The following is a 56,127-nucleotide window of genomic DNA, read 5'->3' as shown; positions in this document are numbered from 1 at the left end:
GCGCTCTCTCCCGCTCAAAGGCTCCCTCGTGGAGCCTTTTTATTTGGTGCTTTTATGGCTCGTGTCTCGCTCCGCAAAAAAGTCTATATCGCTGGCCCTATGACTGGGTTGATTGATTGCAATCGTCCTGAGTTTCATTTAGCTGCCGATGTTCAGCGCGAGCTTGGCCATATTGTGCTTAACCCGGCAACACTACCGGATGGATTAACCGAACCCGAGTACATGGCAATTTGCTTGCCGATGTTGATGTGCTGCGACCGGATATATCTGCTGGATAACTGGGCGAGTTCAAAAGGTGCCAAAGCGGAATATGCGTTAGCTAACAAACTTGGCTTAGAGATTGTTTTTCAAGATGGGGTGGATCATGAAATAACGCTACTCGGTTTGCGGGCAGATCAATAACCGCCGCCTGATTTCTCACAGGTGTAATCCAAAAGAGAGTTCGCATTGCTCTAAGCAAAAGCAACGCAGTCAGCGAAAGGTGGTCGAGCCATTTTTAGAAATGGTAACGGCATGACGTAGTTCGGGTTCGCGCCCCGTTAATGCATCAGTAGCGTAAGAGATAACTATTTAAAAGTTTAAGCATGTGCTTGAGCTTAATTGGTAAACGGTGGATTACGGCTATGAAAGATTTATCGCTTGTTAATTGTGGTTCTATAGGTCAGGTACAGCGGACCACAGAAAACCTTTCATTTGGCGAAGCAATTGATCTTGTTAAATGTGGTTACCGTGTTGCACGTGCAGGATGGAATGGCAAAGGAATGTTCATCTTCATGCAGAAAGGCAGCATAGATTATGGAGATGAAGGCTTACCATTACTGACTGAAGGTATTCAATCAAGCCTTTTTGAAAAAGGCGATGTAGGTACTGTCACTCGTTTACCTTGTATCAATATGCGCTCAGCATCAGGTTCGACAGTCACAGGTTGGTTAGCATCCCAAACAGATATGTTATCCAACGATTGGGTTTTGTTGCACGAACCACAAACTAATTAATCGTAGCCAACCCCAGCTGAACAAAAGCGGCCGCTGCAATGGTGGCCGTGGTGGGTATGTGTTGCCGAGGTTTTGACAGTACCGCCTCGGACGTTGAAAGACACTAAAAACATCAGCAGTTAGAGGCGGCTTACCTCACCGTTGATCTAACCGTTGGCCGCGCTAAGGCTAACCCAAAATTACAGGAGTATTGCCCATGTCATTAAAGCAAAAGCTCATGGCACTTGGGCTGGCCTCTGCTGTTGCATTGGCGGGGGCGAATTTAATTGCTCCAGCCGAAGCCCCAAACGGTGAGCCGATATTGCACACCTACCTTGACCCGGTGCAAATCCTCACTGCTTGCTTTGGGCACACAGGCCCCGAGCTTGAACTCAACCAGTTTTTTAGCGAACAGCAATGCATCGAAATGTTCGCTGAGGATTTAGGCAAAGCCGATCGCCAGCTGCGCCGCCTCACGTATCCGGTGCAGTTAACCGAAGGTGAGCATGCGGCTTACCTCAGTCTCATTTACAACTTTGGTGCGGGCAACTTTCAAGCCTCCACTTTGCTAAAGCTGTTAAAGCGTGGCGAACGAGTGGCGGCTTGTCGCCAACTCACCGAGGCCTGCGGCAAGTATGGCTGCAATGGTTTCGTTTATGCCAATAACGTCAAATTGCCTGGCTTAGTTGAGCGGCGCAAAAAAGAACAGGCGATATGCCTTAAGGATCTCTATGTTCCAAAAACTCATTAACGCCACAGGCACATTGCACTTGTACATTATCGGCGCGCTGATACTGGTGATTGCATTACTCGGTATCAGCCTCACCGCCACTAAAACCGATCTAGCCCTAAAAAATGCACAGCTAGAGTCTGCCGCTATCAACCAGCGCATGTTGCAGGATGACCTCACGACCGTTACCGATGAGCTGCAAGCACAGGCTAAAGAACGTGACCGACTCGCCAAGGATTACGCCTTTGCATTAGCACTCAATCAACAAGCCGCCAAAGCCAAGGCCGAGATTGACAAGCAGCTTGCCGATCAGCGCGATGCCATTAAAAAACTAAGGACCTCAGCCAATGAACAAACTCGCAGTTGGGCTAATACTGCTGTGCCTGATGATGTTCAGCGGCTGCTCAAACACGCCGCCTACTGTGCGCACCGTAGTCACCAAGCAGACCCAGTATGTGCTGCCGCCGAAAGAGTTGATCAGCCAGTGCTTACCCGCCGAATGTAGTTCGGACGCTAATGCCGATCTGCCAGATTGCATCATTCAACTCTTAGCTGTGATCCGCAAATGCGATACAGATTTGCAGAATATCGAAATATGGCGTGAGGCCAAATTAAATGAACTCAACTGAATCAATCCGCGAAGTTGGCACGCAAAAAATGCTCGCCGCTGCGTCTTATAGTGCATCCGCTACAACAGCAGCCGGAGGAGTATTTACAGTGAATAATTTAGCGCTGTGGATAGGGATATTTTTAACAGTGCTCACATTCCTTGTTAACTGGATATATCAAGCGTTTAAAGACAGGCGCGACGCGGAGCGGCATGAGTTGCAAACGCAAGTGCTAAAGGCACAGTTAAAACAGGTAGAACAACGCAATGGCCCGCATTCAACCCCAAGAGACAGCGCCTGTTCTGCTGAATAAAACCGACCTTTGCAAAAGCTTAGGGTTGAGTACCCAAGCGTTTGATAAATGGGATGTGCCAGTACATAGCAAAAAAGGCCGTGAGTGCTTGTATACCATGGCCGATGTGGTGGCCAATCGCGTGGCCAACGAGCGTAAAAAACACCTCAGCAAACCCGACGAGGATGATCCAGAAAAGCCAGATCTCGACTATGAGCGCTGGCGCTTAACCAAGGCTCAGGCAGACGGCCAAGAAATCAAAAACGAAAAAGAGCGCAAAGAGGTGGTCGAGGTCGGCTTTTGTGTCTTTGTGCTTAATCGTATCGCCGCGCAAATCGCCCCAGTGCTGGATCAAACCCACATTCGGATGAAGCGCAAATATCCCGACATTCCAGAACGCATAATCGACGCTTTTAGAGCGGAGGTGATTAAAAGTCAAAACACCGTTGCCGAACTCGCAGCGGGTATCGAGGACCTTCTAGATGAGTATATCGGCAGCACAGATTAAAAATCTGAAAGCTGCCGTTGCTGCTGGGCTGCGTGGATTCTATCGCCCGCCCATGCTCACTTGCTCAGAGTACGCCGATGAGCATTTTTATATGTCTTCGGAGTCAAGCTACACCGAGGGCAAGTGGGAGAGCTTACCGTTTCAAATCGGTATTCTTAATGCCATGGGTAACGACCAAATCACCACGCTGAACATTATGAAGTCAGCGCGGGTCGGTTACACCAAAATGCTGATGGCTAACGCGGCTTATAAGATTGAGCACAAAAAGCGCAACGTGTTGATCTATCAGCCGCGTGATGGTCAAGCCAAAACCTTTATGAAAAAGCACGTTGAAACGGCGATCCGCGATATCCCCGTTTGGCGTGCGCTGGCTCCGTGGATGGGGCGCAAACATAAAGACAGCACCCTAGAAGATAAAATATTCACCAACGGCAAAACGCTCATGGTGCGAGGTGGTACGGCTGCGGCCAACTACCGCGAAATATCCACTGATGATGTGATCTACGACGAGCTAGCGGGTTTTGATGAATCCATCGAGCACGAAGGTAACGCCACCTCATTAGGTGATACCCGTATCGAACTGTCGATGTTCCCCAAATCAATTAGGGGATCAACGCCAAAAGTGCTCGGCACATGCCAAATGGAAAAGGCATGCAGTGAATCGCCACACTTTTTTAAATTCAATTTACCGTGCCCGCATTGCAGCGAACTGCAATCACTTAAATGGGGCGGTGCCGAAGAATCATTCGGCATTAAGTGGCGCAAAAATGATAAAGGCGAGCACGACCTAAGCACCGCTTACTATCTGTGTGAGCACTGCGGTTGCTGCATTGAAAACAATCAGCTCGATGATATGGAGTTGCACCAAAGCGCGATTTGGATTTGCGAAAACACTGGCATTCGTACCCCAGACTTTATTGATTTTTACGATGCCGAAGGTAACGACATCACCACGCCGCCCAATATCTCAATCCATATCTGGTCGGCGTATAACTCGCTCAACAGCTGGGCAAAATTAGTCACCGAGTTTTTAAAGGCCAAAGGCGATAAAGAAAAGCTGCAAACTTTCGTCAACACCAAGCTGGGCTTACCGTGGGATAACGACACAGGCGAGCGCGTTGAATGGGAAGATTTAAAACGCCGTCGCGAAATGTACCCCAGTGGCAAAGTGCCCAACTGGGTGGTGTATTTAACCGCAGGTATCGATACCCAAGACGATCGCTATGAGGGCCGTGTGTGGGGCTGGGGCGCGGGTAAAGAGGCTGCGCTTATCGACCGCTTTATCCTGTATGGCGATCCATCAAGCCAAGTCTTAAAAGACAAAGTTGCCGAGCGTATCGGCCAAAGTTACGCCCGTGCCGATGGGGTGATCCTCAATATTGGCGTAGCGGGCTGGGACTCTGGTGGTCACTACACCGACGATGTTTATGCTATGAGTAAAAAGCTTGGCGTGATGCGGGTGATCCCACTGAGGGGCGCCAACGTCTACGGCAAGCCGATCGCTAACTTTCCGCGTAAGCGCACCGCCAAGGGCGTGTACTTAACCGAAGTCGGTACCGACAACGCCAAAGAGTTAATCATGGCCATGTTGCGCATCGACCCCGATGTGGATGTGCGTAAGCCTGGTGCAATTCATTTTCCGCTAAATGAATCCGTGTGTGACGACATTGAGCTGCAACAGCTCACGGCCGAACGCAAAATTCCTAAACGGGAAAATGGCCGCATTGTCTACCGCTGGGATGCTGGCAAGCGCCGTAACGAGGCGCTGGACTGTTTTGTCTACGCCTTGGCCGCGCTGTATATCGCGCTCGAAAAATTCGGCATCAATCTCGACAAGTTGTCACACGTTAAACCCATCGCCACCACAAATAGCGAGCAAACCGCCGCAGAACCTAAACCCGCAGCCAAGCCAAAGGCAAGCGCCAATAGCTGGCTAAACGGTGGCGGCGGAGGTGCAAGCGGCGGCTGGCTGTAATGCATAGATAGCAACAGGAAAACTCATGAGCCAACAACAATGCCAACAGATGATCGATGCGTATATCGCCGCCGAACTTGATGTACTGGCGGGTAAATCAACCACCATCAACGGCAAGTTAATGACCACCGAAGATCTTGGCGAAATCCGCAAAGGCCGCCTCGAATGGGAACGCCGCTTAGCAGCTTACAGCCGACCACAAGGCGGCGTTAAATTCGCGAGTTTCAACTAATGAAAAAAGGCATTGATAAACGTAATCAACCACCACCTCCAGCTGGGCCGCCATGCAGAGAAATTAACTATGGTGGAGATGTAAAAGACCTTATTTATATCTTTGCTGTTTATCTGGCTACTTGGATCGTTATTCCTTTACAAATTTACCAGTTTTCTATTCTTACCGCTTTTTTCTTTAATTAATTCACTAGGGGCTTAAATGAGCATTATCAACGATGCGCTGGCGATATTTGCCCCGCGTTTAGCTTTGCAGCGTCAAGCCGCTGCAATGAGCTACCGCAATTTAAAAGGCTATGAGGCGGCAAACCCAAGCCGCACTCACCGCGCCAAAAAAGAAAGCCGTGGTGCCAACCAAGCGGTATTTGCGGCGGGTAAAAGCCTGCGCGAGCAAGCCCGCTGGCTGGATGAAAACCACGACTTAAGCATCGGTATCTTAGACCGCTTTGAAGAACGGGTGATCGGTGCTCAAGGGATTGTGGTTGAACCGCAGCCGCGCAGTATTAGCGGTGAAATTCTTGATGACTTAGCCAACGATATTCAACGCCGTTTCGGTGCGTGGTCGCTTAAGTGTGATGTCACAGGCCGCTTTAGCCGCCCTGAGCTTGAGCGCTTAGTGCTGCGTAGTGCGCTGCGTGATGGTGACGTTTTCGGTCAGCATGTGATGGGGCGCGTTAGCAAATTCGGCCACCCCAACGAGCAGGGCACCCAATACAGCATCGAGGCGCTTGAGGCCGACTTTATCCCCTACGAGTTAAACGAACCCGCAAAGCGGGTACGCCAAGGGCTGGAGGTTAACGGATGGGGGCAGGTGGTTAACTATCATGTACTGCTTGATCACCCCGCTGATCAAGTCGGCTTTCGTTACAAAACCAAAGCCGTGGCCGCATCAAACATGATGCACCTCGGTTTATTCAAGCGCCTGCACCAGCTACGCGGCGTGTCGATATTCCACGGCATTTTAACCCGCTTAGCCGACATAAAGGACTATGAAGAATCCGAGCGCGTTGCCGCACGGATTGCCGCTGCGCTGGCGTTTTATATCAAGCGTGGTGATGCCTCGATGTACATCATGGATGACCAAGCGAGCAATCGCGAAATCCCCATTGCACCAGGCATGACGTTTGACGATTTAAAGCCCGGTGAAGATGTCGGGATGATTGAATCAAATCGCCCCAACGTCCACATGGTGGAGTTTCGCAACGGCCAGATGAAAGCCGTTGCAGCGGGTAGCCGTGGCAGTTACTCGAGTATTGCCCGCGATTATGACGGCACGTATTCAAGCCAGCGCCAAGAGCTAGTTGAGCAAGACGAATCGAACCGCATTATGCAGCAATGGTTTTGTGCCGGTTGGTCGCGCCCTGTGTTTCGCAACTGGCTAAAAATGGAATTGCTCAACAAGCAAGACCCATTAGTGCTACCGCCCGATCTCGACCCGCGCACTTTGTTCGATGCGGTGTACTACGGCCCAACAATGCCGTGGATTGACCCACGCAAAGAGGCCGAAGGCTGGGAAATGATGATTGCCGCCAACGTCGCCACAGAGGCCGATTGGACCCGCGCCCGAGGCCGCAACCCAACCGAAGTGAAGCGCCAGCGTAAACGCGAGGTGGAATACAACCGCGAAAACCACATGGTCACCGCCAACGACCCCGACCCATCGCTAGGAGATCAAAATAGTGAAAAAGACCCCAATAGCAACAGCGGTAGCAATGCTAAGCGCAATGCTGCCAAGCGGAACGCTGATCGCGCCCGCCGCAACGCTGAGCCAGATCAGTAACAGCTCACAACCAAGCCAAAGCTGGTACAGCCTCAAGGCACAAAACGGCAACGCTGAGCTAATGATTTATGACGAGATTGGCGGCTGGGGCATTAGTGCCCAACAGTTCGCCCGTGATCTCAAAAATCTAGGCAAAGTCGGCACCATCACCGCCCGTATTCATTCGCCTGGTGGGGATGTGTTCGAAGGGATGGCGATTTACAACATGATCAAAGGCCACCCAGCGCACAAGGTCTGTTACATCGACGGCCTCGCCGCATCAATGGCCAGCGTGATTGCCATGGCATTTGATGAAGTCATCATGCCTGAAAACGCGATGATGATGATCCACAAGCCTTGGGGCGGAACCCTAGGTGATGCGGATGATATGCGCAAATACGCCGATTTACTCGACAAAGTTGAAGGTAACTTAGTCGGTGCTTATCAACAAAAAACAGGCTTACCCGAAGATGAGCTTCACGCCCTATTAGCCGCTGAAACATGGCTAACAGGCCGCGAGGCAGTGGAAAAAGGTTTTGCCAACACCCTAACCGATCCGCTGCAAATGGCGGCATCACTTAATTCAAAACGTCTTAAGGATTTTACGAATATGCCTGAACATGTAAAAAACCTGTATGCACCAAAGGGAAATATTCCTTCGCCTGCACCAGCACCACAACCAGCCCCTGCGCCAAGTGCTCAGCTTCCTGCGCCAGTAAACCAACCCGCGCCCGCTGCTCAACCTGATGCCGCGGCGATTCAAGCGGCGGCGATTGCGTTTAATACCGCGCGTATTAATGGCATTAATACTGCGTTTGCGGCATTCCCGCAGCTAGCCGAGTTAAGAAATCAGTGTATCGCTGATGCGACCATTGATGCCGATAAAGCCAAAGATATGATCTTGGCAAAGCTTGGCGAAAACACCACGCCAGCTGCGACCATGCCGAATCGAGTTATTATCTACTCCGGCAACGGCAATATCGTCGGTGACTCAATTCGTGCTCAATTAATGGGCCGTGCTGGCTATGAAAAAGCAGAAGCTGGTAACCACTATTCAAGCTATGGACTGCTTGAACTTGCCCGTGCATCACTCATGGATCGTGGTATTGGCTGCGCCGGACTCAATAAAATGGAGATGGTCGGCCTAGCGTTTACTCACAGTTCAAGCGACTTTGGCAGCATCCTTTTAGATGTTGCCAATAAAGCCGTCTTGATGGGTTGGGAAACCGCCGAAGAAACCTTCGAGCGCTGGACTAAGAAAGGCATTCTAGGCGACTTTAAGATCGCCCAGCGTGTTGGCCTTGGCGATTTTAATAGCCTGCGCCAAGTGCGTGAAGGTGCTGAATATAAGTACGTTACCGTTGGCGCCCACGCGCAACAAATTGCGCTGGCAACTTATGGCGAGCTGTTCAGCATTACCCGTCAAGCCATTATCAACGATGATATGAGCATGTTGACTGACATCCCAATGAAGATGGGCTTTGCGGCCAAAGGTACCATTGGTGACTTGGTTTATGCCGTATTAACCAAAAATCCTAAGATGGCAGATGGTAAAGAGTTATTCCATGCTGACCATGGCAACTTAGGCAGCGGCGCGCCTAGCGTGGCGGCACTATCCGCAGGCCGTAAAGCAATGCGCATGCAGAAATCTGGCAATCGTCCATTGAACATTCGCCCAGCGTTCCTACTTGCACCAGTGTCATTGGAAGATAATTTTAACCAGATTATCCAATCAGAATCGGTTAAAGGTGCTGATACTAACTCTGGTATTGCTAACCCAATCAGAAACTTCGCCGAAGTGATCGGCGAACCACGCTTGGACGATAACAGCGATAAAGAATGGTTCCTTGCCGCAGCACAAGGCCGTGACACCATTGAGGTGGCTTACCTCGATGGTATCGATACGCCTTATATCGAGCAGCAACAAGGCTTCACTATCGACGGCGTAGCCACCAAGGTGCGTATTGATGCGGGTGTAGCGCCACTGGATCACCGCGGTATGTATAAATCAACAGGCGTTTAATCCTCGAGTTAACTCACACTAGCCGCCAGCTAACCACTGGCGGCTTTTTGTTATCTGCATGATTTCTTTAATCAGTTTAGGAAACCAAGATGAAAAATTACATTCAAGATGGCAAGACCATCAGCTTTACTCCCACCGCCGCCGTTGCAAGTGGTGAAGCCGTTCTGCTTGGTATGTTGCTCGTTGTCGCTATCGGCGCTATTGCGGCTAATACAGCAGGCGAAGGCGTGACCGAAGGCGTGTTCGAACTGCCTAAAAAGTCCACCGATGATGTTGCGTTAGGTGTTGAGCTTTACTGGGACGATACCGCTAAAGAACTCACCACCACGGCCACCGACAATACCAAAGTCGGTAAGGCTTGGGCAGCGGCCGGAAACGGCACTGCCACGGTTGCGGTGAAGATCAATGCCTAACGTGGGCAGAAACTTTGCCGACCGTGTGAATGGTAAAATGGCACGGGTGTTTAAGCGTTTAGCTGACCCGTGCCAATTTACCCCAGTGGATGGCACCGAGCCATTTACTCGCATGGTGAGTTTGGATGATAACAGCAAAGATTTAAGCTCAGGGACGAGCGAATATCTGCCGCAGTTAGTCACCCGAGCCGAGTTCTTACTCAGCGAGGGCGTTGTGAGTGCCGATGATACCTTTGCCCTAGGCAGTGTTGACGAAAACGGGGAATTTATCCCCAACGGCCAACAAGGCCGACTCACTCAGCGGGTGAGTATGGATAGCGTTTGCGTGGCGTTTATCTATATCACGATTGAGGACTAGCCAATGGCGCGGGTAAAAATTGAAGGCATGGAGGCGGTAACAAAGGAACTGAACCGCATCCGTGCCGCCCAAGCGCCAGCGATAAACCGTGCCATTGATGACACAGTAAAGTTTGGGCAAAAGGCGGCGGTCGATGCCATCTTTAACCGCTATGGCTATAACTCCCGCAGTTACATTGAGCAACACCTCTCGGTAAGTGTGGACCCGCGCAACTTAAAAGGGGTGATCACCGCCCGTTATCGCGCCAGTACCTTAACCAGATTTGCCAGAGCATTAACCCGCACAGGCAAAAACGGCCGTTCAAGAACAGACGGCCATATGGTTAGCGCACTGCGCAATCAGCCTGTTTGGTTTAAAGGTACCTTTACCGTGATTGGTAAAAACGGCAATCAAATCATGTTCCAGCGCCAAAAAGGCGATAACAGTTGGCGCAAGCTTAAAGGTCAAAAAGCCATGTACGGCCCTTCAGTGGCAGGCAGTTTCCGCAAAATCCGCGACGATATTGAGCCGCCGATTATTGCGTATCTGCGAAATAAATACGGCCAGTACAGCGGCACTTAGCCTCGAAATCGTAAGGACTCCCCATGATCCAAGCAATTATCGACCGTTTAAAAACGGTTGACGGCGCGACCGTGCGCGAAGGCTTTTATGCTCAGGGCGTAGCCAAGGAAAAGATGTTTATCTTTTTGCAGCCGTTTACCGATGCTTTTGGCGCTAAAAATGGTGTTGATGCCTATCGTGATGATTTGGTGCTGCAAGTGGTGGCGGGGATCGCTGTTGATAAAACCCAAACGCCAACAGCGGATTTAATCAATCTTGTACGCGCCATTCGCACCGCGTTTTACAAAGATGAACGCACCTTGGAGAAAGTCAGCTGGTTGCCCTCGGTTATCACCTTTAAAGAGTTAGAAGCCTGTAAGTACATCATGCCCGAAGCCCATGAAAAACACGGGTTAGCGGTGCTCACCCTATCCCTTGTTAATACCGTTAAATTTGGAGAATCACTATGAGTGAAACCGTAGTAGAGAGTTACATCGGCTCAGGCATCGTTTACGTTGCTGGCCGCGACGTTGGCAACGCCTCAGGCGTAAAAATTGCCATCGAGCAAGAAACCAAAACCCAACCAAACTACCGTGGCGGTGGCGGCAATGCTGCCGAAATCACCAAGGTAAAATCGGTTAAATTGTCATTCACCATGAACGACTTTAGCAACGCTAACATGGCATTAGCCCTGCGCGGTAAAGTGGAAGTGTTAACGGCTGGTACAGTGGATGATGAGCCAATCACCGCAGTATTGGATGGGTTAGCCAGAACAGCATTTATGATCGACACCACTGTTGATCCCGTCGTAAAAAACGAAGCTGGCGCGGTAACGTATGTAAAAGATACTGACTATGTGGTCAGTGCTGGCGGTATCCGCGCCTTAACAGGCGGAGCGATTACCGCAGGCCAAGCGCTCAAAGTCAGCTACACCAAAAAAGCCGGTAACGTACTGCAAGCCCTCACTGAATCAGGTACTACCGTTCCTGTGGTAATCGATGGTGTTAACGATGCCACAGGTAAACCTTGGGTGCTGGATTTCTACAAATGGAGTCCAAGCCCAACTGCTGGCTTGGACTTAATTGGCGATGACTTCGGTAGCTTTGATATCGAAGGCGGTGTGCTTGCCGATAGTTCTATTGTTGCCACGGGCAAGTCTAAGTTCTTTAAACGTAGCGCCGCCTAATGTTGGCGCAACTATCCGGTATTACCGGATAGTTCAATCTCGTTAAACGAAGGCCCACAGCATTTATTCAATGCTGTGGGCTTTTTATTTTGGTTTGTTTATTCCATTGGTGATGCCATGAGTTTTAAAGATCAAGTCATTAACCTGATCATCCAAGGCCGCGACTTGTTTTCTAGCGAAGCGGCTAAATCTGAAAAGGCATTACAAGAGTTAGCAAACCAAAGTGAAGTCTTAAATGAGCGCCTGGATGATTTAAAAAATCAACAAGCCGCCATTGCTGCCATTGATGATCTCACCACCGCCATTAGCAAAGGCGAACGTAAATACGTTGATAGCGCCCGCGCGCTCGATGAGTTAGTAAAGCAGCAAAAGCTAGCGGCAACCCAAGCCAAACAGCTTGAAGCCGCGCAAAAAGAGGCGGCTACCTCAACCGCTAAGCTTGAGGCTGAATATAGCCAAACCGTTGCCGAACTGGCTAAGTACGATCAGCAGCTCGCCGCTGCCCGTGCCGAGGTTGAGCGCTTAACCGCCACTCAAGGCGAAGGCGCACAGGCTAGCAAGGCACAGGCGCAAGCGCTATCTCAAGCCAAAGATGATTTAAAGCAGCTTGAGTCTGCCCAAAAGAATACCGAAACCAGCGCCAAGGCGTTGGCAGACGAACTCGAAAAGCAATCGACTGAGTTAAAGCAACTCGGTAGCGAAGTTGATAAAGCCGGGCAACAAAAAGCCGAGTACGCGCTCAAAGTCAAAAGCGCCCGCACTGAGTTAAATCAACTCGGCACTAGCATTGGCCGCAACAAGGCCGAACTCGATAAGCAACAAGCCGTGCTCAATAAAGCCGGTATTGATATGGGTAAGCTGGCCGATGCCAGCAAAGAGTTAAAGACTCAACAAGCCGCCGCTGAAGTTGCTTTAAAAGGCGTTAACACTCGGCTTGAGCGCCACAATAAATTACTCAACGAATCGCAAAAAGAAGCGAGTGATTTTGGTGGCAGCATTAAAGCTGCTACTAGCTCATTGCTTGCCATGGCTGGGGCTTATGTGGGCGTTGATCGCCTATGGGAAAGCCTAAAGTCAATCCTCACCGCAGGCGATAAAGCCCAAGCCTTTAGCGCCCAAATGACGGCGATGATGGGCAGCATTGCGGGTGGCGAGCAAGCCACTGCATGGATTAAGGATTTTGCCAACCGTACTGGCACCGAGTTAGAAGGCGCTAAGCAAGCGTTTGCTAATTTAAAAACCTTCGGCATCGACCCGATGAATGGCTCACTGCAAGCCATGGTCGATTACAACGCTAAGATTGGCGGTAGCCAAGAGGATTTAGAGGGGATCATCTTAGCGGTAGGTCAGGCATGGGCTAAGCAAAAATTCCAAGGCGAAGAAATTCTCCAACTGGTAGAACGCGGTGTGCCCGTTTGGGATTTGTTGGCAAAGGTCACAGGTAAAAATACCCTAGAACTCAGTAAAATGAGTGAACAGGGTAAACTTGGCCGCGAGGTGATGCAGCAGCTGTTTGACGAAATGGGCAAACAGGCCAACGGCCAAGCAGCAAAGAGCCTTGAGCGCTTAAGCGGGCAAGTTAATTTAATCTCCAATAAATGGGAGCAGTTTTTACAAATCATCGCTGACTCTGGCGCGTACCAAGTCGCGGTTGATTTGCTCAAAGATCTCAATGCGCAGTTTGATGAACTGAACAAAAGCGGCAGCATAAAAGCTGCTGCGCAGGATATCAGCGACTTTTTCCGCAACCTTGTGCGCGATGGTGGCGAAAGCCTTAAGGCGACACTGGATAACATCAACGCCTTTACCACTGGTTTAAATGTTGTCGCGGGTTCGGTGCGGCTGATCTTCAACGTGTTCAGCTCGGTGGTAGCCACGTTTGGCGCCACGCTTAGCGGTGTGTTCGCCTTGATCCTGCAAGGTTGGGCAACGGTTGTTGGTACTCTCGGCGGTGATGAGTTAGCCAGAACGCTAGAGACACAGGCCAATGCGTTAAAGGCGGTTTCGAAAGCTTATCTTGATCAAGTTGAGCAAGATTCCCGCGACGCTACCGCCGCCCTTAAACAAATGGGCGTTGATATCCGTTTAGACTCGGATAGCACCACTCAGACCCAAGTCAATAATGCCGAGAAGGTAAAAGCGGCGGTTAAAAGCCAGCTTGAGCAGCAGTTAGAAGCCAGTCAACAAGCCGTTGCCGCCGCTGAAAAGGCGAGTGAGTCAGCCACTAAAGAGGTGGCAGCATGGAAGGCGCGCGAACAGGCCGCTAAGGAGCATTACACCGCCCTTAAAAATTCCGGCACCGCCAGCATGGCCGAGCTTGAAGCGGCACAAATCGCCCTTGAAAATGCCACACTGCGTTTAGGTGATGTGCAACTGAGTCAGGCGGATAGCCAACAGCAGCTTGCTAATGGTAACGCCGCCTTAGCCGCCGCCACGGTAAATTTGCGCAATGAGCAAAACCAGCTAGCGCAAGATCAGCTTACTAAAGTGCGTGATGCGTTTATCGCTGGCCAAGCCTCGGTTGATGACTATAAAGCCGCGCAAGAAAACGCCAAGAAAACGGCCGCAGAACTGGCTAAAGCGCAAAGCCAACTCACCACCGAAGTTAAAAAAACCGCACAAGCCGCGACTGACTATGAGTTAGTGATGGCGAAAGCCGGCATTACCACCACCAAGGTATTGCAGGATCAGGCCGCCGAAGCCAAAAAGACCTTTGAGCAAGTTAAGCAAGGGGCCAAGGATGGCGCAGCATCGACATACGATTTAAACCAAGCGTTTTTAACCTATGCCGAAAGCGCGCTAAAAGCCGAACAAGCTTCGCTAAAATATGGCCAGTCGAGTGATGGCACCATTGCCGCGTCACTCAAACAGCAAGCGGCTGCGATGGGCTTAACCGATCAGCTCGGTAAGCTTATTGAGCAATACGGCAGGGTAGAAACAGCCCAAAACAATTTCGCCCAAAATAGCAGTAACGCCTTTAATCAAGTTGATAATGGCGCGAGCGACATGGGCGATTCGGTGGTTAACACCCTCGATACGATAGTTAAATCTGCCGAGGATGCGGGTACAGGCCTAGGCGATATTGCTCAATACTTTGCCGATATTGGCGCTGCGGTATTTACTAAAGTGCAATCCTTAAGTGATGGCGCGGCGCGATACTTTAACACCATCGTTTACGGTGTGCAGAATGTCAAAAAGGAATTTGGCGAACTTGGCGAAGTAGAAAACGAAATCGAGCGGTTAACGGGGGTGATCTACGAGTTAGATAACACCATCGCTAAAACCATCGATTTTGTTGGCCTGCGCACTTGGGCATTGGAAACTGAAAAGGCGGGCAAGATTGCCGAGCGCGCCTACTATCGGCAAAAGCTTGAACTGCTTAATTTGGTTGATGCGTTAGATAATGCCGATTCAGCCAACCTCAGCATTATCGACAGCGCAACAAGGGCAACCAAGGCGCTTGATTTAGTTAATGATCAAGATATGTCATTGCTTACCTCTGCACTGGCCAGCGCCAAGCAGCGTATGGACTCTTTGCGCGATAGCGCTGAGTCCACGCTTAAGTCACTGCAAGATGAGTTAGACGGTTACCTTGGCCGCCAAGATGAAATCGAGAAGCGCCGTTATCAAGAGCAGATTGCCGATCTCAAACAGCAACTTGCCGCCGCAGAACGCACGGGCGATAAAAAGCTGATTGCTGACTTGCAAGAAGCCGAGCGCACACTCAAGCAGGTGTATGAGTACCGCACCGCCGAAGTAAAAGCCCAGCAAGAAGCCGATAAAGCCGCCAAGGCCAAAAGCGAAGCCGAGGCCAAACAGCAAACCGCTGCTGCTAATGCGAGCACCAAAGCCGTTACCCAAACCACAACCACCACAACAAACTCTAGCGCTAATGCCCCAGTTGGCAATAGCTCGGATACGGTCGTGCTTAAGTTGCAAGTGGGCGGCAGTACATTTGATGCCAGCATGAAGCGCAGCCTGGTGACTGAGTTGGTAGCCGAGATCAAGCGTTTGCAATCGATAGGCGGGTAGTGCGGCCAGAGCGGGCTTAGCCCTTATAGATTCTAGAGTCTAGTGACTACAAAGGAACCCCATGACCACCATTGATACCATCGCGATTAGCGCGGATCTGCTGTGGCTCAACCGCAATGAAAAAGTGCGCGTGGCGGCCAATACCAAACGCGCGCTAAACGGTGCGCCGCAGGTGCAGCAAACCATTATACCCGCTGGCCATGTGATGACCTTAGGCACTAAAGAGGGGTGGCTTGCACGCAGTGAGTTTGAGCAATTGCAGACCCATGCGGCCAGCACGTTAACCGTCTTCACCATTGCTTATGAGGGCACCGATTACAACGTGATTTGGGATAACACCCAAGGCGCGCCAATCAGCGGCGAAGATGTGTTTGATGAGGTGCAAGGCTTTGCGCAACTGACTAACGTCACCCTTAAGTTTTTAACGATGTGAGCACTTTATGACTATCACCCGTGCCGATTTAAAAGTATTCAAGCCAGAGCAGTTAGGCTCAAGTGATGACGCAGGCGGCCAGCGTACTAAGCTGGTTGTGCAATCCGGCAAGCTTAATGAGTTGTTTCCGGCAATCTCGGATATTGACCACGCGATGAGCGCGGTAGATATCGTTAAATGCTATCCGGCATTAGATACCGCTGGACGTGAGTTGCTGCTCGATGGCCATGTGTTTATTAGCCAAAAGCCAACCGATCCGTTAGTAAGCATGTTGATTGCCGAGGCGGATACGCTAGATGATGCCGACCGCATGACTGATATGGTTGAAATCCTTGAATCCTCGGTACGCGCTGGTCAGTTAATCCGTAACCGTTTGATCGGCTTGCTCGCAGGGCAAGACACCTTTCCCCGTGCTTATTTGCAATCGAGCTATATGTTTGATGGCCGAGAATACTGGGCTAACGTGACGTTACTCAAGGGCCAAAAAATAGTGCTCAGTGTTGAATACGCTGGTGCTGAAAATGCCTTATATCCGCGCTTTGAGCACTTTTGTGAGATCCAAGAAACGGTCACAGGCGGCGCCACGGGCAATGTGCAATTTAAACCGGCTATCCCATTTAACACGCCCAATTACGATGTCACCATCAATGGTGAAACGGGCTGCACTAAAATGCGTTATGTGAGTGAGAACGATGGTATTAAGTACCATGGCGTAAGCAAGTTAACTGCTGCATCCTTAGGTAATGAAATCCTGCTTGAGTCAACGATTACCGAGTTGTTACCCAAGGTAAAAACCCTTAATCCATTATCTGGCAATACGATTACCTCAGGTGATGATGGCAGTGGGATTATTGCTAAAACTGTTAGCACGCCCTATATCACTGGGCAGCAAACCTATATTTTTGAACTGCCCGATTTGCTTAATAATGACTATGTAAATAATGGCCTACGGTTATCACCAAAAGTCGTTAATTCGCCAGCACAATGGACACGCTCTATTGTTGGCACAACCGTGACATTTACGTCCACTGGGCTAGATCTTAGTTATTACGATATTGATACTATTACAATCGAATACCTATCAGCGGCTAAATATGCGGTTTATAGCTATGGCTCGGCGTTTCCAGCAAACAAAAAAATCACCCTTGGATCAACCCAAATGCGGGTGGTGTTTACTAACACATCCCAAGGCAGCGCATTTTTAATTGAAACATCAGAGGGCAATTTTGTTGATGCTGTAAACAGTGTTCGCTTAGTACAGCTTAATTACGAAACTGGCGTGGCCACTAAGTTTTTAGATAGCCGTGGCGACTTTACTATTATCTATACCTGTTTAGTTGAGCCGCAACTTACTTCGGATAATATCGCCAACTTTGCATTAGTGACCGATGCGCCTGTGCTCGACACTTTTTATGTGCAAGTGAGTAACGTTGCGGGGGATACCTTGCTTTCTGCTTCAAGCAATGCAGCTGGGGTAATCACTGGAACAGGCGTTACCGGCTCAATTACGGGTACCAACGTCTCGCTAAACTTTGCTCAAAACGTCAATTTAAAAACCCTGCGTTACGACATTAGCGAAACCGTGTCGCTATCGCCACCGCCAGAGCTTTACGGTCTTAATCCGCTGCGGATTAAAAACGGCGGCATTGTTAACGCCTTCACGCCGTGGAACTCAGTATCTATTCAAGATACTGCCTTGCAAGTGATTAGCAGCCCTGCACCAGCGCAAACCTACAATGCACGGGCAAATGCGCGCTTTGTTGATATCACCGATGCCGAAGGTAAAAGTCTGTGGACAGTAGCAAACACCCATTACACATGGGTAAAGGCAACAGGCGTTGTCACTCTCAACAGTGATTTTAGCGGCTTTACCGCGCCGTTTATCCTTACCGATACCATCGGCGAGGTGGCGTTAGTGACTGAGGTGCGCAAAAACTCGCTAGTGCTCGCTTCCGAACTCAGCCGCCAATATCCCATTGGCGCCACGGTATCGAGCGTGCAAAACCTTGGCGACTTGCAAGCCCGTGTTGGCCCAGTGCGTGATATGACGGCGTGGTCCAACAACTGGGACTTAGATGGAACCCCAGCCACAGGTAATTTGAACAATGTCGATTACCCGATTGAAGTCCGCAACGACACGGCAATTAATGAAGATTGGGTGCTGATATTCACTAGCCCAACGGCATACCGCTGCGTGGGCCGCCGCATTGGGCAAATCGCCTTGGGTGACACCTTAAACGACTTTGCCCCAATCAACCCGCTCACGCTTGCGCCTTACTTTATCATCCGCGCCGCTGCGTTTGGTGGCGGTTGGAATACAGGCGAAGCGATCCGCTTTAAAACCTATGCAGCCAGCAAGCCAGTGATGCTACTGCGCACGGTACAAAGCGGCCACAGCCAAGTCACCACCGACCGCGCCGTACTCGCGTTCCGTGGCAATGAGTCTTAACAGCAGGCGCTAGGGCGCTGCGCTTTTAGGTTCTAGGTCTAGGTTCTAGAGCCTAGAAACTTTTAATCAGGAGTTTATATGGGATTACCAGTAACCGTTTATCGCTACACCGATGCTGGCGCACCGCAAATAGTTAATAACACACCTTCTGAGTGGATAAATGTTTTAAAAAAAGTTTTAGTTGAAGGTTATGGAGATAAACAGCCATTAGGCTGGACGCTTGAATTTGAGGATGCTGGTGTGCGGGCTGTCGCATTCAGAAACTCAACAACCGATGGTGGTAGTGGTGGTTATGTAAAATTTTATTCAATTGACGGTAGCAACACGGCAAACCGAATTGTAGGTATTAAATGTGCTTTAGGTATGACTGACATAAGTACATTTTTTAAACCATTATGGGCTAGAGGTTTATTTGTAAGCTCTAATCATAAAGGGTGGGAAATAATCGGCACCAAAAGAGGTTTTTATTTAATACAGCATTACACTGTGAACGCAAACATGGCTTTGCAAGGAAACACACCCGACAATCAAATATATTTTATCGGTGACATCCATTCTGCAATACCTAACGATACATCACCTTTTACGATAGTCAGCTGTACTGGCACAACTGCTGATGCAACCACTTCCACTGGGGTAGTAGACCCATTGGCCACATTGTATGCACAGTTATATCCTGTCGATGGTTCATCTGTAAGTACAATGCACGCATTCAACAAAACGTCTTTTTATAAAGATTCTGGTGCGTATGATGGTGATGCCGAATCACTAGGTATAAATCACTTAATGCACCCTGTTTTTATTTTTGGGTCGGTAGGTCAAAATAACAATGTATCTTCACCGTTTGGTAGAGGTGTAGTTCCCGGATTTCATGTTTCTTCATTTGCAGGGTATAGATCTGCGATATGGCCAAAAGTTCTCAATCAGAATGGTGTAGATTGGATTCTGTTAAGGTCATACAGATCACCTCAATTTTGGGTCAGTACAGGTAATTGGTATGATTAAATTTTTTAATTATGCAGTAGTTAATAATTCATTATGTAATCAATGCGTGGTTACTATTGATTCTGACCCTGATGCTGAACGTGTTATAATAATGGATCGTAATACATCCGAGGTTTACCACAATTTCAATTATCAATCTAACAAGCAGCTAGCTTTTATTGTTCCGATGGGCAATCAGATTAACAGCAATCTGTTAGTCGGCATTCTTGATGATAATCGCGTTTATAACACTAAGTTCGTTGATGGTCGTAAAGCTGAATTGATTGATGGTAATACAGTGAATATTCGCCCATGACAGCCACTGTAATTCGCTTCGACACCCCTTGGTTAAACGCTGTCTCGCCTGTAAAAATCCGCTTTAATGATGCGCCTGTTATTGTCGATAACTCATTTGGTATCGAGCTTGGCTTTAGTTGGGCGGATTTAAACTCTGTGCAGCAAGCGCTATTGCTGGCTGAGGCGTCAATCGATCATGAGTTGCAATGCACTGGCGCGTGGGATAACGACAACGGTACTCAAATCAACACCGAAACCCAATGGCTTAACCCGCAATCAACCGGCATCCACACTAAGTTTGCTTGGGCTGTGGGTGAGCAGGTTCGCCGCGATTTGGCAATTAATTGGATAACACCGGATGATCACCAAACTGGCCTTGCGATTGTGTGGCTAACGCCAAAGAATCACATGGCGTTGACTGACGTGCCGTGGGTAAACTTTACCGCCGTGGATCGAGAGGTAGCCGTTACTTGGATTGATGGCCCACAAGCTGAGATTGCGCAACTCATTAGTTATCAAGCGATTGTGGTTGATACCGAGCAAACCATTACGTGGGGGCCACATGCGCCCCGCTGGGTATGCTCGAGTAAATACCGCCCGCCAGTGGGAAAAGTCACACTGCGCTTTAATGAGCCGCTAGCAGATGATCAAAACCCGATTGTGCTGCGCTTTACCGCATCACCTAATTATTGCTATTGGGATGATGGCGGCGGCTTGATTGACGGCAATCCCGTATTACCACCACTTGATTTTAAAATCCCAATTGAACCCCAAATCCGCAGGTACTACTTAATGCAGCCAACGGTGACATGCACCCGAGTTTCAGACGGCACAGTGATTGTGATCAGCAGCGTGAGCATTAGCCACAGCCGTGGCCAGTGGGCCCGCGCGGTGAGCTTGGAGTTCTCAAGCCGTATCGATGCCGAGCGCGCTCACAATGAGTTATTGCTGATAACCATTAACGGCTATGAATTTTACGCGATTGCTGAACAGCCAAGTGTGAGCAAAGTGTTTGGCAGTGCCACTTATAACAGCACTGGCCGATCCCGCGTGGCCGAACTGGCCGCGCCTTATAAGCTGCCAATCAGCTACACCAACACCACGGCCCGCAGTTTTGCGGGTTTGTTGGGTGACTTGCTGCAAAATACTGGCTGGACGGTGCAGCTGAACGGCATCACTGATTTTACCATCCCAGCCGGTGCCTTTAGCGTGGGCAATAAAACCCCGATTGAGGCAGTCGCCGAGGCGGTAGGGCAATTAGGTTGCATGATCTTAACCGATGATGCGGCCAAAAAGCTGACCATAGTCCCACGTTGGCCCACTGCACCGTGGGCAATGGCAACCGCAGTGCCTGATCTAGCATTGCACGATGCGGTGATCACTAGCTATAGCGACTCAGTCAGCCGCAATCCATTGTGTAACGTGGTGTGGCTGCGGGGAGAACAGCAGGGCATTAGCGCCAAAGTAAAACGCGCAGGCAGTGCGGGCAATATCCCCGCTGCAGATATCAGCGCTCAGTTGATTGTTGACAACCAAGCCGCCCGAGTAGCCGGTACCAATGCACTGGCCGAAACGGGCGATAAGTTGAGTGTGAATTTGTCGATGCCCGTAATGGCCGATTTACCACCCGCAACACCTGGCATGTTAGTTGGCGTTACTATCAACAGCGAAGTGTTTAAAGGCGTGTGCGATAGCTGGACTATCCGCGCGACTGTAAGCGAGCGCGGTGATATCGATATCGAGCAAAGCATTACACTTATCAGCCCGTTAGAAAGTTAGAAACTAGAGCGGGCTGCGCCCTTATAGATTCTAGAATCTAGAGTCTAGCCCCTAGGTTTTATCACGTCATCCTCGCGAATGCGGGGATCCAGCTTTTAGTATCGAGGCATCATGCTTAAACAACTTCAATCTGCCTTGGTGCTGCCACGGCAGATCATGCTCGTTTCTGCCGTTAATGCAGATGGCACTGTCACCGCCAGCAGCGCCAGCGGCCACACGATACGCGCTATTGGCACCGCTACCGTTGGCGACCATATCTATGTGCAAGATGGCAGGGTGCTAGGGACTGCACCCGATTTGCCATTTGTGGAGATAGAGGTTTAAGAAATAAGTATTTTTAGCTTAATGCTTTGGTTAAGTCGTCAATCATGCACTTGATGTTGTACTCAGTGCCACCGCCTTTAATTGCGCGATCGATAGCTGACTTGCTCGGAGCAGCGCCGCGCACTGAATTAATCAGCTGTTCTGCTTTACGAGCCCCGCCAGCCTTAGCAACCAGATAGGCTAGTTGTTCGGTGTTTGAAGCGTTCTTTTTCATGCTAATCCTCAATGCTACATTCGATATAGCTAATTTTTTTATCTAGTGCATAAAGCTCTCCGCTTCTAGCATCGAACGGCATTCCGAAGATGAATTTATCTGCAAACTTTTCGCGTAAAGCTGAGTTTTTTATTTTCAATTTAGCGCTGTAAGAAGTGTCATTAAAATTATTCATTGCTTCAATTGTTAAATTATAAAGTTCAACAATTTCTTGGCGATGTTGTTTAACTCGCTGAGCTGCTTCATCGTCTTCAACAAGAAGATCACATCTATCAAATTTTAAAAGTATCATTTTCATGTTATTTGTCGCTTAGAAAATAAGTGTCAGGATCGAATGGAATGTCAGATTTTTCACTCATTAACTTTGTGCGTCTTGTTTCTTTTATTTTGTCGCCAAGGTAAAAATCATCATCACAAACTACAAATCGATCATAAGAAGTGATGCCATTCCCCCACTTTTCTTCGCCGCGCAAGTCTGGGTAGTTGATGCTATCAACTCTTTCAAAAAATTCTGCTGACGCTTTGAGATACTTTGCATTGCATTTGATGAAATCAGTAATTTTATTTATATCAGCGGTTTCAATTTCATAAACAACTTCTTTCGTAAAGAATTCGCTAAAATGATGAGTTGTTGCTACTCCACCTAAGACTAAACGATGGTTATAAGTAATAGTTGAGCTAAAATCTTTTGTTTTATGCCCAGATAGACGGCAATTAAATCCTTGGTAATAGATTTCTTCTACAATCAAATTAGCGCACTCGCCGATGATTTTTACGTAACACTCAGAACCATAATCATCATTATCTTGACGAATAACTTTAACTTTATTTCCTGTGCAGATTTCAGTAGCAATTTCAGCAATTTTTTCTAATGTGATTGTGTTCATCGCATTATCTCCATTTTGCTTCGCACCATTGCTTAGCTCATGTGACAAATATACGTCCCGAATCGGGACGATGCAAGCGAATTATCAATTATTTTTCAATTTATTTTTCTTGTACCAATTTCTAAAGTAAGCGTTAAGTGTTTTTCGGTAAGCAAGATAATCATTGTAGTCTGATTCTTTTAGCTTTTTTACATAAGCAGAGCGCCACACATTACTGTATTCATTTTGCTTTTGAATGATGAGTTGCTGCTGATTGGCGGGTAATGAGTGCAGTCTTTTAATCCGTAGTTGATAGCGTTTTTGTTCATAAAGCTGATCGGCTGCTCGCCTGGCGCTGTGCCGCTGCTTGTTATGATCTGGGTTTAGCGCAATCAATTTATAGTAGCTCCGCTTGTGCTTGGCTTTTAGCTGTTCATGCTGGCATCGTTCTGAGCATGTTGTTCGTTTAGCTCCCCAATCATCATTTATAATCGGCGCTCCGCAAATCACACAAGGCCCACGGCGGCAGGTTTTGCACGCTGGCACCAAACCTTTTACAAGTGAGCCCTGATCGACTTCAAGCGTATTGCCGCAAATACAGCGGCATAGCCACACCTTTACCGCGTTGCGGCCATGCTGAACACGGCCAACGCAGCGCATAACATGCAGCGAGTAAAAATAATGATCGGTGTAGTCGCGCTCAATCCCTGCCATTTTAATCCTTTTTAATAAAATCCTTATCATGCAACCTTTTGGGGAATAACTCTGTATACACTTGCCACAGGGTATTGATGTTTCTATGCCCTGTCACCTGCGCCACCTCATCAATCGTGAAACCCTTTTCAAATAACCGGCTCGCGCCTTCTCGTCTAAGGTCGTGATAGCGTAAATCGGTTATCCCCAATTCATTACGCACTCGTTGGAACCCTGCAGTAACTGAGGTTGGATTGTACGGGAATACCCGCTCATCGTACCGTGGCTGCTTTTGCAGTATCTCCCACGCCCCACCCAGTAGCGGCACTAACATATGGTTGCCCGTTTTTTTGCGAGGATCTTTACGGTCGCGCACAATTACCGCTTTTTGTTCCTCATCAACATCAGCCCATTTTATCCGGCAAACCTCACCAATACGCATACAGCTGAGTATCGAGAAATCGAGTAAATCAATGTAAGGGATATGCGCCGCCCGTTGATCTGCCCTTGCTGCTAATCCCACTTTTAACTTCTCAATCTCAATCGCCGTTGGCCTGCGCGAACGCTTAGCTGATTTAGCAATCAAGCCTTGAGCGTATAGCGCATCGTAGGCGTCAATCACCGCCACCTGCGACACATCATAACCAAAGTTTGACCGCGCAATTCGCAGCAGCCAGCGGATCACACTCACATCTATAGACAGCGTAGAGCCACCCGCACCCGCACTTGCACGTAATTTACAGTGCTCAATAATATGATGAGGCTTTAGCTCATCAATCGGCACTTTTGCCAATTCGCAATCAGCCAGTAATTTCAGGCAATATCGTTTAGAGCGTCCTATGCTCGCATCGATGTTAGTATCAGCAATCGCCTTGGTAATCACATCACCCAGCGTTAACTTAGGTTTAGCGTTATCCTCAAAACCATTGGTCTCAATTTCTGCCACCCGCTGCTTACCCCACGCCTCCGCTGGCGCCTGCTTTGTAAAAGTGCGGTGATCGCTGTAAACTATCTTACCTTTTTGCTTCACCCGCACAGTGCATTTATAGCGCGGGGTTCCATCTGCACGTTGACGAGGATCGATCACATAAAACGCCATTTGGATACCTTGTCCAATTTTTTGGGATACCTAACAGGATACCCAACCATTTTAAAATATGCAAAAACGTGCAAAAAACAGTAAAAATATATTATCACTGTAATTAAGCAACATCACATAAGTAGCCTGATATAAAAGAATTTATGCTAAAATCAATTAATAGAACCTTTTCCATTGCACCGATGCTCGATTGGACGGATCGTCATTACCGTTATTTTGCGCGTTTAATGTCGGCCAATGCCTTACTGTATACCGAGATGGTGACCACCGGCGCGATTTTGCATGGCCGTGGCGATTATCTTGCCTATAACCAAGAGGAACATCCTCTTGCATTGCAGTTGGGTGGCTCGAATCCTGCTGAACTTGCTCGCTGCGCCAAACTGGCCGCCGAGCGCGGTTATGATGAAGTGAACCTCAATGTGGGCTGTCCTTCGGATCGGGTGCAAAATGGTCGCTTTGGTGCCTGTTTGATGGCTGAACCTGAGCTGGTGGCTGAATGTGTCGATGCAATGAAGCAAGTGGTTGATATTCCTGTGACGGTAAAAACGCGCATCGGGATCGATGAGCAGGATAGCTATGAGTTTTTGACTCACTTTATTGATACTGTCATGGCTAAAGGCTGTGGTGAGTTTATAATCCATGCGCGTAAGGCTTGGCTGCAAGGCTTAAGCCCGAAAGAGAATCGTGAGATCCCGCCCTTAGACTACGAACGTGTGTATCAGCTCAAACGTGATTATCCGATGCTTAATATCAGCATTAACGGTGGCATCACTAGCCTTGAACAGGCCCAAACCCACTTGCAGCACTTAGATGGTGTGATGGTAGGACGTGAGGCTTACCAAAATCCTTATATTCTAGCGCAGGTTGACCAACTGCTCTGCGGCAGGCTGAAGGCGGTGATTAGCCGTGAGGCTGTGATTGAGGCGATGGTGCCCTATATCGAGGCTCACTTGCAGGCGGGCGGACGCCTAAATCATATCACTCGCCATATGATTGGCTTATTCCAAGGTTTGCCTGGTGCCCGTGCGTGGCGTCGTTATTTAAGCGAAAACGCCCATAAAAACGGTGCGGGCATAGAGGTGGTAAAGCAGGCTTATTTGAGTATTCAAACAGAAATAATTGCTCAATAATCATTCGATTTAAAAAGTGGTGAGATTCACTAAACGTTGTAGTATTTTTCACCACTTTACCTTTCCTAAATATCTCGCTTATCTCGTTCCAGCTTAAAATAAATTTTTAAATCTAATTAAATTAGTATGTTATTGTTTATTTGATAAGTTGGCACGTCCTTTGTAATAGTCCCTATGTCAAGTTAATCAATCGAAAGGGACGACATCATGTTTACTTCAAATGTTAAAAAATCAGTTCAAGTGAGTGTGTTATTCGGTGCATTAATGGCGAGTGTTACAGCACATGCTGAAGCGGCTCCTGTATCTGATGTTATGAGCGCCATTGAGCAAACTCTTAGCACCCAAGCGCAGGAGTTGTTAGTGAATACAAAGCGTGAATTGGTGTTATCGCTGCAAACGCAACTGGCTGAAAGTATCTATGACTTTAATAGTCAATTAACACTGAGCGCGGATACCCAAACTGATTCGGCAACCACAGGTGAATTGAGCGCGAATAAGTAAGGATCTGCCTATGTGGTTTGTAGCACCTCTAATGACTTTGCTACTGCTACCAGTGATTAGCCTCGCGTTGTTTTCAGGCATTATCTGCTGGTTTCAGTGGCATAGTGTCAGCGATAAGTAACTCATAAAATTTTGGAGTTCAAAATGAAACGAGCGCAAATACGAATGAACAATTCACAACGTTTGGTCTGTGGTGTTGCATCAGGTATGGCGTGGCAATTTGGTTGGTCCTGTTTTTGGACGCGAGTGGTATGGGCGGGGGCAATTCTGTTTATGCCAGGCGTGAGTCTACTGGTGTATTTTGTGTTGGCTTTGCTTGTAGAACAATGGAAAAGACCGATTTAAGCCAAGTTTTTGTACTCTAGATTGTGGGACATTAATGGGACAGCCTATACACGTTTATGGCCACAATCGTTAGCGAGATGCTATCAACAAGAGGGCACATTGACCCTCATGCCAATAATGAGCACTTGCTAAGTGAGTATCACTTTTTAAGAAAAGCCTGGAATCTTGCTTTTGCTTCATCACTTTTAAGTCTTGCACTAAATTGTTCTAATTCTTGATGCATTTGGTGTTGCACACGGTTTTTATGTGGTCGCATCAACTGACGGGTAATTTGCAGCGCCTGCGGTGGTTGATTGGCTAGTTTTTTCGCTTGGTTAAAGGCATAAACCAATAACTCTTCTTGGGCGATCACATCGTTAATGATGTTCAGTCTGTGGGCGGTATCAGCATCAAAACTTTCTCCGAGCAGCAATAATTCAGCTGCTTTTTGATAACCCACTAATTCGGGTAGGAGTAAACTCGCGCCCGCTTCAGGGACCAAGGCTAAATTAACAAAGGGCAGTTGAAACTTAGCTGTATTGTCTGCGTAAACTAAATCGCAATGCAGTAGCACAGTGGTACCAATACCAACAGCCGCACCAGAAACGGCAGCGACCAGTGGTTTTTTGAGCTCTAATAAACAAAATAAGAAGCGTACCGCAGGATGGTTTGGCCCTAAGTCACTATTTTTCAAAAAGTCTGCAACATCATTGCCCGAGGTGAAACAATTATCTTCACCATGGAGCATAAAGGCACGAATGTCGTTGTCTGCTTCACCTTCGATCAGGTATTCTGTCAGTTGTTTATACATATTAAGATTAAGTGCATTGCGTTTATCTGGGCGATTAAAGCTGATAACACGAACGCCCTGATCATCCCGAACCTGTATATGACTCATGGGTTGTTTTCCTTTACGACGACATTGGGTAGACATGGAGTTTAAGACATTGAAACCGATATTCAAACAGATGTTTAATTGTGTTGCCTTATCCTGTGCCTCATTTTCTGTTTTCGCCAACGTAGTGATGACTGAAGGTCATGTACGTGCAATGCCTGATACCGTTCCAAATACTGCCGCTTACTTTACGCTCGAAAATCACAACGATAAAGCCGTACGCTTGATTGGCGTGACAACCGACGTAGCGAACGAAGCGCAATTGCATACCATTATTGAAGAGCAAGGTATGGTAAAAATGCGCCATGTTGAAGGCTTTGATATTCCATCCCATGGAAAATTAACCCTGATGCCATCGGGGGAGCATGTCATGCTAATTGGGCTTAAGGCTCCATTAGTGTTAGATCAGCAAGTTAAGCTGCAATTAGAGTTTAACGATGGCGAAAAAATGACGATTACATTGCCTGTCGCTAAGCAGGCCGAGAATGCTGCTGAACCCGAGCATCATCACCATCATTAAGGAGTCGCTTGATGCAAATCACATGGAAGAAGGTCACTGGAGTTAGTTTATGCGTTGTTTTAATTGGTTATGTTGTGAGTGTCTGGTGGAGTATCGAGCCTGATCCGCTGACGCCACAACAGCTTACTGCCACAGAAAAGAATGTTGTTGGTTATGCGACCACAACCTCTTTGATTATGACCGTTGAAACGCTGCTGGATAAGCAAGGTGGTTGGCTATCGAATGATGTTATGCCACCCTCAATCTTTATGGATAACATGCCCGCCTTTGAGTATGGCGCTTTAGAGCAAGCGCGTGATTTGGCGCTGATTATGCGTAAAGAGTTTAGCCGTTCACAGTCGCAATCTACCGCTGATAAAGATTTGAGTGAAGCGCAGGCTAAGTTAAACATCGACCATACCAGTTGGTTAGTGCCGAGTGCTGAAAGCGAATACCGCGATGGTATTAAGCTACTTAAGTTGTACCGGGCGCGAATGATGGATCCGAATAATCAAGATGCACAGTTTTATGCCCGCGCAGATAACCTTAATGAGTGGCTCAAAGAAGTGCAAAAACGTTTAGGCAGTATGTCGCAACGGTTATCTGCAAGTGTAGGTCAAGAACGTCTTAACACCGATTTAGCGGGGGATAATGCTGCGCGTCAATCAACCCCTAATTTAGCCAGCCATCAGGTGAAAACCAGCTGGTGGAAGATTGATGATGTGTTTTATGAGAGCCGCGGCGCCTCATGGGCATTACTGAATTTTATGCGTGCAGTTGAAGTCGATTTTGCTGACGTGCTGAAAAAGAAAAATGCTGAAGTGAGCCTAAAACAGATCATTCGTGAACTAGAGGCAACTCAGCAAACGGTTTGGAGCCCTGTTGTGCTTAATGGCAGTGGTTTCGGTCTAGTCGCTAATCATTCATTGGTTATGGCTAACTATGTATCCCGTGCAAATGCCGCGGTGATTGATTTAACGAACTTGCTATCTCAAGGTTAATTATGAAAAAAATACTCCTGGCCAGTGCAGTATTAGGCTGCATAATGGCTACATCAGCTCACGCGGCCACTGTGGTTGGTTTTAAAATAGGTGGCGATTATTGGCGCGCCGATACTAGCGGTACTTTTTCCGATAAAGGTCAGCCACAACAAGGTTTTGACTACAGCTCATCTGCGCAGGGTAGCTATTGGTTTGCCGTTGAACACCCACTGCCTTTTGTGCCAAATCTGAAAATTCGTGAAAACAGTCTTGATCAAAAAGGTAGCTTGGCGAACGCTGATTTCAGCTTTAATGGTCATGATTTTAAAGGTAATGTGACCAGTTATACCGATCTGAGCAACACCGATTTTGTGTTGTATTATGAACTGCTGGATAACGATATTTTATCTTTTGATTTGGGCGCAGCTTATAAGTTGATGAATGGCTCTCTGCGTGTCCAAGATGCAGGTCATCCAGAAGAGAAAGACGTAGATAGCGGAATTGTTATGGGGTACGCCAGTACCCATGTGAGCATGCCGGGTTTAGGCTTATTTGGCTTTGCAGATTTAATGCTTGGGGTGAATGAGTCTAATGTACATGATTATGCGGTCGGTTTAGGCTGGCAGTTTGATGGTGTGGCGGTGGATACCCGTGTGCGCGTTGGCTACCGTGAGTTTGCCTTTGATGTGAATAATTTCTCTGGCATTAGTGCTGACTCAAAGTTTGATGGCTATTTCGCTGGCGTCGAAATTGACTTCTAAGTCGTAATTCTGACAATAAAAAACCGCCAATCTTGGCGGTTTTTTTATTGGACAATATTGCTTAACTTATTCAGCTTTTAGGCCGTTGTTAATAGCAATAACATCATCTTCGTTTAATGTACCCGCTGCTTGTTTCAGTGCAACAATCGAGTTGATGTAGCTGTAACGCGCATCTGATAATTTACGTTTTGAGTCGTACAGATCGCGTGTACGGTTCAATACGTCAACAATAGTACGAGTACCAACTTCGAAGCCTGCTTGCGTAGCCTTTAATGCACTTTCAGATGAAATTACAGACTGTTCGTAAGCACGGATAGAGCTGATTGACGCCCCCACGTTGTTGTAGTTATTACGAACGTTTTTCACTACGCTACGGTAGGTTTGTTCCAACTTCTCGCTTGCCTCAACATATTGGAACTGCGCTTCTTTGACTTGTGATGAGACTTTAAAGCCTTCAAAAATCGGAATACTTAAGTTAATGCCTGCGCTCATGTTGTCAAAATCAGGTTCATTCGAATTACCTAATTTTTGCTCTAAACCTTTGCTATAACCAGCATTTAAGCTTAGTGATGGCATATGGCCTGCTTTATAGAGGCTAATGGTCTCTTGAGCGATATCTTTGCCAATACGTTGAGTCATTAGATCGACGCTATTGGTTTCGGCAATTTTTAACCAATCACTAGATGAACTCGGTGCTGGTGTGACTGCTGAGAAGCGGTTAGTGTCGAGTACGTTTAAGGCTTTGTGATCGATACCCGTGATTTCGCGCAGTGCTTCATAACTATTGGCAAGGGTATTTTCTGCCAAAATTTCAGAGGCTGAGGCTAAGTCATATTGTGCTTGAGCTTCATGAACGTCAGTAATCGCAGTTAAACCAACGGCAAAACGTTGTTTAGTTTGCTCAAGTTGACGCTCAATCGCGCGTTTTTCTGCACCTTGGAACTCGTAGTTATCTTTGGCTGTTAATACATCAAAGTAGGCTTTAGTCACGCGAGTGATCAAATTTTGCAGTGCCGATGCATAGGTTGAGTCAGCTTGAGAAGCGGCTTTCTCCGCAAGGCTTAAACCTACCCAAGCACTATGGTCATAAATGACTTGATTGAGCTTTAGGTTGCCAGTCAGGCCGCTGCTATCATCTCGAGGATCATTCCATGCCTTGTCATAACCCACGTTTGCACTGATAGTCGGTAACAGTGGCGCACGATTTTGTTCAATCTTTTCAAACAAAGCGTTACGTTGCGCTTGCGCTTGCAACACGAGTGGGTCACTTGTCAGTGCCTGTTGATAAATTTGCAGTAAATCATCTGCTTGAACCGCAGGAGCGGAAGCGGCTAGAGTTAATGCTACGCATAGAGAACGGATCTTAAATTTCATTTGCTGTCCTTATTAGACAAAATCTCCAAAAGGAGAAATATATAACTTCGTTTAGACTAAGTAATGCCTTTACCAAGGCGGTTTGCGCTTCCCGACGCTTCCCGATACAGCTAAAACTTAATGACGTAGAGTCTAAAAACTCCAACACGTTCAAGTCAACTGCGAAGTGTAACAGATTTTATTTAAAAATGAGCCAAATTGCCTTGATAATAGGCGAAAATTTAACTGTTAAGGATAAGATATGAAGCCTCAGGTTTTTTCGCAAACAGATATTGAAATCCTCGAAAAAAAATCGCTATATCAAGGCTTTTTTGCCTTAGAGCAATTTACCTTCAAACATAAGCTATTTGCTGGAGGCTGGAGTCAGCCAGTCACCCGTGAGGTCTTTGAACGTGGCCATGCAGTCGTTGTGCTGCCCTATGATCCTAAGTGCGATAAGGTAGTGTTGATTGAGCAAGTTAGGTTTCCTGCATTAGCAACCACTAAATCTCCTTGGCTTATGGAGTTAGTCGCGGGTATGATTGCGCCCGACGAAACGCCAGAGGATGTCGCGCACCGCGAATTGTTAGAAGAAACTGGCTTGACCGCTCGCCACATCCATTTTGTGAGCAGTTATCTTGCAAGCCCTGGTGGCAGTACTGAACGTTTCTATTTTTATTGGGCTGAGGTGGATTCATCACAAGCTCAAGGTTTGCATGGATTAGCTGACGAACACGAAGATATTCGATTGCATGTTGTAGACCGTGAGGTTGCCTATCACGGTGTCGTTAATGGCGAAATAGACAATGCATCGAGCGTTATTGGATTGCAGTGGCTGCAATTAAACTATCAGCAACTGGTTTAGGTTGGAAAAGGTTTGACGCATTCAACATCACATCAAAAACCGCGTTATCAACCCAACGTGAGCGACTTTTTAGCGCTATGCGGGCGTAACTATGGCTATATGCAAAAGTGGTTGCCACTGGATATTGCTGTAGGTCAATCTTGGCAACTTGAAGGTGAATTTGGTGTATTAGTTATCCGTATTTTAGAAAATACCAAATATACTCAATTAGTTGAAATCTCACGCCCACTACAAATAGTGGAGTTTGTTAATATTCCCAAGGTGTTAGTGAGAATTTATCATGATGCTAAATTAGCAGAAGTGTTAACTGGTCAACAGATTTACCAACTGCGCCCAGTGTATGATTATCCCAATTTACGTATGTATCATAGTGATGAGAAGTACCAGGTAAATGCATTCCTGGGAGAATTATTGAAGATTGGTGGCCAACAACGTTTGGTTTGCCAGTCTTAGAATTGGGTATTCAATGTGCTGAAAGAGGCTATCTCTTACTCTGTAGCTGATGAAAATGTGCGCATAGTGCAAGTCACCGACCCGCACCTCTTTGCCGATCCTGAAGCTCAGCTACTTGGTGTTAATACCAGCAAAAGTTTGGCCGCGGTACTCAATACGATCCGTGCCGTTAATTACCCTGCGCATCTTATGCTTGCCACAGGTGATTTAAGTCAAGATTATTCCCCTGAGTCTTATCGCCAATTTGTGTCAGCGGTCGCCCCGCTCAATTTACCTTGCCATTATCTTCCGGGTAATCATGATGATCCGCGGATCATGTTTTTGCATATGCAGGGCGAGCGGATTTTTGGCCAGCAACGTATCTTAGTTGGTAAATGGCAAATTTTGATGCTGGATTCCACCGTGAGAGGAAAACCTGGTGGTCATATGGCCGCGAGTCAATTCGAACTCATTGAACAGGCTATAGCCGCACATCCAGACCGCCATACCTTACTGGTGATGCATCATAATCCTATTTTGGTTAATTGTGCTTGGTTAGACCAACACTGCATGGATAATGGGACGGAATTTTTAAAGCGTGTCGCTCAATACCCGCAGGTCAAAGCTTTGCTTTGGGGCCATGTGCATCAACAATTGGATAGCCTTTACGATGGTCCCCATGGTGCGTTGCAATTAATGGCGACACCTTCTACTTGTATCCAGTTTAAACCGCAATCGCCTTATTTTGCCCTCGATGGACTGCAACCCGGTTATCGTTTGCTGGAGCTCAAGGCCGATGGTGGCATCAGCACTAATGTGTATCGCGTACCGGGAAATCTGTTTTCCCCCGATAAAGATTCCAGCGGTTATTAACGCGAGTGACCGCAGCTTGAGGAACTATGCTGCTCTATATTCACGGATTCAACAGTTCTCCTTTCTCTGATAAAGCGGTGATGACGGCACAATATATGGCCGAGCATCACCCGTCCCTCACTTTTCATCAGCCACAGTTACCCAATACACCCAAAGCAGCGATGGCCTTACTACAGCGCTATGTTGAAGAGGCTTTGCAATCGGGTGAGCCGCTTAACTATATTGGCTCGTCCTTAGGGGGTTATTTTGCCAGTTATTTGGCTGAGCATTATGGTGGCCGAGCCGTGTTGGTGAATCCGGCAGTAAAACCCTTTGAACTGTTTGATGAATTTATGGGGCCGCAATTTAACCCTTATACCGAAGAGCATTATCAGGTATTGCCAGAGCATAAGCAGGAAGTGACTGAATTTAATACGACTGTTATCCGCAATCCCGATCGTTTTTTGGTACTATTGCAAACGGGCGATGAAGTGCTGGATTATCGCGAAGCGCTAAATAAATATCATCATTGCCAATTACGGATTGAATCCGGTGGTGATCACAGTTTTGTGGGTTATGAGCGATATCTGCAAACTGTAAGCCAATTTTTACACTTACCTTGACAAATCGTCATCCACAGCCGCAACATGGCCGGATATAACAACCTATAGCGTACACTATGACTAATCAATACACCTCTGACGCCATTGAAGTTCTTAACGGACTTGACCCAGTTAAACGCCGTCCAGGTATGTATACCGATACCAGCCGACCTAACCATTTAGGCCAAGAGGTCATAGATAACAGTGTCGATGAAGCCTTAGCTGGCCATGCCACTAAAATCGAAGTTGTGCTCCACACAGATAACTCGCTGGAAGTCACTGACGATGGTCGTGGTATGCCAGTGGATATTCATCCCGAAGAAGGTATTCCTGGGGTCGAGCTGATCCTGACTAAACTGCATGCCGGCGGTAAATTTTCTAATAAAAATTATCAATTCTCCGGTGGTTTGCATGGTGTAGGGATTTCAGTCGTTAACGCCCTGTCTCGCAGAGTTGAAGTCACTGTGCGCCGAGATGGCCAAGTGTATGATATGGCTTTCGAAAATGGCTTTAAAGTCGAAGATTTACGAGTCAGTGGTACCTGCGGTCGGCGCAATACCGGTACTCGAGTACATTTTTGGCCTGATGCGAGTTATTTTGATTCGGCGAATTTCTCCAATTCCAAACTTATTTATTTACTGCGTGCCAAAGCAGTATTGTGCCCCGGTCTTAGAATTAAATTCACTAATAAGCACACTAACGAAGTGCATGAGTGGTACTACGAGAGTGGCTTAACCGATTATCTTAAGACGGCGGTAGGCGATAATATCATGCTGCCGGAAGAGCCTTTTATCGGTAGTTTTAAGGGGCAAATTGAGGCGGCAGATTGGGCTATTACCTGGTTGCCAGAGGGCGGGGAGTCGATCAACGAAAGTTATGTCAACTTGATCCCAACGCCATTGGGTGGCACCCATGTGAATGGCTTTCGCCAAGGTTTGTTGGAGTCGATGCGTGAGTTTTGTGAGTTTCGTAATCTCATCCCCCGCGGGATTAAGCTCTCTCCTGAGGATATTTGGGATCGCGCAGCCTTCATTCTGTCAGTGAAAATGCAAGACCCGCAGTTTGCGGGACAAACCAAAGAGAAGCTTTCGAGCCGTCAAAGCTCAGCCTTTGTTTCAGGTATCGTGCGTGATGCATTTTCGCTTTGGTTAAATTCGAATACCGAATTAGCCGAGTCATTGGCTGAAATGTGTATTAATAACGCGCAAAAACGCTTAAAAGCAGCCAAAAAAGTCGCCCGTAAAAAAGTCACATCAGGTCCCGCATTACCGGGTAAATTGACCGATTGTAGTGGCCAAGATCCAATGCGCGGCGAACTCTTCCTTGTGGAAGGGGATTCTGCGGGAGGCAGTGCTAAACAGGCTAGAGACCGTGAGTTTCAAGCTATTATGCCGCTACGTGGTAAAATCTTAAATACGTGGGAAGTGGATGCATCTCAGGTATTAGCGTCGCAGGAAGTACATGATATTTCGGTGGCAATTGGTTGTGATCCCGATAGCAATGATATTTCTGAGTTAAGGTATGGCAAAATCTGCATTCTCGCCGACGCCGATTCCGATGGATTGCATATTGCGACTTTACTCTGTGCACTGTTTCTGAAACATTACCGAGTGTTGGTTGAGCAGGGGCATGTTTATATCGCCATGCCGCCACTGTTCCGTATCGATATAGGTAAAGATGTTTATTACGCTTTAGATGAGGCTGAAAAAGAAGGTATTCTCGATCGTATCAGCGCTGAGAATAAAAAAGGTAAAGTTCAAGTAACACGCTTTAAAGGTCTGGGTGAAATGAATCCACTGCAATTGCGTGAAACGACAATGGACCCTAATACTCGCCGTTTAGTGCAGTTAACTATTGATGATGCGGAAGAAACTGATTCTCTTATGGATATGCTGTTAGCTAAGAAGCGTTCACCCGATCGTAAAAACTGGCTCGAAGATAAGGGTGACATGGCGGTACTTTAATGTTGTGCACTATTGCCGATAACAATAACACTTAGGCATAAAGAAAATTACCATGTTGTATATTAAAACGAATAATTATAAATGTTTAAAGGTGTTCTCTGCCTATTGGACCCTACTGGTGAGTCTGGCTTTGTTACCATTCCAGAGCGCTATTGCAGGGTCTCAGTCGATCATGATTACCGTCTCAAAGGGATTTGGTTTATCGCTCTATGCTTCCGATCTTGGGGATGCCAAACAGCTTGCGATGGGGGCAAATGGCACCTTATTTGTCGGCTCCAATAAGAGTGGCACAGTGCATGCGCTTGTTGATAGTAATCAAGATGGTCGTGTAGACAAGCGTTATGTCATCGCCAAGGGGTTAGAGTCTCCCGATGCGATCGCCTTCCATAATGGTGATCTGTTTGTGGCAACTGAAAACCGAATTGTCCGCTTTATTGATATCGAGCAGCGCTTACGCCGTCCAAGTCGTCCTAAAGAGATTTATAGTGATTTACCAGAGTCAGATAAGAAAAGTGCACGAGCGATGAATTTTGGTCCTGATGGCAGGCTCTATGTCTCTATCGGTGCACCTTGTAACGTGTGTGAAGCGAGCGCGCCCTATAGCAGTATTATTGCGATTAATGTGGATACCGGCGCCAGTGAGCAAATTGCGTCAGGTATTCGCGATGTGACAGGTTTTGACTGGTCTCCTCAAGACGGCAAATTGTGGTTTGCCGATCAAGGACGCGATTGGATGGGCGATAACTTACCCCCCGATGAGATTAACCGCATCGATGTGGCGGGCAGCCATTATGGCTTTCCGTATTTACACGCATCATCCGTGGTCGAACCTGCCTATGAAAAGCCAAAAAATTTAAAAATTTCTGTACCGATATACGAACTGCCTGCACACGTTGCACCAACGGGACTGGCATTTTACCGTGGTAAGCAATTCCCAGAAATCTATCATAATCAATTGTTTGTTGCTGAAAATGGTTCTTGGAACCGTTCAAGCAAAGTCGGTTATCAAATCGTCATGTTGAAGCTTGAGAATCAACAGGTGGTCAGCCGCGAAACCGTAGTGAGTTTTCTCGACGGTGAGTTTCCTGTCGCCCGCCCCTATGGATTATTGTCCGGTGAAGATGGGGCCATGTACATCTCGGATGATTTGAAAGGTAACCTGTATCGACTGTTCTATAGGGATGGCGATAATACTGAAGAACCACAGGAACTAGAAGAAAATGAGTGACGCAATCAAGTTAAGCTTGGATGGCGTAGAGCAGATGCCATTGCGGCGCTTTACCGAAGAAGCTTATCTGAATTATTCCATGTACGTCATTATGGACCGAGCCTTACCCCATATTGGTGATGGCCTTAAACCCGTACAACGACGGATTATTTATGCTATGAGCGAGCTTGGTTTATCGGCTCAATCAAAGCATAAAAAATCAGCTCGTACAGTGGGTGACGTATTAGGTAAGTACCATCCCCATGGCGATAGTGCCTGTTATGAGGCGATGGTGCTGATGGCGCAGCCATTTTCCTATCGTTATCCACTGGTAGATGGTCAAGGAAACTGGGGGGCACCAGACGATCCTAAGTCATTTGCAGCAATGCGTTATACCGAGGCGCGCCTGTCGAAGTTTTCTGAGCTGTTATTATCTGAGCTGGGACAAGGTACGGTTGACTGGGGGGCGAACTTCGATGGCACGTTAAAAGAGCCCAAAGTGCTGCCTGCACGTTTACCCCATATTTTGCTGAACGGGATCACTGGTATTGCGGTGGGCATGGCGACAGATATACCGCCACATAATGCCAGAGAGTTAGTGAATGCCTGCGTTGCGCTTTTGGACGATCCCAAACTCGACCTTGCGCAGTTGATGGCCTATGTGCCAGGGCCTGATTATCCTACAGAAGCTGAGATCATCACCCCGTCTGCCGATATTGCCAAAATCTATGAAACTGGGCGGGGCTCCTTAAAAGCCCGTGCGGTTTATACTGTCGAAGCCGGTGAAATAGTGATCACCGCGCTACCACATCAGGCGGGTAGTGGTAAGATTTTAGAGCAGATTGCTGCTCAAATGCAGGCGAAAAAATTGCCTATGGTTGCTGACTTGCGTGATGAGTCTGACCATGAAAATCCCGTTCGCTTAGTGATTGTACCGCGCTCAAATCGCGTCGATTGCGATCAACTGATGGCGCACTTGTTTGCGACTACCGATCTTGAGAAAAGTTTTAGGGTAAACCTTAACGTACTGGGCCTTGATGGTCGTCCAAGAGTTAAGGGCCTAAAAGACTTACTCACCGAATGGCTTGAGTTTCGTGTCGATACCGTAAGACGGCGCCTCGAATATCGTTTAGATAAAGTGTTGGCGCGCTTACATATCCTTGAAGCGTTAATGATCGCTTTTCTCAATATTGATGAAGTCATTGAGATCATTCGTTTTCATGATGAGCCCAAAGCGGAGTTGATGGCGCGTTTTAACCTGACAGACAAGCAGGCTGAGGCCATCCTCGAGTTAAAATTACGCCATTTAGCTAAGTTAGAAGAATTTAAGATCAAGGCTGAGCAGGACGAACTGGAAGCTGAACGTGAAAAGTTAGAGCAATTATTAGGTTCTGAGCGCCGCTTAAAAACCTTAATAAAGAAAGAATTAATCCAAGATGGTGAGACCTATGGCGATGATCGACGCTCTCCTATTGTAGAACGCCATGAGTCCCGTGCCTTAACAGAGCAAGAGCTTACCCCGAGTGAACCTGTGACTGTGGTGTTATCAGAAAAAGGTTGGGTGCGTTGTGCTAAGGGCCATGATATTGATGCCGAGTCTTTATCCTATAAGGCGGGCGATCAATATCTCTGTAGTGCCATCGGACGCAGTAATCAGGTGGCAGTGTTTATTGACTCATCCGGTCGCGCCTTTGCCACCGATAGTCATAGTCTGCCATCGGCTCGTACCCAAGGCGAGCCCATTACTACGCGCTTTAATATGGCATCTGGTGAGACCATGCAGCATGTTATTTTGGGTGAAGACGAGCAATGCTTCCTCTTAGCAACCGATGCGGGTTATGGCTTTATTTGTACTTTCAATGACATGGTGTCTCGTAATAAGGCGGGTAAAGCGCTATTGAGCTTACCGACGAATGCCAAGTCTTTACCACCCAAACCGATTGATCGTAATCGAGAGATGTCTATCCTTGCCATCACCAATGAAGGTCGTATGCTACTGTTTTCATTGGAAGCATTGCCGCAATTATCTAAGGGTAAAGGTAATAAGATTATCGGTATTCCAAGCGAGCGCGCTAAAAACCGTGAAGAGTTAATGACACATTTACAACTTGTGCCAGCAGATACTCCAGTTACTTTGTGGGCGGGTAAGCGCAAACTCACACTTAAACCAAGTGATTTAGAGCATTATCGCGGTGAGCGCGGACGTCGTGGGGCAAAATTACCACGTGGATTACAGCGTGTTGATAGTGTGGAATTAGGCGAAGGTGCTGAGGTCTTGCCTAGCATTTAACTGTTAATTTGAGGCTGCGTAAGAGGTAGCCAGCAGAAGTTATCAAAACCGTTAATCAAAGCCACTCAAGTTTCACTGGAGTGGCTTTTTTATTCTCAGAGTTATGCGCTACAGAGTCACTTTTCTTAAATACAAGGCATAAAAAAACCTACCGCTTGCGGTAGGTTTTTATTAGCGAATATCCGTAAGGATATTAGAAGTCGTAACGTACACCAACAGAGAATACGTTGTCGTCTTGTAGGTCTACTTTGTTACCTGCTACGACATGGTCACCACGGTACATTGCGTATTGACCGTATACCATAGTTGATTTAGAGAAACGGTAGTCAGCACCCACGTTGAAGTTTTGTACGCTGATGTCTGCGCCTTTTAACAGGTTTGTACCAGTGGTAACGTTTTTGTAGTAGTTACCAAAGCCCGTTTCATCAAAGCCGTATTCGGCTTTCAGGTTAACACCGTTTAAAGTGTAAACAACGTTAACAAAGTAAGTGTTACCATCTACTGAGCTATCAGTTACGCTTTCAGAGTTTTGGAATAAACCACCCACTTTGAAATCGCCAAATTTAACTTGTGCTACACCACGGTATGCATCAACACCCGCAATACCTTTGTTATAGGCAACTGCTAAATAGTAGTTTTGATCTTTGAACTTGCTATCACCCAGAGTTGCACTCAGAGCGTATAAGCTTTCGGTGGTTTTTGCAGTAGTGTCGTTATCATCGAACAGGTAAGTGGCGTTTAAGGTCACTAAATCAGCGATTTTTGGTGAGTAGTACCATACACCATCTGCGCTACGAGTTTGTGCGCTGACTAAACGGTCGATATCGGCGTTGGTGTTACCAAATACGTCTACGTTACCTTCTGCTTGCTTAAATACTGTGTCATTACGACCCACTAATACAGTACCTGCATTAGTTTTTAAACCGAGGAAAGTGTTACGAGCTTTGAACACATCACCTGAGCCAGAAGTGTTTTCAACTTGGAATTCCATTTGATAAACAACATCATAGCCATCAGCGATTTTCTCAGTACCTTTAACACCTAACAGTGAGAAGTTGTTTTCTAAATAGGTACCAGCATTGTTTTCATCAGCATAGTTTTTAGTATCAACACCATTGGTGCCTGATTGTAGAGTTGCACCTGTTTCAGTATTAGTTAATGCAAGCTCTAAACGACCATAGAAGCTTGGGCCTTCGGCTAGCGCACCGAATGAAGCCAGCGCTAATACTGATGCAACTGATGCAGAGATGAATGTCTTTTTCATGTTTTGTGCTCCCTCGAACCTAAGTTCTTATCCATTTTTCATGGTTTTTGTGTGGTTTAACACGTTTGTTACAGAAATAAGTAACAAAGTTGCCGCCGATTTTTACAGTTTTATGCCTTGCAGGCTGTGTCATAGATCAAGTTTTTAGCTCTCCTTGCCTGTATTCGGGGTTTTTTAGGACATTTCCCTATCACTTGACCGAAAATCGGCGTGTAAGAGATAAAACTGTATTTTTGGCATACTACTAAAGAGGTATGCGAAGTGCCGTAGCATATACAGACCGGCGGGCCTAACTGTAGCATATACTAATGTTGTCGCAAGTTTGTCATATACGCGTGAGTTGGTGTTATTGGGTACCGAGTACAATAAAAAAACAAGTAAAGTTACTTTTTAGCAACAAAATACCTGCGAGGTTGTTGTTTAATGTATTTAAAATCAATTGCTTAGTTTATGTTACTGTTCTATTGTTTAGATATTGTATTAACTCAGCTAGCATAAGCATTAGTTCAATGCGATAGCCATGATCCTAGACCATAGTATTAGGACGTATTGAGGTTTTGAGTGTGAATTTTGTTCGTTCTGGCAAGCTTGTGCTTGCGATACGAGGAATGATTATTGACGAGTAAAGCCGTCAATCAACGTGGGTTTAGCGCTTACATTTGCATTCGTGCAAACATGTCTGCTCAGTGCCTTAGGAAAGCCAAGTGCTTTACTTTAAAATCTAGCTGTATCTTTTAGCTCATGGGTTGAGTTTGATTTCGGTTTTTGGCTTAAATCGTTTAGAATCTTCGGCGCATTTTTCATGCATTATGCTGCGTTGGTAAGTGTTTTTCCTCCTTCTCGTTGCGGCCGGGTTCGCTAGATATAAATAAGGTAAGTATTGATGACTGAAGCCTATCAAAATCGCTTTGGTGGCATAGGCCGCTTGTACGGGCAAAAAGCGCTTGCGAAATTTGCAGCATCTCATGTCGTGGTAATTGGTATTGGTGGTGTGGGCACTTGGGCGGCTGAGGCATTGGCAAGGAGTGGTATTGGTCAAATTACATTAATTGATTTAGATGATATCTGCGTGACCAATACTAACCGTCAAATTCATGCGCTTACCTCAACTATTGGCGATTCTAAGGTTACAGTTATGGCCAAACGGATCCGCGAGATTAATCCTGATTGCCAAGTCAATGAAGTAGAAGATTTTATTACGGTCGACAATCTGGGTGACTATTTACTAGGTTCTCTGTCAGGCGGCAATATTGATTATGTTGTTGATTGTATTGATGCGGTAAAACAAAAAGCAGCGCTTATTGCTTGGTGTAAACGTCAAAAAATCAAGATTGTGACCGTAGGTGGTGCTGGTGGGCAAGTTGATCCAACACAGATCCAACTGACTGATTTGGCTAAGACCTATCAAGATCCGTTGCTTGCAAAAGTGCGTAATATTCTTCGCCGTGAATATAACTTCTCCAAAAATGTACAACGTCGTTTTGCTGTGGATGCCGTTTTTTCTAGTGAACAGCTCGTTTACCCTCAAGCTGATGGCTCGGTTTGTAGTACCAAAGCCACCGCCGATGGTAGCATGCGGATGGATTGTGCTTCGGGGTTTGGTGCTGTGACTATGGTCACTGGTACTTTTGGATTTGTAGCGGCGAGCCGTGTCCTTTCTCGATTGGCACAATTAGCTAACGAATAATCCAATTTGTATGTTTTATTGTTCTAAATATTTTCAAATAGTGAACTCGTGGTGAGTGGTTATCTTAGGCGCATCGCATTGGTTAAGAGGAATGCGAATGTTAAATTGCGCGCCGCCAAGTGAAGAGTCTGCTTGATAGCTCATTGAACCTTTTAACAAGGTGACCGCATTAAAGGCGGCGGATAAACCTAATCCCGTGCCGCCTTTACTTCTATTGGTGGTAAAGAAAGGCTCGAACATATGTTCAGCGACTTCGGGGGGGATTGCGACGCCATTATTTTGGATGCTGATATTCACAAAACCCTGCTCAATACTGGCGGAGATTTGTATCTGATTATCTTCTCGGTCTTGAAATGCATGGGTATAAGCGTTGGACAATATATTACTGACGATTTGGTTTAATAGACTCACATTAGTTTGAATATTTAAGTTGGGATCGACTTGTAGGTCGGTTTTTGCGTTGAGTTTAGGATGCATTATCAAGCTAGATGCTAAAATCTCTTTAAGCTGCCTTTGCAGATTGATGCACTGATGCTCTTCGTGGCTGCGGTCGATAGCAATAGTCTTGAATTTTTGAATTAGGCTGCTGGCTTTGGTGATATTACGAACTATAAGCTCACAGCTTTGTTGATACTCGTCCAAAATCGCATTGATTTCGTCGAGTGTCGCGTGCTCACTATGGATAAGCTCTATGAGTTCTTCTATATGGTTTAATTGCGCGCTGGCCGCCGTTAAGCAAATACCAATGGGGGTATTAATTTCGTGCGCCACACCAGACACTAATCCTCCTAAGGCGGCCATTTTTTCCTGTTCAACTAACACCTGTTGTGCGCGCTTTAGAGCGGCTAAGGATTGCTCTAACTCTTGGGTTCGCTCTTTAACTTGTCTTGCTAGTTCTTCCTTATAACTACGTTCGAGTTTCAGTAAACGCTCTCTATCTTCTAATGCTGTTTGTAACTCTGCTTTAGAACTTTTCAGTGCTTCAAATGAGTTGCGAAGTTGCCCTTGCATGCTGTTAATCGCATCAGCAACTTGTTTAAACTCATCGATTTTCTCCTTACGTTCAAATTGAAGGGGTTCGAAGTCCGCGTCTAAGTTAATCCGTTTGCAGTATTTACTGAGTTTATCGAGATGTTTAGTGATGTTGTACCAAACTAAAAATAGAATAAATCCAGCGACTAAGAAGGTTTTTATGCCATTGGAGAGTAAAATAAGGATGGCTTTATCGTAAAGGCGGTCATAAATAGCATCCATGTCTACTTGTACTTCTAAAGTACCAACGTTGATATTGTCGGTCGGTGATTTATACACCAGAGGAAAGATTTTATTTAAAGTATGAGTTGGTTTTGGGGTTCCTCCGTTCCACGACTGGCCACTATCATCTTTGATTGAAATGTAGTTAATATCAGGTAGTTGGATGAGACCATTTAGTTGGGTGTTAATCAGTCTTTCATCTATTACCCAAATACTTGCGGCTAATACATCCAGGTTAGCTTTCTCGATATTAGAAAATACCCGATCAATCCGACTAACATCGCCACGATAATCGCTAATGAGTTGGTAGGCTGTCGTCATTAGTGTGATTAAGGAGCTGAATAGCACAATTGACAAGGTGAGGTGCCTACCAATCGGGCTTTTTATAAATTGACTGAAGAATGTCAGCATCTTAAATAATCTTTATCTGATAGCAAGTTGAATGCTTATAAGCATAGACTCAAGCTTAAAAAATTTCGCATGTTATCCCAGTGAAAAATCCCTCAATATTGAACAAAGCAATGGCATCAAACTTGCTTGGTCTTGGCTAAGTTCAATTTTTTGTCACTGGGATAACACTATGATTAAACTCAAATTCGATTCAGTGAAGTTGTTTAGCCCTAAGAAGGTAATGTTTCGGGTTATGCTGTGGCTAATGGTGAGTTGTGCGGTTTTATTGGCGATGCCGTCAAATATTCTTACTTTGCTGGCACTGGATAAGTTTGTACCCGAGCACGCACATTTTGTCGGGCTTGGACTTATTATCTCGATCGCGTATTTTTTAACTCAGTTATTGAACTTGGGATTAGATGAGTCGATTCGTCATTTAAGTGATAAGCGCATCACCGAGACCATTGAAGCAAAAGTTAATTTGCTGGATCGTGCAGAGCGAGCATTATTACGAGAATTCTTTTTGCAAGGAGCCACTATTTTGACATTGCCGCAAAACGAACCCGCGGTCAAAAGTTTGCTCAGTGCTTGTATCCTCGAATGTTTAGGTAATGAACGTCATTACGCAATCCAAGGGCCCACAGCAGACTATAAAATTTCAATGAAAGCACGTATCTACTTAAATCGGGGCGTTTTACGTTTACCTGCAGGGGAACCAAGTGAAGAAGAAATGCAACATCTGATTAAAGCGCGCCCGCAGTTTCTCAATGGCTTAGTACAAAACCGTAAACACGCAGCTTAAGTGTAGCGTTGGCTCTAACTCGAAATTACAGGCATAAAAAATGGGGGTTAATGGAACCCCCATAACAACGTGCAATTTTTACAAGCTACAATGAACAGAATAACAATTTGGAAGCAAAAACTACGATTGTTGCGCTGACTTCACGATAAACATCCAAGTGATATAAGAAATTATCCCTATAGTGCTAAAGATAACGATCATTGAAAGTAAACCAATTGGGTTACCGAACATTAAATCTAACCAAAATGCCATGATTGAAATCCTCTTTCTTGTGAAGTCATCCATACACTAGCGCTCTTACTGTCAGCAAATACTGATCCTGATCAATAAAAAATCGACGTCCTAAAACAATCTTGTAACCAAAGATTAACCCTGTGATCTACCTCAAATTTAGCGGGTGATGAAATTTTATCAAACTCAATCTTTTGGGCTTTGTTTCTTACTTCATTCGGGACTAGTCTTAAGAGTAGTAACTATTAAGTGATACCAAGAACAAGGTATTTGCTAATCCGTTTTAGCATTGATTGAAGTTAGACTGCATTTTTGAAGGAGCCAAAAATGGCTAGCACCACTGTTAAAAGGGGCACTATGGGATATGGTATTATTTTCGCTCCCATGGTCTTACTTTTATATCCCCTTTATTGTTTGCTTAGTAGCGCGCATTGGGTTGCAACCTTATGTTTAATTGCACTTGCCCTTATTCTATTTTTTAACATTAACAAACTTATCCGTAATCTGAGGCACCTCGAGCGTGCGGCTCATCACTTGGGTGACGGTGATTTGAGTTACCAGCTTGATGAGAAAGATGCGGGAGTGTTTCACACTGTCGTTCACAGCATCAATCGCATGGGTGAAGATGTGAGTCGTACTATTCTATCTCTAGTTGATACCAGCGAATGGATGAAGAAGGTCGCCACCGACATCAAGACGATTAGTGAGCAGGCAAAACAAGGCGTTCTGGAGCAAGAACGTCAAACCGAGCTTGCGGCAACGGCCATGACCCAGATGGTTTCAACCGTACAAGAAGTGTCACACAATGCGGCTAATACCGCGCAAGCCGCTGATATTGCGCAGACTTCAGCTAAGCATGGTGATGAAGTCATGGGCGCTATTGTCAATAAAATCAGCGATATGACGTCGCAAATTCACCAAACAAAAGCAGTGATTGAACACCTTGCCGCCGATACGAATAGCATTAGCAGCATTATTGAGACTATCTCGCAAGTAGCCGAACAAACCAACTTATTGGCTCTTAATGCGGCGATTGAGAGTGCTCGAGCGGGTGAGCATGGCCGTGGATTTGCGGTTGTTGCCGATGAAGTCCGTAATTTGGCAAAACGTACCTCAGAGGCGACCGCTGAAATTCAACAGCAGATAACCGCATTACAAAAGGGCGCTCAACAAGGGGTTGAAGTGATGTTAAAAAACGTCACTATCGCCGACGAAACCGCCTTGATGGTAGAGAAAGCGCATCAATCTTTGGGTGAAATTGTCACTCACGTTGAAAGCATTACGGATATGTCTCATCAAATTGCCACTGCATCGGAAGAGCAGCATGCCGTTGCAGAGGAAATTAACAAAAATATCAACGCGATGACTGAATTAGCGTTGAAAAATGCACATCATACTAATCTAACCAATCTATCTAGTCTTAAGGTTTATAATATGTCTCAGGAGATTGGTTCACTGCTACATCGTTTCCATGTGGATAAGCAGCTATTTACCTCTAATCAAGCCCAAAGCCAACTATTTGTAAAATGGGGGCCAGAACTTGATATCGGTATGCCGGAGATTAACCGCCAGCATCAACGCTTAGTCTCTCTTGTTAACGAATTGCACCGTACCTTAAGCGAAGCCTATGGCCTCGAAGCGATTAAACGGATTGTTCAAGGACTTGTGGATTACACCGCGAATCATTTTTCCTATGAAGAAGAGTTGTTTGCTCGTTTTGGATACCCACAAACTATTGCCCATAAGGAGAAACATGCGCAGCTTGTTGGTCAAGTGCTTGATTTTCAAAAGCGGGTTGGTAGAGGTGAAGATGTGGCTGACGAGTTAATGGTATTCTTAAAATCTTGGTTGGTTAACCATATTCAAAAAAGTGACAAGGAATATACGCAGTTTTTACTTTCCCATGGCGCTGAGTAGATTAAGATGCTGTTTTAAGAGTCATCGAGCTGTATCCAAGGTAAAATTAATAGACGCCGGATTTTTGAGCGGTTAAAACTAATTTGCCAACAAGGTCTTTAAAAGGGCTTGCCATTGTCTTTGGCAAAGGTATAATTCCCACCACTTAGAGCCAGCTAGTTGTTTTTATTAGCTCTAAGTATTGATAATGCCAGAGTGGTGAAATCGGTAGACACAGCGGATTCAAAATCCGCCGCCCTTAAAAGCGTGACGGTTCGAGTCCGTCCTCTGGTACCATCCCTTTCAAAGGGACTCAAACCGACCTAGAGTCGGTTTTTTTGTGTCTTAAATTTGCTCCAAACATGCAACTTAGTGGGACTCGGCAATATCCATTTGTGTCATAGTCACGCCTTTGATTTGGGCATAGATAGCCTTTCCTGGAGCGAGTTGTAACTCGTCACAAGCCCATGGGGTGATGTTGGCCCACAGTTCTTCTTTGCCTAGTGCAATTTTTAGCTGAATTTGCTCGCCATTATCGCTGGGGTAGAGCTCTTTTATGTTTCCTCTTAGTAAGTTACGAATACTCGAGCCTTTAGGTTCTTCAGTGCAAACCGAAACATGGTTCGCTTGAATGCGTACCTTTAACTGTTTATGGGTGGGGGGCAATTGGCCGCTGACCCAGAGCTGATTGCCGTCATCCATCAACAGTCTGGTCATTGGATAATCAGGATGTCTGTCGGCGATTCTGGCGCTCAGCAGCGAACTTAATTCCTGCAATGGTACCCAGGGGCGCATTTGTTCACTATTCCATACCTGTGTTAGCGGTCCTTGGGCGATCATTTTTCCTTGATGTAACACCAACATATGGTCGGCAAGTTGTAGGATTTCATCCAAGCTGTGGCTCACATAGACGATTGGTAGCTTCAATTCCTGCGCTAGGGTTTGTAGGTAAGGCAGCAATTCGCGTTTTCGGGGTAAATCGAGGGAAGCTAAGGGCTCATCCATCAATAGCATTTGCGGCGAGGTGAGTAGGGCTCGGCCAATGGCGACCCGTTGTTTTTCACCGCCAGAGAGTGTGCAGGGATAGCGGCTTAAGAGTTTTTCTATACCCAGTAGTGAGACAACTTTATCAAACAATTCAGGTGCTTTATGACGCATCCCATAGGTGAGATTGCCTTTCACGCTGTAATGGGGAAATAACCTCGCTTCTTGAAAAACATAGCCAATTCGGCGTTTTTCAGGGGGCAGATTAACGGTTTTATGCTTGAACAATAGTGTATCGCCAAGGCTAATCTCGCCTTTATCCGGTGAGGTTAATCCGCCGAGTAAATTCACTAAGGAGGTTTTGCCCGCTCCTGAGCGGCCGAATACGGCTGTGACGCCCTGTAATGGTAAATGGGTGTACACCTTGAGTTGTAGTTGGCCGAGTTGTTTTTCAATATTGATGTTTAACATACGCTTGCCGTTCTTTTGAGGGCTTTTTTTGTGAGCCATTGGGAGGCGAGTAAGGAGGCCAGCGCTATCACTATCGAGATGATACATAGGCGCATCGCCTGATATTCCGCCCCCGGTGTTTCGATAAAGGAATACATGGCCAGCGGAATGGTGCGAGTTTCGCCGGGAATATTGGAGACGAAGGTGATGGTCGAGCCAAATTCCCCAAGGCTGCGGGCAAAGGCGATGATCATTCCCGACACTATTCCGGGCGAGGTGAGCGGCAATGTGATGGTCAAAAATACTCGCCAGCGACTACTTCCCAAGGTGCGCGCCGCCTGTTCGAGGCGAATATCGACGGTTTCGAAGGATTGACGTATGGCTCTGACCATCAAAGGAAAGGAGACCACTGCGGCGGCGAGTGCCGCGCCGCGCCAGCTAAAGCTAAAACTTATGCCAAACCAGTTATAGAGCCATTGTCCGATTACACCCTGGCGCCCCATGCTGATGAGCAGTAGGTAACCCACCACCACTGGCGGCAACACCAACGGGAGATGCAAGAGACTGTCGAAGATAGCCTTACCGTGGAACTCTACGCGTGCCAGCAACCAAGCGCATAAAATGCCTAAGGGTAAGCTGGCCAGTACGGCAACCGCTGAGACTTTGAGGCTCAGCAGCAGCGCGGCGGTTTCGTATTCGCTGAGTAGTGGTCCCTCAAACAGCGAACCACTTACTAAAATATCACTCAGCACTAGTTCACTCCAAAGCCATATTTTTCAAATACTGCTTTTGCACTTGAGCTTTGAAGGTATTGATTAAAGTCTTTAGCGCTGGCGGTGGATTCCTGCTTAGTCAAGGCGCTGGGATATTCAATCGGGCTATAGCTAGTGGCGGGGAAGGTTGCCACAATTTTAATCTTTTGCGCTACTTTGGCATCGGTCGAGTACACGATACCGAGCGGGGCTTCGCCCTGTTCTACCAATGCTAAAGCGGCGCGCACATTGTTTGCTCTCGCTAGGAGTGGCTCGGCGGTTTTCCAAAGATTCAGGTTTTCAAGTGCTTGCTTGGCGTATTGTCCGGCTGGGACATGGTCAGGGTCTCCTACCGCTAAACGGCTGCCATTGACCGCGGCCTTAATATCCCAATCACTGTTTAGGGTGACTTGGTCTACAGGGCTATTTTTTTCGGCAATCAACACTAAGGTATTTTTTAACAGGGTAATACGGCTATCGGCATTCACCGCCTTGGCATCGACAAGGTAATCCATCCATTTTTGGTTTGCGGAGATAAACAGATCGGCAGGCGCGCCATTGGCAATTTGTTTTGCGAGTGTTGAGGAGGAGGCATAGGAGAAAATCACTTTCGTTTGATGTTCCTTTTCGTACTGCTGGCCAATCTCATTCAGCGCATTCGTGAGGGATGCGGCAGCAAAAACAGTCACTTGCTCTTTGTCTGCGGCAAAGGTGACGCTGCAACTGAGGGCTAAGCCAACGACTGAGGCTGTGGTAAAGCGTAAAAAGTGTTTGAGCGAGCTCATGGTGTTCCTCCGTGATAAAAAGTAATCGTTATATACCAATCTACATATCGATCATTCAAGCCCCGATGTGTAAATTAGTGATCTCTGCTCGATTTATCTGCCAAAACAGCAATACCTTGGTGGATATTTCCGACTGTGCGTATTGGTATCTCAAGATTGATCAGGGAGAATAACATTCACTTAAGTTTAGGCGCGCAGGAACATGGACTTACACGCACTACTGACACTGTCATTGGGGGACAAACCCTTCGCCAATCCTCGGCGGATAGCTTTGCTGCGCCAAGTGGCCAATACTGGGTCTATCAGCCAGGGCGCTAAGTTGGCGGGGATCAGCTATAAGGCCGCATGGGATGCGATAAACGAGATGAATACCACTATGCCCGAGCCTGTCGTCAGTAGCGAAAAGGGCGGTAAGGGCGGTGGCGGCGCCAAACTGACCGAGTTTGGTGAGCGTTTACTTAAGGTGTATTCCATCACCTCGCAGGTGCAGGAAATGGCGCTGTCGGCGCTGCTGGATGATTCAGTCGATATGCACAGTTTGTTAGATGTGATGGCGCATTTCTCCCTTAAAACCAGTGCTCGCAACCAGTTAACCGCTCGTATCCACAGCATTGAGCCGCTCGGCTTGAATGACAACCTGAAGGTGACGTTGGCGGGAGGGCAACAGATCCAAATCTCAGTAACCCATGCGAGTTTTGAGCGTCTGCAGTTAGCGCTTAATCAATCGATTTTATTGTTGTTTAAGGCGCCCGCAGTGACTGCCAGTCGTGAGGCCTGCCAGAGCGCGGGGCAAAATTGCGTCAGTGGGCACTTACTGAGTGTGACAGAACTGGCCGATAAGGCTGAACTAGCCATAGAAATTGGCGGCAAAGATATTATCTATTCGGTGATGCCACTGGCCGATATTCAAACGCTCAAAGTAGGTGAGCCTTGTTTTGCCTGTTTTGATGCCACGCAAGTGATTGTTGCCAGTATGAATTAAGGCATTAAGCTAAGATGCTAGGCATCCCGTGGTAGGCCTTTTTGAATGACCCGAACCAGTCGCTCAGTTTTACGGTTTTTGGCTGGTGAGCCGCCCGCATGTTGCCGCGCTAGGGCCCAATCTATATGTTCTTTCACCATATCATCGATATCCGCATGGGCTTTACGTTGCTCGAGGGCGGCGATGATTTGCGGCGAACTCGGCGCATTGCCTAGGGCGACGGCGATATTGCGTAGCCAGCGCTGATGACCAATACGGCGAATGGCGCTGCCTTCGGTCTGTTTTAGAAACTCGGTTTCGCTCCAAGCAAATAAGGTAAGCAGTTCAGGCTGTTTGAGCTTAGGCCGAATATGGAAATCACTCTCCTGAGTCAGCGGCGCCTCGCGATTGACCGGACACACCAACTGACAATCATCACAGCCGTAAATGCGATTGCCCATCAAAGGGCGAAACTCCTCTGGAATGGCACCCTGTAATTCGATTGTCAGATAAGAAATACAGCGCCGTGCATCCACGGTATAAGGCTCGACGATAGCGCCTGTTGGGCAGGAGGTGATGCAGGCCACGCAGGTGTTGCAGTCTTCCTGGATAGGAATATCTACGGGTAAAGGCAGGTTGATCAGCAATTCCCCAAGGAAGAACCAACTGCCCGCATCGTGATTAAGGATAAGTGAGTGCTTACCTGTCCAGCCTATTCCAGCTTTTTCGGCGAGTGGACGTTCGAGCACTGGGGCCGAATCGACAAAGGGCCTAAAGTCGGCTGCATCGAATCCCAGGGCAACAAGTTCACTACTGATTTGATCACCCAGTTTTTTTAAGCGAGCACGAATGAGTTTGTGGTAATCCCTGCCGCCTGCGTAACGCGAGATATAGCCCATATTCGGCGAAGCTAAGTTAGTAGCAAAACCCGCCTCTGGTGGTAGATAATCCATCCGTGCTGAAATCACTCGAACTGTGCCAGGGTGCAACTCGTGGGGGCGAGCGCGCATCATGCCATGGGTTGCCATGTAGCCCATTTCCCCGTGATAGCCTTTATCCAGCCAAGCCTGTAATTTGAGTTCTTCCGCAGTTAAGTCGGTGTCGCAAATCCCTATTTGGGCAAAACCGAGCGCCTTTCCCCAAGTCTTGATTTGCATGGCAAGACGACTAAGTGTTGCGGCGTCGGGAATATTGGCGGGAGAGGTTACTGTGGTCGACATGGAAGCGGTATTGGGCTTAATAGGATGGCTCTATGATAGCAGTTTTAAGCCGCTGCGGACGAGTTTAGTGTTTCGGGGATTTAAGCCAAACTGCAATTGTTGCTTTCTTCTGTGTGTAAATTAGATCTATGATTAAGATTAACTTTCCCCTTCGGCCTTGCCCATGTTGCCTACCTTTAGTAAACACTGCTATCGCCTATTGTTTTGTGTGGGCCTATTGGTTTATGCCGGCGGGAGTTTTGCTGTAACTGAACCTGTTCGTTTAGTCACAGAGGCTTGGCCACCCATGAGCTTCGAGCAAGATGGCGTACCAACAGGCTTTGGTGTGGAGCTGGTTAATCAGTTACAGGCACGAATTGGTCAGCAAGAGAAAATTGAAATTTTACCTTGGGCGCGGGCTTACGCGATTGCTAACTCGGCGCCAAATATATTGTTGTTTGCCACCTCCATTAGCGATGAGCGGGAAGCCCATTTCGATTTTATTGGTCCTATTGCGACCAGCAAAATCACCCTCTACGCTAAGGCTGAGGATCCCATCAGTATTAAACAGTTGGCAGATGTCAGTGCGGCGGGAATTGTCGGTGTTTATCGTGAGTCTGTAGGCGCACAGTTATTACAGCAGCAAGGTGTAACCTCTTTATTAGTAGCGAGTTTTCCACAGCAATCGGCTAAACAACTATTATTTTCACGGGTGCGCTTTTGGTGTCAGGCTGATTTGGCGGTAAAGCATATACTTGAAGATGTTGGGGCGAAGGACTCGGCTATTAAACCTGTTTATATTATCGCTGAAATCCATCTTTATCTTGCTTTCTCGAAGGGGACACCTGCCGAGACTGTGCAGCGTTGGCAAGTTGAGTTAGAAAAGCTAAAAGAGTCAGGGGAGTTTGCAAAGGTCTATCAAAAATGGTTTGGTGCACTGCAGCCCCCCCTCGAAAATCAGATTTTTTGGCGTAAAAATAATTCAGCTAGCAGGTAAGTTCCGCAGCTTTAACACAGTTTCTTCCGGCATTTTTGGCTTCGTACAGCGCGCTATCAGCCCGTTTCAGTAAACGGGCAAAGCTTTCATCTTGAGGCTTTTTCTCTGGACATAAGGTGGCAACTCCTGCACTAACAGTCAGTTTTAACTCTTCCGGTAAATTAATGGTGCCGTAACGGCTGATTAAGCTTTGTAATTCATGGGCCAGCTCCCAAACACGTTCAGCGCTGGTATTGGGTAATAAGATCAAAAACTCCTCACCGCCGATCCTGCCGATTTGATTGCGGTCCGCGGCAAATTCTTTGCAGGCCTGGGCTATGGTTAAAAGTGCTTGGTCGCCAATTTCGTGGCCGAAGTTATCGTTGATTTTTTTAAAATGATCGGCATCGAAGATGATGATCGAAAAAGGCATTTGCTGTTTAAGCGCTTGCTGAAAATACTGCTCTGCTTGGGCATATATATGCCTGCGATTAGGCAATTGGGTGAGATAATCGGTTAAGGCGATGGTTTGTAGTTGGCGGTTTCTGTGCACTTGCTTATAGGCAAATAGCGACACTATGCCCAAAATACAGCCCGTCAACAACAGAATGATAAGCTGTAGTGACTTATTTTTTTCGAGCAAGGCTAATTCTTGCTCTTTTAATTTTTGATTATCAATCAATCGCTTGTTTTCAGACTCGATCCTACTGGTATCAAATTTTACTTTTAATTCAGTTGTCTGGTGAGCCGTGGAGTTGTTATCAACTTTCTTCGTTAGATCAACAAATTGCTGCAGAGTATAGTAGGCTTGCTGTAAGTCCCCCATCGCAGCATAGATATCACTCTTGAGTTGTAACAGTTGAATAAGACCACGGTCATTATGCATGGTCCGAAAAGCATTTTCGGCTGAGGCTAGTTCAGTTAGCGCCTCTGGGTAAAGAGCTTGTTGAGAAAGGATTTTTGCCATAAACAGCTTCATAAAACTATAAGCTCCGGGCTCTTTCTCTGTAATGTCGAGTGCAGCCTCCTTTAAATAGTTTTCCGCTTCCTGTAACCGGTTTAATTGAATAAGACTGTAGGCAATATTCGTTGCATTTATTGCAGCCACAAGCTTGTACTTGTGGTCTTTAAAGTATTGGTAACTAAAGCGAAAGTTCTCTATGGCTTGCTCATGCTCCCCTATTTCATCTAGGGCGAGTCCAATATCTGAAGTTACACCAGCAACTTGATCCATATTGCCATTTTTTAAATATAACTCTTTGAGTTTTTGATAGTATTTTATTGCGCTTTCAGGGTCGCCATAGCGTCTAAAGCTGGTGGCAATATCGGTCAAGTTTATATTGGCCCAGCCTGTGAGATTTAATGATTCATAAAGCCCTTGGGCGGTGACAAGATCGTCTAATGCCTCTGAAAAGTCACCAATATAGGAGTGTAGTGCTCCACGAAGACTGCGGGCATCGGCAATGAGTTTTATATCTTCATGCGCGTATGCGCTTTTCACGCCTTTATTATAACCTTCCATAGCTCCGCTAATATCACCACTTAGCTGTAAAAACCAAGCATGGCAAAGGGTTATATCGGTAATAAAATGGGCCGAAGCGGTAGATGGAATATGTGAGAGCATTTGCTCGGCATAATTAAGCGCGTTAGTTATTTGGCCTTCATCATCTGAAGGTTGGCTCCAGCACTTGATTTGGTTAAGTTTTTCAATACGTTCTATATCATCACTTGAGATGTACTGCTCTAGTAAAGCAATATTTTTCTCGATGGCTTCACGGGACATTGTCTCGCCGCTATCAAATAATTTGAATATTTGTTCGACCTGTGGCGGCTCTTCAGCTAAAGCTAGGTATGCTTGCCCGGTGAAGAGGAGTAGTGCTATGGCAAAGAATCGTCGGCAATATCGCAAGAGATAGATTTCCTGTTCACTTTGAAACAGATAGCTAACTATTATCCTAACATAAGTTTTTCACTAATTGTTTACATTGTGTATTGGCAATTTTTGCATTCATTCCGCTATCAAGGTATAAACGTCGCCTTGGATCTCACCCAATAAGGAAAACCCTTGAAAAAATTACTCTGTGTCGCACTGTTACTGTTCACGGGAGCGAGTTGGGCAAACTCGGATGATATCGAGACCTCGGGCGATGTGGTTCATTTACTCCTGCCGGCGACGGCTTTGGGCGCGACCCTATTCTATGAAGAGGGGAATGAAGGCTCGTGGCAATTACTTAAAGCAGCAGTCTCGAGCCGAGTCATAGTCGAAGGGCTTAAGCTGGGTGTCAATAAGGATAGACCCGATGGCAGTGGTGATGATTCTTTCCCATCCGGGCACACCTCGGATAGTTTTATGGCAGCCACGTTTATTCAGCAGCGTTATGGCTGGCAATATGGTCTGCCGGCGTATCTTGCTGCGACTTATGTGGGTTATACCCGAGTCGAGAGCGATAAGCACTATTTAGAAGATGTCCTCGCCGGCGCTGCGATTGGTGCACTGGCGGGTTGGTATTTTACTGAGCCCTATAAAGGGATCACAGTGACACCGTTAGCCCATAATGGGGTTTATGGTTTATATATTAGCGGTCAATTTTAAGTTGTTTATAAAAGAGAGTCATTATGGCTGAAGTATCAGTTGAGTATCGCGAAACTGCCGAGCGCATTTCTTACAATGTTGCCAATAAAGTGTTACCTATGGCGAAATTGCCCGAGAGCCTATTAGCGGCCTATCAAGGTTTATGTGCCGAGCTGTTAGAAGACAGAGAAACTAAATTTAGCCAAGCGTGGGATGCGTTACCCGCCAGTGCGCGTAATTTAATGCCACAGGCTGAATTCCATGGTTTTTATATCGCTAATGCTTGGTTGCAACTCAGCCGTGTTGCACAGGAGATTTCTGAGCAGGCGGATACGGACGAAGCGATTAACGAGAAGGAATACAACGGGATATTTACCCGTTTGGCCGATGAGTCGCTCAAGGAAAGCCTGCGTAAGTTGAAAAAGGCCCGCACCGATCGTTCTATGCTCAATAGCTTTAAACAGGTGATGGCGCCTTAAGCTGTGAGTTTTACCCATAAAAA

Annotated in this window: 58 protein-coding genes and 1 tRNA gene; 44 read left to right on the top strand and 15 right to left on the bottom strand. The window is 46.7% G+C overall.

Annotated elements, in window-relative coordinates; all coding sequences use genetic code 11:
* From SHEWPOL2_RS10205 to SHEWPOL2_RS10100, 23 genes are all read left to right on the top strand, one after another.
* On the top strand, positions 1–402 hold a 402-nt coding region (locus SHEWPOL2_RS10205; protein ID WP_239642756.1), incomplete at its 5' end, for a DUF4406 domain-containing protein.
* A 221-nt stretch (positions 403–623) separates the two neighbouring features.
* Positions 624–995, top strand: coding sequence for a DUF2829 domain-containing protein (locus SHEWPOL2_RS10200; RefSeq protein ID WP_050991346.1), 372 nt, complete (start codon positions 624–626; stop codon positions 993–995).
* A 196-nt stretch (positions 996–1,191) separates the two neighbouring features.
* A complete protein-coding gene (locus tag SHEWPOL2_RS10195; protein WP_037428061.1) occupies positions 1,192–1,725 on the top strand; it encodes a lysozyme in 534 nt (177 codons plus the stop codon).
* Positions 1,706–2,209 (top strand): hypothetical protein, encoded by a 504-nt coding sequence (locus tag SHEWPOL2_RS10190; RefSeq protein WP_037428059.1) that lies wholly within the window; start codon positions 1,706–1,708, stop codon positions 2,207–2,209. The genes SHEWPOL2_RS10195 and SHEWPOL2_RS10190 overlap by 20 nt, the downstream gene beginning before the upstream one ends.
* Before the next feature lie 110 nt (positions 2,210–2,319).
* Positions 2,320–2,625: a holin gene (locus SHEWPOL2_RS22470; RefSeq protein ID WP_083848322.1), complete on the top strand. Its 306-nt coding sequence runs from the start codon at positions 2,320–2,322 to the stop codon at positions 2,623–2,625.
* The gene (locus tag SHEWPOL2_RS10185) at positions 2,579–3,112 is read left to right on the top strand and encodes a terminase small subunit (RefSeq protein ID WP_037428057.1); all 534 of its coding nucleotides are present in this window, start codon (positions 2,579–2,581) and stop codon (positions 3,110–3,112) included. Before SHEWPOL2_RS22470 ends, SHEWPOL2_RS10185 begins: the two co-directional genes overlap by 47 nt.
* Positions 3,087–5,087 carry a terminase gpA endonuclease subunit gene (locus SHEWPOL2_RS10180; RefSeq protein ID WP_037428056.1) on the top strand — a complete coding sequence of 667 codons (2,001 nt, stop codon included), beginning with the start codon at positions 3,087–3,089 and terminating at the stop codon, positions 5,085–5,087. Before SHEWPOL2_RS10185 ends, SHEWPOL2_RS10180 begins: the two co-directional genes overlap by 26 nt.
* A 25-nt stretch (positions 5,088–5,112) precedes the next feature.
* A complete protein-coding gene (locus SHEWPOL2_RS10175; protein ID WP_037428054.1) occupies positions 5,113–5,319 on the top strand; it encodes a hypothetical protein in 207 nt (68 codons plus the stop codon).
* Positions 5,319–5,504 carry a hypothetical protein gene (locus tag SHEWPOL2_RS10170; protein ID WP_037428053.1) on the top strand — a complete coding sequence of 62 codons (186 nt, stop codon included), beginning with the start codon at positions 5,319–5,321 and terminating at the stop codon, positions 5,502–5,504. Before SHEWPOL2_RS10175 ends, SHEWPOL2_RS10170 begins: the two co-directional genes overlap by 1 nt.
* 16 nt (positions 5,505–5,520) lie before the next feature.
* Positions 5,521–7,098 (top strand): phage portal protein, encoded by a 1,578-nt coding sequence (locus SHEWPOL2_RS10165; protein WP_037428051.1) that lies wholly within the window; start codon positions 5,521–5,523, stop codon positions 7,096–7,098.
* Entirely contained in the window at positions 6,998–9,100 is a 2,103-nt protein-coding gene (locus SHEWPOL2_RS10160) for a ClpP-like prohead protease/major capsid protein fusion protein (RefSeq protein WP_239642755.1), read from the top strand. The genes SHEWPOL2_RS10165 and SHEWPOL2_RS10160 overlap by 101 nt, the downstream gene beginning before the upstream one ends.
* A gap of 89 nt (positions 9,101–9,189) precedes the next feature.
* Positions 9,190–9,513: a capsid cement protein gene (locus tag SHEWPOL2_RS10155; RefSeq protein WP_037428048.1), complete on the top strand. Its 324-nt coding sequence runs from the start codon at positions 9,190–9,192 to the stop codon at positions 9,511–9,513.
* Positions 9,506–9,871 (top strand): hypothetical protein, encoded by a 366-nt coding sequence (locus tag SHEWPOL2_RS10150; RefSeq protein WP_037428047.1) that lies wholly within the window; start codon positions 9,506–9,508, stop codon positions 9,869–9,871. Before SHEWPOL2_RS10155 ends, SHEWPOL2_RS10150 begins: the two co-directional genes overlap by 8 nt.
* 3 nt (positions 9,872–9,874) lie before the next feature.
* A complete protein-coding gene (locus SHEWPOL2_RS10145) occupies positions 9,875–10,432 on the top strand; it encodes a hypothetical protein (RefSeq protein WP_037428046.1) in 558 nt (185 codons plus the stop codon).
* 23 nt (positions 10,433–10,455) lie between these two features.
* Entirely contained in the window at positions 10,456–10,881 is a 426-nt protein-coding gene (locus SHEWPOL2_RS10140) for a hypothetical protein (protein WP_037428044.1), read from the top strand.
* The gene (locus SHEWPOL2_RS10135; protein WP_037428043.1) at positions 10,878–11,597 is read left to right on the top strand and encodes a hypothetical protein; all 720 of its coding nucleotides are present in this window, start codon (positions 10,878–10,880) and stop codon (positions 11,595–11,597) included. The genes SHEWPOL2_RS10140 and SHEWPOL2_RS10135 overlap by 4 nt, the downstream gene beginning before the upstream one ends.
* 117 nt (positions 11,598–11,714) lie before the next feature.
* The gene (locus tag SHEWPOL2_RS10130; RefSeq protein ID WP_037428067.1) at positions 11,715–15,629 is read left to right on the top strand and encodes a tape measure protein; all 3,915 of its coding nucleotides are present in this window, start codon (positions 11,715–11,717) and stop codon (positions 15,627–15,629) included.
* A 61-nt stretch (positions 15,630–15,690) separates the two neighbouring features.
* Positions 15,691–16,062 (top strand): hypothetical protein, encoded by a 372-nt coding sequence (locus tag SHEWPOL2_RS10125; protein WP_037428042.1) that lies wholly within the window; start codon positions 15,691–15,693, stop codon positions 16,060–16,062.
* A 7-nt stretch (positions 16,063–16,069) separates the two neighbouring features.
* Entirely contained in the window at positions 16,070–18,511 is a 2,442-nt protein-coding gene (locus tag SHEWPOL2_RS10120; RefSeq protein ID WP_037428040.1) for a hypothetical protein, read from the top strand.
* Between the two features lie 78 nt (positions 18,512–18,589).
* Positions 18,590–19,516, top strand: coding sequence for a hypothetical protein (locus SHEWPOL2_RS10115; protein ID WP_037428039.1), 927 nt, complete (start codon positions 18,590–18,592; stop codon positions 19,514–19,516).
* Positions 19,517–19,607: 91 nt separating this feature from the next.
* Positions 19,608–19,811: a hypothetical protein gene (locus SHEWPOL2_RS10110; RefSeq protein WP_239642754.1), complete on the top strand. Its 204-nt coding sequence runs from the start codon at positions 19,608–19,610 to the stop codon at positions 19,809–19,811.
* Complete coding sequence (locus tag SHEWPOL2_RS10105) at positions 19,808–21,571, top strand: hypothetical protein (protein ID WP_037428037.1); 1,764 nt, start codon at positions 19,808–19,810, stop codon at positions 21,569–21,571. The genes SHEWPOL2_RS10110 and SHEWPOL2_RS10105 overlap by 4 nt, the downstream gene beginning before the upstream one ends.
* Before the next feature lie 111 nt (positions 21,572–21,682).
* Positions 21,683–21,895 carry a hypothetical protein gene (locus SHEWPOL2_RS10100; RefSeq protein ID WP_037428035.1) on the top strand — a complete coding sequence of 71 codons (213 nt, stop codon included), beginning with the start codon at positions 21,683–21,685 and terminating at the stop codon, positions 21,893–21,895.
* 13 nt (positions 21,896–21,908) lie between these two features.
* Here the strand turns inward: SHEWPOL2_RS10100 and SHEWPOL2_RS10095 are convergent, their stop codons facing one another.
* From SHEWPOL2_RS10095 to SHEWPOL2_RS10075, 5 genes are all read right to left on the bottom strand, one after another.
* Positions 21,909–22,109: a hypothetical protein gene (locus SHEWPOL2_RS10095; RefSeq protein ID WP_037428033.1), complete on the bottom strand. Its 201-nt coding sequence runs from the start codon at positions 22,107–22,109 to the stop codon at positions 21,909–21,911.
* Position 22,110: 1 nt separating this feature from the next.
* Positions 22,111–22,407 (bottom strand): hypothetical protein, encoded by a 297-nt coding sequence (locus tag SHEWPOL2_RS10090; RefSeq protein ID WP_037428032.1) that lies wholly within the window; start codon positions 22,405–22,407, stop codon positions 22,111–22,113.
* 1 nt (position 22,408) lies between these two features.
* Complete coding sequence (locus SHEWPOL2_RS10085) at positions 22,409–22,996, bottom strand: hypothetical protein (RefSeq protein WP_037428031.1); 588 nt, start codon at positions 22,994–22,996, stop codon at positions 22,409–22,411.
* 84 nt (positions 22,997–23,080) lie between these two features.
* Positions 23,081–23,689 carry a hypothetical protein gene (locus SHEWPOL2_RS10080; RefSeq protein ID WP_037428030.1) on the bottom strand — a complete coding sequence of 203 codons (609 nt, stop codon included), beginning with the start codon at positions 23,687–23,689 and terminating at the stop codon, positions 23,081–23,083.
* 1 nt (position 23,690) lies between these two features.
* On the bottom strand, positions 23,691–24,767 hold the full coding sequence (locus SHEWPOL2_RS10075) for a site-specific integrase (RefSeq protein ID WP_037428029.1): 1,077 nt from the start codon (positions 24,765–24,767) through the stop codon (positions 23,691–23,693).
* Between the two features lie 143 nt (positions 24,768–24,910).
* Between SHEWPOL2_RS10075 and dusA the strand changes: the two genes are divergently transcribed.
* The 3 genes from dusA to SHEWPOL2_RS10055 all read left to right on the top strand — a co-directional run bounded on the left by dusA (position 24,911) and on the right by SHEWPOL2_RS10055 (position 26,743).
* Positions 24,911–25,897, top strand: coding sequence for a tRNA dihydrouridine(20/20a) synthase DusA (gene dusA, locus SHEWPOL2_RS10070; RefSeq protein WP_050991344.1), 987 nt, complete (start codon positions 24,911–24,913; stop codon positions 25,895–25,897).
* Positions 25,898–26,104: 207 nt separating this feature from the next.
* Positions 26,105–26,398 carry a hypothetical protein gene (locus tag SHEWPOL2_RS10065; protein ID WP_037428026.1) on the top strand — a complete coding sequence of 98 codons (294 nt, stop codon included), beginning with the start codon at positions 26,105–26,107 and terminating at the stop codon, positions 26,396–26,398.
* A 144-nt stretch (positions 26,399–26,542) separates the two neighbouring features.
* Positions 26,543–26,743, top strand: coding sequence for a PspC domain-containing protein (locus SHEWPOL2_RS10055; RefSeq protein WP_037422129.1), 201 nt, complete (start codon positions 26,543–26,545; stop codon positions 26,741–26,743).
* A 139-nt stretch (positions 26,744–26,882) separates the two neighbouring features.
* Here the strand turns inward: SHEWPOL2_RS10055 and SHEWPOL2_RS10050 are convergent, their stop codons facing one another.
* Positions 26,883–27,620 (bottom strand): enoyl-CoA hydratase-related protein, encoded by a 738-nt coding sequence (locus SHEWPOL2_RS10050; RefSeq protein ID WP_037428025.1) that lies wholly within the window; start codon positions 27,618–27,620, stop codon positions 26,883–26,885.
* Positions 27,621–27,654: 34 nt separating this feature from the next.
* Here SHEWPOL2_RS10050 and SHEWPOL2_RS10045 point away from each other — a divergent pair, with 34 nt between their 5' ends.
* From SHEWPOL2_RS10045 to SHEWPOL2_RS10035, 3 genes are read left to right on the top strand one after another with little or no spacing between them, the layout of a single operon-like run.
* Positions 27,655–28,137 carry a copper chaperone PCu(A)C gene (locus SHEWPOL2_RS10045; protein ID WP_037428023.1) on the top strand — a complete coding sequence of 161 codons (483 nt, stop codon included), beginning with the start codon at positions 27,655–27,657 and terminating at the stop codon, positions 28,135–28,137.
* An 11-nt stretch (positions 28,138–28,148) separates the two neighbouring features.
* Positions 28,149–29,117: a DUF2333 family protein gene (locus SHEWPOL2_RS10040; protein ID WP_037422138.1), complete on the top strand. Its 969-nt coding sequence runs from the start codon at positions 28,149–28,151 to the stop codon at positions 29,115–29,117.
* Between the two features lie 2 nt (positions 29,118–29,119).
* Positions 29,120–29,857 carry a TIGR04219 family outer membrane beta-barrel protein gene (locus tag SHEWPOL2_RS10035; RefSeq protein ID WP_037428021.1) on the top strand — a complete coding sequence of 246 codons (738 nt, stop codon included), beginning with the start codon at positions 29,120–29,122 and terminating at the stop codon, positions 29,855–29,857.
* A 66-nt stretch (positions 29,858–29,923) separates the two neighbouring features.
* On the opposite strand, the gene tolC is transcribed toward SHEWPOL2_RS10035, so the two are convergent.
* Positions 29,924–31,231, bottom strand: coding sequence for an outer membrane channel protein TolC (gene tolC, locus SHEWPOL2_RS10030; RefSeq protein WP_037422145.1), 1,308 nt, complete (start codon positions 31,229–31,231; stop codon positions 29,924–29,926).
* A gap of 241 nt (positions 31,232–31,472) precedes the next feature.
* Between tolC and nudF the strand changes: the two genes are divergently transcribed.
* Genes nudF through parC form a run of 7 tightly spaced genes read left to right on the top strand, consistent with a single transcriptional unit; the run spans position 31,473 to position 39,422 of the window.
* Positions 31,473–32,075: an ADP-ribose diphosphatase gene (nudF, locus tag SHEWPOL2_RS10025; RefSeq protein ID WP_037428020.1), complete on the top strand. Its 603-nt coding sequence runs from the start codon at positions 31,473–31,475 to the stop codon at positions 32,073–32,075.
* A gap of 12 nt (positions 32,076–32,087) precedes the next feature.
* Positions 32,088–32,528, top strand: coding sequence for a DUF1249 domain-containing protein (locus SHEWPOL2_RS10020; RefSeq protein WP_037428018.1), 441 nt, complete (start codon positions 32,088–32,090; stop codon positions 32,526–32,528).
* A gap of 15 nt (positions 32,529–32,543) precedes the next feature.
* Positions 32,544–33,380, top strand: a complete 837-nt coding sequence (gene cpdA / locus SHEWPOL2_RS10015; protein ID WP_037428017.1) for a 3',5'-cyclic-AMP phosphodiesterase — start codon at positions 32,544–32,546, stop codon at positions 33,378–33,380.
* Between the two features lie 26 nt (positions 33,381–33,406).
* A complete protein-coding gene (locus tag SHEWPOL2_RS10010) occupies positions 33,407–33,982 on the top strand; it encodes a YqiA/YcfP family alpha/beta fold hydrolase (protein ID WP_037428015.1) in 576 nt (191 codons plus the stop codon).
* Positions 33,983–34,038: 56 nt separating this feature from the next.
* Positions 34,039–35,925: a DNA topoisomerase IV subunit B gene (gene parE, locus SHEWPOL2_RS10005; RefSeq protein ID WP_037428014.1), complete on the top strand. Its 1,887-nt coding sequence runs from the start codon at positions 34,039–34,041 to the stop codon at positions 35,923–35,925.
* Positions 35,926–35,977: 52 nt separating this feature from the next.
* The gene (locus tag SHEWPOL2_RS10000; RefSeq protein WP_037428013.1) at positions 35,978–37,153 is read left to right on the top strand and encodes a PQQ-dependent sugar dehydrogenase; all 1,176 of its coding nucleotides are present in this window, start codon (positions 35,978–35,980) and stop codon (positions 37,151–37,153) included.
* Positions 37,146–39,422: a DNA topoisomerase IV subunit A gene (gene parC / locus SHEWPOL2_RS09995; RefSeq protein WP_037428012.1), complete on the top strand. Its 2,277-nt coding sequence runs from the start codon at positions 37,146–37,148 to the stop codon at positions 39,420–39,422. Before SHEWPOL2_RS10000 ends, parC begins: the two co-directional genes overlap by 8 nt.
* A gap of 193 nt (positions 39,423–39,615) precedes the next feature.
* On the opposite strand, the gene SHEWPOL2_RS09990 is transcribed toward parC, so the two are convergent.
* Positions 39,616–40,686 (bottom strand): porin, encoded by a 1,071-nt coding sequence (locus SHEWPOL2_RS09990; RefSeq protein ID WP_037428011.1) that lies wholly within the window; start codon positions 40,684–40,686, stop codon positions 39,616–39,618.
* 883 nt (positions 40,687–41,569) lie between these two features.
* Between SHEWPOL2_RS09990 and tcdA the strand changes: the two genes are divergently transcribed.
* Positions 41,570–42,373, top strand: coding sequence for a tRNA cyclic N6-threonylcarbamoyladenosine(37) synthase TcdA (gene tcdA / locus SHEWPOL2_RS09985; RefSeq protein WP_037428010.1), 804 nt, complete (start codon positions 41,570–41,572; stop codon positions 42,371–42,373).
* A gap of 33 nt (positions 42,374–42,406) precedes the next feature.
* Here tcdA and SHEWPOL2_RS09980 read toward each other — a convergent pair whose 3' ends face one another.
* The gene (locus tag SHEWPOL2_RS09980; protein WP_037428009.1) at positions 42,407–44,038 is read right to left on the bottom strand and encodes an ATP-binding protein; all 1,632 of its coding nucleotides are present in this window, start codon (positions 44,036–44,038) and stop codon (positions 42,407–42,409) included.
* A gap of 169 nt (positions 44,039–44,207) precedes the next feature.
* Here SHEWPOL2_RS09980 and SHEWPOL2_RS09975 point away from each other — a divergent pair, with 169 nt between their 5' ends.
* Complete coding sequence (locus SHEWPOL2_RS09975) at positions 44,208–44,819, top strand: superinfection exclusion B family protein (protein WP_037422175.1); 612 nt, start codon at positions 44,208–44,210, stop codon at positions 44,817–44,819.
* 120 nt (positions 44,820–44,939) lie between these two features.
* Here SHEWPOL2_RS09975 and SHEWPOL2_RS09970 read toward each other — a convergent pair whose 3' ends face one another.
* Positions 44,940–45,071: a DUF3149 domain-containing protein gene (locus SHEWPOL2_RS09970; RefSeq protein WP_011715898.1), complete on the bottom strand. Its 132-nt coding sequence runs from the start codon at positions 45,069–45,071 to the stop codon at positions 44,940–44,942.
* A gap of 306 nt (positions 45,072–45,377) precedes the next feature.
* Between SHEWPOL2_RS09970 and SHEWPOL2_RS09965 the strand changes: the two genes are divergently transcribed.
* Positions 45,378–46,967, top strand: a complete 1,590-nt coding sequence (locus tag SHEWPOL2_RS09965) for a bacteriohemerythrin (RefSeq protein ID WP_037428008.1) — start codon at positions 45,378–45,380, stop codon at positions 46,965–46,967.
* 189 nt (positions 46,968–47,156) lie between these two features.
* Positions 47,157–47,243: transfer RNA gene (locus SHEWPOL2_RS09960), tRNA-Leu, on the top strand.
* A 72-nt stretch (positions 47,244–47,315) separates the two neighbouring features.
* On the opposite strand, the gene modC is transcribed toward SHEWPOL2_RS09960, so the two are convergent.
* From modC to modA, 3 genes are read right to left on the bottom strand one after another with little or no spacing between them, the layout of a single operon-like run.
* Positions 47,316–48,401: a molybdenum ABC transporter ATP-binding protein ModC gene (gene modC, locus SHEWPOL2_RS09955; protein ID WP_037428007.1), complete on the bottom strand. Its 1,086-nt coding sequence runs from the start codon at positions 48,399–48,401 to the stop codon at positions 47,316–47,318.
* Positions 48,395–49,132: a molybdate ABC transporter permease subunit gene (gene modB / locus SHEWPOL2_RS09950; RefSeq protein WP_050991343.1), complete on the bottom strand. Its 738-nt coding sequence runs from the start codon at positions 49,130–49,132 to the stop codon at positions 48,395–48,397. Before modB ends, modC begins: the two co-directional genes overlap by 7 nt.
* On the bottom strand, positions 49,132–49,917 hold the full coding sequence (gene modA / locus SHEWPOL2_RS09945; RefSeq protein ID WP_037428006.1) for a molybdate ABC transporter substrate-binding protein: 786 nt from the start codon (positions 49,915–49,917) through the stop codon (positions 49,132–49,134). Before modA ends, modB begins: the two co-directional genes overlap by 1 nt.
* Before the next feature lie 202 nt (positions 49,918–50,119).
* Here modA and SHEWPOL2_RS09940 point away from each other — a divergent pair, with 202 nt between their 5' ends.
* Positions 50,120–50,899 (top strand): TOBE domain-containing protein, encoded by a 780-nt coding sequence (locus SHEWPOL2_RS09940; protein WP_037428005.1) that lies wholly within the window; start codon positions 50,120–50,122, stop codon positions 50,897–50,899.
* Between the two features lie 17 nt (positions 50,900–50,916).
* Here SHEWPOL2_RS09940 and queG read toward each other — a convergent pair whose 3' ends face one another.
* Entirely contained in the window at positions 50,917–52,098 is a 1,182-nt protein-coding gene (gene queG / locus SHEWPOL2_RS09935) for a tRNA epoxyqueuosine(34) reductase QueG (protein ID WP_037428004.1), read from the bottom strand.
* A 163-nt stretch (positions 52,099–52,261) separates the two neighbouring features.
* On the opposite strand from queG, the gene SHEWPOL2_RS09930 reads away from it, so the two are divergent.
* Entirely contained in the window at positions 52,262–53,074 is an 813-nt protein-coding gene (locus tag SHEWPOL2_RS09930) for an ABC transporter substrate-binding protein (RefSeq protein WP_037428003.1), read from the top strand.
* Here SHEWPOL2_RS09930 and SHEWPOL2_RS09925 read toward each other — a convergent pair.
* Positions 53,064–55,004, bottom strand: coding sequence for a GGDEF domain-containing protein (locus SHEWPOL2_RS09925; RefSeq protein ID WP_050991342.1), 1,941 nt, complete (start codon positions 55,002–55,004; stop codon positions 53,064–53,066). The two genes, SHEWPOL2_RS09930 and SHEWPOL2_RS09925, sit on opposite strands and share 11 nt — an antisense overlap.
* Positions 55,005–55,118: 114 nt before the next feature.
* Here SHEWPOL2_RS09925 and SHEWPOL2_RS09920 point away from each other — a divergent pair, with 114 nt between their 5' ends.
* Complete coding sequence (locus SHEWPOL2_RS09920; protein WP_037428001.1) at positions 55,119–55,646, top strand: phosphatase PAP2 family protein; 528 nt, start codon at positions 55,119–55,121, stop codon at positions 55,644–55,646.
* Positions 55,647–55,669: 23 nt separating this feature from the next.
* On the top strand, positions 55,670–56,104 hold the full coding sequence (locus tag SHEWPOL2_RS09915; protein ID WP_037422197.1) for a DUF3069 domain-containing protein: 435 nt from the start codon (positions 55,670–55,672) through the stop codon (positions 56,102–56,104).
* The last annotated feature ends 23 nt before the right edge of the window (positions 56,105–56,127 follow it).

It is taken from the genome of Shewanella sp. POL2, assembly GCF_000282755.1.
Taxonomy (GTDB): Bacteria; Pseudomonadota; Gammaproteobacteria; order Enterobacterales; family Shewanellaceae; genus Shewanella; species Shewanella xiamenensis.
This window is presented reverse-complemented; position numbering and strand designations above follow the sequence as displayed.

Excerpts from the sequence above, each read along its gene's own strand:
- SHEWPOL2_RS09915 (WP_037422197.1), top strand. The coding sequence starts at position 55,670 with ATGGCTGAAGTATCAGTTGAGTATCGCGAAACTGCCGAGCGCATTTCT.
- SHEWPOL2_RS10135 (WP_037428043.1), top strand. The coding sequence starts at position 10,878 with ATGAGTGAAACCGTAGTAGAGAGTTACATCGGCTCAGGCATCGTTTAC.
- SHEWPOL2_RS10035 (WP_037428021.1), top strand. The coding sequence starts at position 29,120 with ATGAAAAAAATACTCCTGGCCAGTGCAGTATTAGGCTGCATAATGGCT.
- SHEWPOL2_RS10085 (WP_037428031.1), bottom strand. The coding sequence starts at position 22,996 with ATGAACACAATCACATTAGAAAAAATTGCTGAAATTGCTACTGAAATC.
- SHEWPOL2_RS10040 (WP_037422138.1), top strand. The coding sequence starts at position 28,149 with ATGCAAATCACATGGAAGAAGGTCACTGGAGTTAGTTTATGCGTTGTT.
- SHEWPOL2_RS10180 (WP_037428056.1), top strand. The coding sequence starts at position 3,087 with ATGAGTATATCGGCAGCACAGATTAAAAATCTGAAAGCTGCCGTTGCT.
- SHEWPOL2_RS09940 (WP_037428005.1), top strand. The coding sequence starts at position 50,120 with ATGGACTTACACGCACTACTGACACTGTCATTGGGGGACAAACCCTTC.
- SHEWPOL2_RS10000 (WP_037428013.1), top strand. The coding sequence starts at position 35,978 with ATGTTGTATATTAAAACGAATAATTATAAATGTTTAAAGGTGTTCTCT.
- SHEWPOL2_RS10050 (WP_037428025.1), bottom strand. The coding sequence starts at position 27,620 with ATGAGTCATATACAGGTTCGGGATGATCAGGGCGTTCGTGTTATCAGC.
- tcdA (WP_037428010.1), top strand. The coding sequence starts at position 41,570 with ATGACTGAAGCCTATCAAAATCGCTTTGGTGGCATAGGCCGCTTGTAC.
- SHEWPOL2_RS10075 (WP_037428029.1), bottom strand. The coding sequence starts at position 24,767 with ATGGCGTTTTATGTGATCGATCCTCGTCAACGTGCAGATGGAACCCCG.
- parE (WP_037428014.1), top strand. The coding sequence starts at position 34,039 with ATGACTAATCAATACACCTCTGACGCCATTGAAGTTCTTAACGGACTT.
- SHEWPOL2_RS10065 (WP_037428026.1), top strand. The coding sequence starts at position 26,105 with ATGTTTACTTCAAATGTTAAAAAATCAGTTCAAGTGAGTGTGTTATTC.
- SHEWPOL2_RS10100 (WP_037428035.1), top strand. The coding sequence starts at position 21,683 with ATGCTTAAACAACTTCAATCTGCCTTGGTGCTGCCACGGCAGATCATG.
- SHEWPOL2_RS10055 (WP_037422129.1), top strand. The coding sequence starts at position 26,543 with ATGAAACGAGCGCAAATACGAATGAACAATTCACAACGTTTGGTCTGT.
- SHEWPOL2_RS10185 (WP_037428057.1), top strand. The coding sequence starts at position 2,579 with ATGGCCCGCATTCAACCCCAAGAGACAGCGCCTGTTCTGCTGAATAAA.
- SHEWPOL2_RS10120 (WP_037428040.1), top strand. The coding sequence starts at position 16,070 with ATGACTATCACCCGTGCCGATTTAAAAGTATTCAAGCCAGAGCAGTTA.
- SHEWPOL2_RS10195 (WP_037428061.1), top strand. The coding sequence starts at position 1,192 with ATGTCATTAAAGCAAAAGCTCATGGCACTTGGGCTGGCCTCTGCTGTT.
- tolC (WP_037422145.1), bottom strand. The coding sequence starts at position 31,231 with ATGAAATTTAAGATCCGTTCTCTATGCGTAGCATTAACTCTAGCCGCT.
- SHEWPOL2_RS10125 (WP_037428042.1), top strand. The coding sequence starts at position 15,691 with ATGACCACCATTGATACCATCGCGATTAGCGCGGATCTGCTGTGGCTC.
- SHEWPOL2_RS09970 (WP_011715898.1), bottom strand. The coding sequence starts at position 45,071 with ATGGCATTTTGGTTAGATTTAATGTTCGGTAACCCAATTGGTTTACTT.
- SHEWPOL2_RS10140 (WP_037428044.1), top strand. The coding sequence starts at position 10,456 with ATGATCCAAGCAATTATCGACCGTTTAAAAACGGTTGACGGCGCGACC.
- dusA (WP_050991344.1), top strand. The coding sequence starts at position 24,911 with ATGCTAAAATCAATTAATAGAACCTTTTCCATTGCACCGATGCTCGAT.
- parC (WP_037428012.1), top strand. The coding sequence starts at position 37,146 with ATGAGTGACGCAATCAAGTTAAGCTTGGATGGCGTAGAGCAGATGCCA.
- nudF (WP_037428020.1), top strand. The coding sequence starts at position 31,473 with ATGAAGCCTCAGGTTTTTTCGCAAACAGATATTGAAATCCTCGAAAAA.
- SHEWPOL2_RS10175 (WP_037428054.1), top strand. The coding sequence starts at position 5,113 with ATGAGCCAACAACAATGCCAACAGATGATCGATGCGTATATCGCCGCC.
- queG (WP_037428004.1), bottom strand. The coding sequence starts at position 52,098 with ATGTCGACCACAGTAACCTCTCCCGCCAATATTCCCGACGCCGCAACA.
- SHEWPOL2_RS10080 (WP_037428030.1), bottom strand. The coding sequence starts at position 23,689 with ATGGCAGGGATTGAGCGCGACTACACCGATCATTATTTTTACTCGCTG.
- modA (WP_037428006.1), bottom strand. The coding sequence starts at position 49,917 with ATGAGCTCGCTCAAACACTTTTTACGCTTTACCACAGCCTCAGTCGTT.
- SHEWPOL2_RS09930 (WP_037428003.1), top strand. The coding sequence starts at position 52,262 with ATGTTGCCTACCTTTAGTAAACACTGCTATCGCCTATTGTTTTGTGTG.
- SHEWPOL2_RS10045 (WP_037428023.1), top strand. The coding sequence starts at position 27,655 with ATGGAGTTTAAGACATTGAAACCGATATTCAAACAGATGTTTAATTGT.
- SHEWPOL2_RS22470 (WP_083848322.1), top strand. The coding sequence starts at position 2,320 with ATGAACTCAACTGAATCAATCCGCGAAGTTGGCACGCAAAAAATGCTC.
- SHEWPOL2_RS10170 (WP_037428053.1), top strand. The coding sequence starts at position 5,319 with ATGAAAAAAGGCATTGATAAACGTAATCAACCACCACCTCCAGCTGGG.
- SHEWPOL2_RS09975 (WP_037422175.1), top strand. The coding sequence starts at position 44,208 with ATGATTAAACTCAAATTCGATTCAGTGAAGTTGTTTAGCCCTAAGAAG.
- SHEWPOL2_RS10105 (WP_037428037.1), top strand. The coding sequence starts at position 19,808 with ATGACAGCCACTGTAATTCGCTTCGACACCCCTTGGTTAAACGCTGTC.
- SHEWPOL2_RS10110 (WP_239642754.1), top strand. The coding sequence starts at position 19,608 with ATGGATCGTAATACATCCGAGGTTTACCACAATTTCAATTATCAATCT.
- SHEWPOL2_RS09980 (WP_037428009.1), bottom strand. The coding sequence starts at position 44,038 with ATGCTGACATTCTTCAGTCAATTTATAAAAAGCCCGATTGGTAGGCAC.
- SHEWPOL2_RS10200 (WP_050991346.1), top strand. The coding sequence starts at position 624 with ATGAAAGATTTATCGCTTGTTAATTGTGGTTCTATAGGTCAGGTACAG.
- SHEWPOL2_RS10090 (WP_037428032.1), bottom strand. The coding sequence starts at position 22,407 with ATGAAAATGATACTTTTAAAATTTGATAGATGTGATCTTCTTGTTGAA.
- SHEWPOL2_RS09990 (WP_037428011.1), bottom strand. The coding sequence starts at position 40,686 with ATGAAAAAGACATTCATCTCTGCATCAGTTGCATCAGTATTAGCGCTG.
- SHEWPOL2_RS10145 (WP_037428046.1), top strand. The coding sequence starts at position 9,875 with ATGGCGCGGGTAAAAATTGAAGGCATGGAGGCGGTAACAAAGGAACTG.
- modC (WP_037428007.1), bottom strand. The coding sequence starts at position 48,401 with ATGTTAAACATCAATATTGAAAAACAACTCGGCCAACTACAACTCAAG.
- SHEWPOL2_RS10190 (WP_037428059.1), top strand. The coding sequence starts at position 1,706 with ATGTTCCAAAAACTCATTAACGCCACAGGCACATTGCACTTGTACATT.
- SHEWPOL2_RS10165 (WP_037428051.1), top strand. The coding sequence starts at position 5,521 with ATGAGCATTATCAACGATGCGCTGGCGATATTTGCCCCGCGTTTAGCT.
- SHEWPOL2_RS10130 (WP_037428067.1), top strand. The coding sequence starts at position 11,715 with ATGAGTTTTAAAGATCAAGTCATTAACCTGATCATCCAAGGCCGCGAC.
- SHEWPOL2_RS10155 (WP_037428048.1), top strand. The coding sequence starts at position 9,190 with ATGAAAAATTACATTCAAGATGGCAAGACCATCAGCTTTACTCCCACC.
- SHEWPOL2_RS09965 (WP_037428008.1), top strand. The coding sequence starts at position 45,378 with ATGGCTAGCACCACTGTTAAAAGGGGCACTATGGGATATGGTATTATT.
- SHEWPOL2_RS10010 (WP_037428015.1), top strand. The coding sequence starts at position 33,407 with ATGCTGCTCTATATTCACGGATTCAACAGTTCTCCTTTCTCTGATAAA.
- SHEWPOL2_RS10150 (WP_037428047.1), top strand. The coding sequence starts at position 9,506 with ATGCCTAACGTGGGCAGAAACTTTGCCGACCGTGTGAATGGTAAAATG.
- SHEWPOL2_RS10115 (WP_037428039.1), top strand. The coding sequence starts at position 18,590 with ATGGGATTACCAGTAACCGTTTATCGCTACACCGATGCTGGCGCACCG.
- SHEWPOL2_RS10095 (WP_037428033.1), bottom strand. The coding sequence starts at position 22,109 with ATGAAAAAGAACGCTTCAAACACCGAACAACTAGCCTATCTGGTTGCT.